47 protein-coding genes (2 of these 47 cut by a window edge) are annotated in these 57,545 nt (G+C 69.7%); 22 read left to right on the top strand and 25 right to left on the bottom strand.

Translation table 11 applies throughout. From position 1 onward, the window contains the following. Positions 1–136 carry the end of a DUF456 domain-containing protein gene (locus ACFWXQ_RS10495; protein ID WP_383950851.1) on the top strand. Its footprint begins 350 nt before the window's first position, so only the last 136 of its 486 coding nucleotides appear in the window; its start codon lies off the left edge, out of view; it ends in the stop codon at positions 134–136. A gap of 167 nt (positions 137–303) precedes the next feature. Beyond that, positions 304–2,646, top strand: coding sequence for a glycoside hydrolase family 95-like protein (locus ACFWXQ_RS10490; RefSeq protein WP_383950848.1), 2,343 nt, complete (start codon positions 304–306; stop codon positions 2,644–2,646). Between the two features lies 1 nt (position 2,647). On the opposite strand, the gene ACFWXQ_RS10485 is transcribed toward ACFWXQ_RS10490, so the two are convergent. Further along, positions 2,648–3,871, bottom strand: coding sequence for an SGNH/GDSL hydrolase family protein (locus ACFWXQ_RS10485; RefSeq protein ID WP_383950845.1), 1,224 nt, complete (start codon positions 3,869–3,871; stop codon positions 2,648–2,650). A 101-nt stretch (positions 3,872–3,972) separates the two neighbouring features. Between ACFWXQ_RS10485 and ACFWXQ_RS10480 the strand changes: the two genes are divergently transcribed. After that, positions 3,973–4,344, top strand: coding sequence for a PPOX class F420-dependent oxidoreductase (locus ACFWXQ_RS10480; RefSeq protein WP_383950842.1), 372 nt, complete (start codon positions 3,973–3,975; stop codon positions 4,342–4,344). 11 nt (positions 4,345–4,355) lie between these two features. Here the strand turns inward: ACFWXQ_RS10480 and ACFWXQ_RS10475 are convergent, their stop codons facing one another. The 5 genes from ACFWXQ_RS10475 to ACFWXQ_RS10455 form a co-directional block, all read right to left on the bottom strand. Then, complete coding sequence (locus ACFWXQ_RS10475) at positions 4,356–4,838, bottom strand: methylated-DNA--[protein]-cysteine S-methyltransferase (protein WP_383950839.1); 483 nt, start codon at positions 4,836–4,838, stop codon at positions 4,356–4,358. Further along, positions 4,835–6,250, bottom strand: coding sequence for a DNA-3-methyladenine glycosylase 2 family protein (locus ACFWXQ_RS10470; RefSeq protein WP_383950880.1), 1,416 nt, complete (start codon positions 6,248–6,250; stop codon positions 4,835–4,837). The genes ACFWXQ_RS10475 and ACFWXQ_RS10470 overlap by 4 nt, the downstream gene beginning before the upstream one ends. 560 nt (positions 6,251–6,810) lie before the next feature. Next, complete coding sequence (gene rsgA / locus ACFWXQ_RS10465) at positions 6,811–7,917, bottom strand: ribosome small subunit-dependent GTPase A (RefSeq protein ID WP_383939379.1); 1,107 nt, start codon at positions 7,915–7,917, stop codon at positions 6,811–6,813. A gap of 245 nt (positions 7,918–8,162) precedes the next feature. Next, the gene (locus ACFWXQ_RS10460) at positions 8,163–9,689 is read right to left on the bottom strand and encodes a cellulose binding domain-containing protein (protein ID WP_383939382.1); all 1,527 of its coding nucleotides are present in this window, start codon (positions 9,687–9,689) and stop codon (positions 8,163–8,165) included. Positions 9,690–9,964: 275 nt separating this feature from the next. Continuing rightward, positions 9,965–11,296: a radical SAM protein gene (locus ACFWXQ_RS10455; RefSeq protein WP_383939385.1), complete on the bottom strand. Its 1,332-nt coding sequence runs from the start codon at positions 11,294–11,296 to the stop codon at positions 9,965–9,967. 156 nt (positions 11,297–11,452) lie between these two features. Here ACFWXQ_RS10455 and ACFWXQ_RS10450 point away from each other — a divergent pair, with 156 nt between their 5' ends. Continuing rightward, entirely contained in the window at positions 11,453–12,235 is a 783-nt protein-coding gene (locus tag ACFWXQ_RS10450) for an alpha/beta fold hydrolase (protein ID WP_383939388.1), read from the top strand. A gap of 45 nt (positions 12,236–12,280) precedes the next feature. Here the strand turns inward: ACFWXQ_RS10450 and ACFWXQ_RS10445 are convergent, their stop codons facing one another. The 7 genes from ACFWXQ_RS10445 to ACFWXQ_RS10415 form a co-directional block, all read right to left on the bottom strand. Next, on the bottom strand, positions 12,281–16,786 hold the full coding sequence (locus ACFWXQ_RS10445; RefSeq protein ID WP_383939391.1) for a Tat pathway signal protein: 4,506 nt from the start codon (positions 16,784–16,786) through the stop codon (positions 12,281–12,283). Between the two features lie 237 nt (positions 16,787–17,023). Beyond that, positions 17,024–17,950: a carbohydrate ABC transporter permease gene (locus ACFWXQ_RS10440; RefSeq protein ID WP_383939393.1), complete on the bottom strand. Its 927-nt coding sequence runs from the start codon at positions 17,948–17,950 to the stop codon at positions 17,024–17,026. 142 nt (positions 17,951–18,092) lie between these two features. Next, on the bottom strand, positions 18,093–19,025 hold the full coding sequence (locus tag ACFWXQ_RS10435) for a carbohydrate ABC transporter permease (RefSeq protein WP_245697176.1): 933 nt from the start codon (positions 19,023–19,025) through the stop codon (positions 18,093–18,095). Between the two features lie 3 nt (positions 19,026–19,028). Continuing rightward, positions 19,029–20,369: an ABC transporter substrate-binding protein gene (locus ACFWXQ_RS10430; RefSeq protein ID WP_383939396.1), complete on the bottom strand. Its 1,341-nt coding sequence runs from the start codon at positions 20,367–20,369 to the stop codon at positions 19,029–19,031. Between the two features lie 304 nt (positions 20,370–20,673). Continuing rightward, positions 20,674–21,738 carry a LacI family DNA-binding transcriptional regulator gene (locus ACFWXQ_RS10425; protein ID WP_383939399.1) on the bottom strand — a complete coding sequence of 355 codons (1,065 nt, stop codon included), beginning with the start codon at positions 21,736–21,738 and terminating at the stop codon, positions 20,674–20,676. Positions 21,739–21,769: 31 nt separating this feature from the next. Then, positions 21,770–23,419 carry a beta-xylosidase gene (locus ACFWXQ_RS10420; protein WP_383939403.1) on the bottom strand — a complete coding sequence of 550 codons (1,650 nt, stop codon included), beginning with the start codon at positions 23,417–23,419 and terminating at the stop codon, positions 21,770–21,772. Continuing rightward, entirely contained in the window at positions 23,416–24,423 is a 1,008-nt protein-coding gene (locus ACFWXQ_RS10415) for a hydroxyacid dehydrogenase (RefSeq protein ID WP_383939405.1), read from the bottom strand. Before ACFWXQ_RS10415 ends, ACFWXQ_RS10420 begins: the two co-directional genes overlap by 4 nt. Positions 24,424–24,650: 227 nt before the next feature. Between ACFWXQ_RS10415 and ACFWXQ_RS10410 the strand changes: the two genes are divergently transcribed. The 9 genes from ACFWXQ_RS10410 to ACFWXQ_RS10370 all read left to right on the top strand — a co-directional run bounded on the left by ACFWXQ_RS10410 (position 24,651) and on the right by ACFWXQ_RS10370 (position 36,233). Beyond that, entirely contained in the window at positions 24,651–25,895 is a 1,245-nt protein-coding gene (locus ACFWXQ_RS10410; RefSeq protein WP_383939408.1) for an FAD-binding protein, read from the top strand. A 159-nt stretch (positions 25,896–26,054) separates the two neighbouring features. Next, positions 26,055–27,320 carry an ROK family transcriptional regulator gene (locus ACFWXQ_RS10405; protein ID WP_383939411.1) on the top strand — a complete coding sequence of 422 codons (1,266 nt, stop codon included), beginning with the start codon at positions 26,055–26,057 and terminating at the stop codon, positions 27,318–27,320. Positions 27,321–27,499: 179 nt separating this feature from the next. Further along, entirely contained in the window at positions 27,500–28,765 is a 1,266-nt protein-coding gene (locus ACFWXQ_RS10400; RefSeq protein ID WP_383939414.1) for an ABC transporter substrate-binding protein, read from the top strand. Positions 28,766–28,794: 29 nt separating this feature from the next. Next, positions 28,795–29,757, top strand: coding sequence for a carbohydrate ABC transporter permease (locus ACFWXQ_RS10395; protein ID WP_383939417.1), 963 nt, complete (start codon positions 28,795–28,797; stop codon positions 29,755–29,757). Beyond that, complete coding sequence (locus tag ACFWXQ_RS10390) at positions 29,754–30,650, top strand: carbohydrate ABC transporter permease (RefSeq protein ID WP_383939420.1); 897 nt, start codon at positions 29,754–29,756, stop codon at positions 30,648–30,650. The genes ACFWXQ_RS10395 and ACFWXQ_RS10390 overlap by 4 nt, the downstream gene beginning before the upstream one ends. 12 nt (positions 30,651–30,662) lie before the next feature. Continuing rightward, positions 30,663–33,545: a glycoside hydrolase family 2 TIM barrel-domain containing protein gene (locus ACFWXQ_RS10385; protein ID WP_383939423.1), complete on the top strand. Its 2,883-nt coding sequence runs from the start codon at positions 30,663–30,665 to the stop codon at positions 33,543–33,545. An 84-nt stretch (positions 33,546–33,629) separates the two neighbouring features. Further along, the gene (locus ACFWXQ_RS10380) at positions 33,630–34,625 is read left to right on the top strand and encodes an ATP-binding cassette domain-containing protein (RefSeq protein WP_383939425.1); all 996 of its coding nucleotides are present in this window, start codon (positions 33,630–33,632) and stop codon (positions 34,623–34,625) included. 2 nt (positions 34,626–34,627) lie between these two features. Beyond that, positions 34,628–35,431 carry an ABC-2 family transporter protein gene (locus ACFWXQ_RS10375; protein ID WP_200395173.1) on the top strand — a complete coding sequence of 268 codons (804 nt, stop codon included), beginning with the start codon at positions 34,628–34,630 and terminating at the stop codon, positions 35,429–35,431. Between the two features lies 1 nt (position 35,432). Then, a complete protein-coding gene (locus tag ACFWXQ_RS10370; RefSeq protein ID WP_383939428.1) occupies positions 35,433–36,233 on the top strand; it encodes an ABC transporter permease in 801 nt (266 codons plus the stop codon). 140 nt (positions 36,234–36,373) lie between these two features. Here ACFWXQ_RS10370 and ACFWXQ_RS10365 read toward each other — a convergent pair whose 3' ends face one another. Next, positions 36,374–36,760: a peptidase inhibitor family I36 protein gene (locus ACFWXQ_RS10365; protein ID WP_383939430.1), complete on the bottom strand. Its 387-nt coding sequence runs from the start codon at positions 36,758–36,760 to the stop codon at positions 36,374–36,376. 202 nt (positions 36,761–36,962) lie between these two features. On the opposite strand from ACFWXQ_RS10365, the gene ACFWXQ_RS10360 reads away from it, so the two are divergent. Next, positions 36,963–37,346, top strand: a complete 384-nt coding sequence (locus tag ACFWXQ_RS10360) for a hypothetical protein (protein WP_383939433.1) — start codon at positions 36,963–36,965, stop codon at positions 37,344–37,346. Positions 37,347–37,352: 6 nt separating this feature from the next. Here the strand turns inward: ACFWXQ_RS10360 and ACFWXQ_RS10355 are convergent, their stop codons facing one another. Continuing rightward, entirely contained in the window at positions 37,353–37,748 is a 396-nt protein-coding gene (locus ACFWXQ_RS10355; RefSeq protein ID WP_383939436.1) for a DUF6193 family natural product biosynthesis protein, read from the bottom strand. A gap of 104 nt (positions 37,749–37,852) precedes the next feature. On the opposite strand from ACFWXQ_RS10355, the gene ACFWXQ_RS10350 reads away from it, so the two are divergent. After that, positions 37,853–38,068 carry a hypothetical protein gene (locus ACFWXQ_RS10350; RefSeq protein ID WP_383939438.1) on the top strand — a complete coding sequence of 72 codons (216 nt, stop codon included), beginning with the start codon at positions 37,853–37,855 and terminating at the stop codon, positions 38,066–38,068. Between the two features lie 83 nt (positions 38,069–38,151). Here the strand turns inward: ACFWXQ_RS10350 and ACFWXQ_RS10345 are convergent, their stop codons facing one another. Further along, the gene (locus ACFWXQ_RS10345; RefSeq protein ID WP_383939441.1) at positions 38,152–38,592 is read right to left on the bottom strand and encodes an ATP-binding protein; all 441 of its coding nucleotides are present in this window, start codon (positions 38,590–38,592) and stop codon (positions 38,152–38,154) included. 113 nt (positions 38,593–38,705) lie between these two features. Between ACFWXQ_RS10345 and ACFWXQ_RS10340 the strand changes: the two genes are divergently transcribed. Then, a complete protein-coding gene (locus ACFWXQ_RS10340; RefSeq protein ID WP_383939444.1) occupies positions 38,706–39,533 on the top strand; it encodes a Scr1 family TA system antitoxin-like transcriptional regulator in 828 nt (275 codons plus the stop codon). Then, positions 39,530–39,727 carry a DUF397 domain-containing protein gene (locus tag ACFWXQ_RS10335; RefSeq protein ID WP_383939447.1) on the top strand — a complete coding sequence of 66 codons (198 nt, stop codon included), beginning with the start codon at positions 39,530–39,532 and terminating at the stop codon, positions 39,725–39,727. Before ACFWXQ_RS10340 ends, ACFWXQ_RS10335 begins: the two co-directional genes overlap by 4 nt. Here the strand turns inward: ACFWXQ_RS10335 and ACFWXQ_RS10330 are convergent. Both ACFWXQ_RS10330 and ACFWXQ_RS10325 read right to left on the bottom strand, forming a co-directional pair. Then, entirely contained in the window at positions 39,702–40,202 is a 501-nt protein-coding gene (locus ACFWXQ_RS10330; RefSeq protein ID WP_383939450.1) for a hypothetical protein, read from the bottom strand. The genes ACFWXQ_RS10335 and ACFWXQ_RS10330 overlap by 26 nt on opposite strands. Then, positions 40,199–41,914 (bottom strand): PHP domain-containing protein, encoded by a 1,716-nt coding sequence (locus ACFWXQ_RS10325; RefSeq protein WP_383939453.1) that lies wholly within the window; start codon positions 41,912–41,914, stop codon positions 40,199–40,201. The genes ACFWXQ_RS10330 and ACFWXQ_RS10325 overlap by 4 nt, the downstream gene beginning before the upstream one ends. Before the next feature lie 265 nt (positions 41,915–42,179). On the opposite strand from ACFWXQ_RS10325, the gene ACFWXQ_RS10320 reads away from it, so the two are divergent. Continuing rightward, entirely contained in the window at positions 42,180–43,505 is a 1,326-nt protein-coding gene (locus ACFWXQ_RS10320) for a jacalin-like lectin (RefSeq protein ID WP_383939456.1), read from the top strand. 98 nt (positions 43,506–43,603) lie between these two features. Here ACFWXQ_RS10320 and ACFWXQ_RS10315 read toward each other — a convergent pair whose 3' ends face one another. The 4 genes from ACFWXQ_RS10315 to ACFWXQ_RS10300 form a co-directional block, all read right to left on the bottom strand. Further along, positions 43,604–43,969: a hypothetical protein gene (locus tag ACFWXQ_RS10315; protein ID WP_383939459.1), complete on the bottom strand. Its 366-nt coding sequence runs from the start codon at positions 43,967–43,969 to the stop codon at positions 43,604–43,606. Positions 43,970–44,073: 104 nt separating this feature from the next. Further along, entirely contained in the window at positions 44,074–50,292 is a 6,219-nt protein-coding gene (locus ACFWXQ_RS10310) for a DNRLRE domain-containing protein (protein WP_383939490.1), read from the bottom strand. A 307-nt stretch (positions 50,293–50,599) separates the two neighbouring features. Beyond that, positions 50,600–51,778 carry a GDSL-type esterase/lipase family protein gene (locus ACFWXQ_RS10305; RefSeq protein ID WP_383939493.1) on the bottom strand — a complete coding sequence of 393 codons (1,179 nt, stop codon included), beginning with the start codon at positions 51,776–51,778 and terminating at the stop codon, positions 50,600–50,602. Between the two features lie 40 nt (positions 51,779–51,818). Beyond that, the gene (locus ACFWXQ_RS10300; protein ID WP_383939462.1) at positions 51,819–52,388 is read right to left on the bottom strand and encodes a TetR/AcrR family transcriptional regulator; all 570 of its coding nucleotides are present in this window, start codon (positions 52,386–52,388) and stop codon (positions 51,819–51,821) included. Positions 52,389–52,459: 71 nt separating this feature from the next. On the opposite strand from ACFWXQ_RS10300, the gene ACFWXQ_RS10295 reads away from it, so the two are divergent. From ACFWXQ_RS10295 to ACFWXQ_RS10280, 4 genes are all read left to right on the top strand, one after another. Continuing rightward, positions 52,460–52,951 (top strand): FBP domain-containing protein, encoded by a 492-nt coding sequence (locus ACFWXQ_RS10295; RefSeq protein WP_383939466.1) that lies wholly within the window; start codon positions 52,460–52,462, stop codon positions 52,949–52,951. Positions 52,952–53,054: 103 nt separating this feature from the next. Next, positions 53,055–53,633, top strand: a complete 579-nt coding sequence (locus ACFWXQ_RS10290) for a TetR/AcrR family transcriptional regulator (RefSeq protein WP_383939468.1) — start codon at positions 53,055–53,057, stop codon at positions 53,631–53,633. Between the two features lie 123 nt (positions 53,634–53,756). Then, positions 53,757–55,151, top strand: coding sequence for a hypothetical protein (locus ACFWXQ_RS10285; protein WP_383939471.1), 1,395 nt, complete (start codon positions 53,757–53,759; stop codon positions 55,149–55,151). Positions 55,152–55,167: 16 nt separating this feature from the next. After that, positions 55,168–55,893: a hypothetical protein gene (locus tag ACFWXQ_RS10280; RefSeq protein ID WP_383939474.1), complete on the top strand. Its 726-nt coding sequence runs from the start codon at positions 55,168–55,170 to the stop codon at positions 55,891–55,893. Between the two features lie 38 nt (positions 55,894–55,931). On the opposite strand, the gene ACFWXQ_RS10275 is transcribed toward ACFWXQ_RS10280, so the two are convergent. From ACFWXQ_RS10275 to ACFWXQ_RS10265, 3 genes are all read right to left on the bottom strand, one after another. Beyond that, positions 55,932–56,354 carry an NUDIX hydrolase gene (locus ACFWXQ_RS10275; RefSeq protein ID WP_383939477.1) on the bottom strand — a complete coding sequence of 141 codons (423 nt, stop codon included), beginning with the start codon at positions 56,352–56,354 and terminating at the stop codon, positions 55,932–55,934. Between the two features lie 69 nt (positions 56,355–56,423). Beyond that, entirely contained in the window at positions 56,424–57,263 is an 840-nt protein-coding gene (locus tag ACFWXQ_RS10270) for an isocitrate lyase/phosphoenolpyruvate mutase family protein (protein WP_383939480.1), read from the bottom strand. Continuing rightward, positions 57,260–57,545, bottom strand: partial view of a hypothetical protein gene (locus tag ACFWXQ_RS10265; RefSeq protein WP_383939483.1) — the 3' portion only. The gene runs 242 nt beyond the window's last position; 286 of the gene's 528 nt are visible here — the last part of the coding sequence; its start codon lies beyond the right edge, outside the window — the gene reads right to left on this strand; the stop codon is at positions 57,260–57,262. Before ACFWXQ_RS10265 ends, ACFWXQ_RS10270 begins: the two co-directional genes overlap by 4 nt.

Raw genomic sequence — 57,545 nt, 5'->3', positions numbered from 1 at the left:
GCTCGGCGGACACGGGGAGGCGAAGGCGTCGGTCCGCTCGGTGATGCGGGCGGGCGGGACCAGCGTGCTGGTGGAGCTGTTCGCCTGCCTGCTGATCGCGGGGGCATGGCTGGGAGCCGTGATCTGGGGACCGTGATCCCGCCCGGCTCACTCCACCTGCCCACTCCACCCACCCGCCCACTCCACACATCGGATCTCTCCCTTCATATTGACGCCATCCTGCACCTTCTCTACGTTGCATCTCGGGATAGCTCCGATGAATCTCCGGAGTGCACGCAGTAGAACGAGCCGCCAGGAGGCGCGATGCCCAGCCCGTCCAGACGAACCGTGCTCGCCACCGGATCCGCCCTGGGCGGGACACTTCTCGCCACCGGCCTCCCGGCACAGGCGAGCGCGGCCGACCACGGAAGCGCCCCCGACGCCCCGTACGCGCCCTCCACGTCCTCCGACCCCTGGCGTACCGTCCTCGACGACGCCGACCTGGTCTGGGAGCGGATGCCGAAGACCTGGTACGAGGGCCCGTACCTGGGCAACGGCTTCCTGGGCTCGGGCATCTACGCCGAACCGGGCCGGGAGACCGAGGCCGTCCGCTTCAACATCCAGCACTCCGAAGTGCAGGACCACCGCCCGCAGTTCGGCTCCCTCTTCGGTCTCGCGCGGCTGCCCATAGGCCACTTCACCCTGGAGCCGGTGGGCGCGATCACCGGCCTGGACTGGCGACTCGGCCTGCGCGACGCCGAGTTGACCGGCACGCTCACCACGGACCGCGGCACCCTCACGATCCGCGCCCTGATCCACACGACCCGCTCCGTGCTCGCCGTCGAGGTGACCCCGAGCAAGGGCGAGCGCGACTTCCGGTGGGTGTTCCACCCGGCGCAGGCGATCAGCCCCCGTGCCGCGTTCAAACCGGTCCCGCCGGGATACGCGGGCAACCCGCCCGCCGAGATCGAAGAGCACGACGGGGTGTCCGCGGCGGTTCAACCACTGCTCTCCGGCGGCCAGCACGTCACCGCGTGGCGGGAGCGGACACGAGGTCCCCGCCGAACCCTCTACGTCAACGTCGCGCACTCCTACCCGAAGTCGACGGCCCTGCGGCAGGCCCTCGCCACCGTCCGCACGAGCGCACTCCTGCCGTACGACGCACTGGCGTTGACGCATCGCGCCTGGTGGCACGCCTTCTACCGCAAGAGCTTCCTCTCCCTCCCGGACGCGCGCATCCAGCGTTTCTACTGGATCCAGCTCTACAAGACGGCGTCCGCGGCCCGTCGTGACGCCCCCGCGATGGCCACCAGCGGCCCCTGGCTGGAGCCCACGCCCTGGCCCGCGACCTGGTGGAACCTGAACGTGCAGCTGGAGTACTGGCTGATCCACGGCTCCAACCACCTCGAACTCGACGCCGTGACCCGGTCGTTGAGCGAGTTCCGCGACCACCTCAAGGCCGAGATGGCGCCCGCCTACCGCGGCGACTCACTGGGCATCCCGCGCACCACCGACGCCTCGCTGGTCAACGGCGGCGCGACCGACCCCGTACTCGGCTACGGCGTCGGCATCCCCGGCCAGGACCCGCCGACCCCCGAGGTCGGCAACCTCACCTGGGCCCTGCACAACGTCTGGCTCAGCTACCGCCACACCATGGACGAGTCGATCCTCCGGGACGTCCTGTTCCCGCTCCTGCGCAAGGCGATCAACTACTACCTGCACTTCCTGGAGCCGGGCGCGGACGGCAAGTTGCACCTCCCGGCGACCTTCTCGCCCGAGTACGGCGGCAACTCCCGGGACTGCAACTACGACCTGATGCTGCTCACCTGGGGCTGCCGCACCCTCCTCGACTCCGCCGAACTCCTCGGCATCGAGGACAAGTTGGCACCCCGCTGGCGCGAGGTCCTGGCCAGGCGGGCCGCCTACCCGACCGACGCGAACGGCTTCATGATCGGCGCGGACATCCCCTTCGCGAAGTCGCACCGCCACTACTCCCACCTCCTGGCCGTCTACCCGCTGTACGAGCTGACGGGCGACACCCCGGACGAAAAGGCCCTGATCGAGAAGTCGTTGGCCCACTGGGTCGGCTTCGAGGGCGCGCTCCAGGGCTACACGTTCACGGGCGCCGCCTCGATGTCGGCGCTGCTCGGCAAGGGCGAGGACGCGCTGTCGTACCTGGGCCAGCTCATGACCCGCTTCATCCAGCCCAACACCATGTACAAGGAGTCGGGCCCGGTCATCGAGACCCCGCTCTCCGCCGCCCAGTCGGTCCACGACATGATCTGCCAGTCCTGGGGCGACGTCATCCGCGTCTTCCCCGCCCTGCCCGCCGCCTGGGCCGACCTGACGGTTCACGACTTCCGCACCCAGGGGGCCTTCCTGCTCAGCGCGGTACGGAAGGGCGGAAGGACCCGCTGGGTGCGGCTGGTCAGCGAGGCGGGCGCCCCCTGCGTCGTACGGCACGGAATCGCGGGAGCGATCGACGTACGGGACGGGCGTGGACGGCCCCTGCGGTTCAAGGACGTGGGTGACGGGGCGATCCAAGTCACCCTGCGCAAGGGCGAGTCGGCCCTCATCACCGCCAAGGGCGACCGGCCGGACCTGCGCATCGCCCCCGTCGAGCGGAACGAGGAAGCCCCGCGGTGGGGCCTGCCGGCGACCCCGTGAACTAGCCCGCCAGAGCGTTCAGGTCGATGCTGTCGGCGAGGGCCCGCATGCCCGCGTCGTTGAAGTGGAGGTGGTCGCCGGGGTCGTAGGCGGCCAGCATGCGGTTCGGCCTGGACGGGTCGCGGACGACGGCGTCGAAGTCCGCGACCGCGTCGAACAGCCCACCGCCCCGGATGAGCCGGTTGACCTCCTGCCGTACGCGCTCACGCCTGTCCGTGTATCCGCCGTAGCCGCCGAACGGGGTGAGCGTGGCCCCGACGACCCGGATACCGCGGGCGTGGGCGCGCCGCACGATCTCGCGGTACGCGGCACCGAGGGCGGCCGGGTCGGTCTGGTTCGGCGCGCTCTTGATGTCGTTGATGCCCTCCATCACGATCAGCGTGCGCACGCCGGTGCGGGAGAGGACGTCGGCGTCGAACCGGGCCAGGGCGCTGGGCCCCCGGCCTTCGAGCAGCAGCCGGTTCCCGGCGACTCCCGCGTTCAGGACGCCCTGCTGCCGACGCGCGGGCAGGGCTCGCAGCCGCTCGGCGAGCCGGTCGGGCCAGCGCCGGTTGGTACTCGGCGTCGAACCGGAGCCGTCGGTGAGGGAGTCGCCGAGCGCGACCACGCTCCCCGCGGGCTCCGCCCGCCGTACGTCGACCCCGGTCACGTAGTACCAGGAGCGCGTGGTCGCCGTGAACGCCGTACCCCTCACATCGGCGACCCGATTGCCTTTCGGGGCGACGAAGTTGGTCTGCAGGGCGTCGCGGTGGTAGGTGGCCGGGCCCGAGTCACCGGGCGTGTGGACGGTGACGAGGAGATTGGCGGCGGCCGGAACGACGAGCGTCACGGAGTCGCTCACCACGTCCCTGCCCACGGGGACGGTGACCTTCTTCCGCCCGCCGAACGTGAGCGTGCGCATCGTGCCGGGGAGGGCGTCCGGGCTCTTGGGGGCGTTGGGCGCCTGCCGGGCGAGGGTGGCTCCGCCGAGGGCCAGCGGCAGCGTGCCGAGCCGGTTCGAGATCCGTACGCGGACTGCCGTACCGCCGACACTCGTGTGCACGACGTTACGGATCGAGGCGCCGGGCAGCGCGGCCGCGGTACCGGAGGCGGAGCCTTCCCACGTGCCGGTCCAGTGCCCGGGGGCGTGCCGCGCGAGGGGCTCCCGGCCCCCGTGGGCGACCCCCGTACCCATCAGCGTGAGCGTCAGCGCTCCAGCCACGGCAACCAGCGTCTGTCTGACCATGCGTCACTGCCTTCCGCCGACGGAGCCCGGCCGGGTCGGGTCCCGGGACCTAGGGCCAGGATCCGATGCGGAGGACATGAAATCCGTGTTTGGCTGCAGCTATGACCGCATTCAGTGAAGCCGAACGGGTGTACCTAAAGTCCCAGCGACTGGGCCGGCTGGCGACCGTCGACCAGCTCGGGCAGCCGCAGGCGAACCCTGTGGGCTTCTATCCGCAGGACGACGGCACGATCCTGATCGGCGGATACGCCATGGGCACCACCAAGAAGTGGCGCAACCTCCAGAAGAACCCCAAGGTCGCCCTCGTCATCGACGACATCGTCAGCCTCCGCCCCTGGAAGGTGCGCGGCGTGGACATCCGCGGCGAGGCCGAACTCCTCACGGGGCCTCACGAGATGGGCCCGCACTTCAGCGAGGAACTGATCCGCATCCACCCTCGGCGGATCCACAGCTGGGGGTTGGAGGAGGAGTAGGGGGCCGCCGTCTACCGTCCTTCCAGCCTCAGCAGCTGGAGCTTCCGCTCCAAGCCGCCCGCGTAGCCGGTGAGCGAACCGTCGGCGCCGATCACCCGATGGCACGGCCGGACGATCAGCAGCGGGTTGGCACCGATCGCCCCGCCCACGGCCCGCACGGCGACACGCGACGCGCCGATCCGCGCGGCGATCTCCCCGTACGTGGTGGTCGCCCCGTAGGGGACGGAGTCGAGGGCGCCCCAGACCTTCTCCCGGAATTCGGTACCGCTCGCCCTCAACTCCAGCTGGAACTCCTTGAGTTCACCGGCGAAGTAGGCCGTGAGCTGCTCTCGGGCGTCCCGGAACAGCTCGGGCGCTCGCCGCCAGTCCGGCTGGACGGTGCGGCCGCCCTTCTGGCCCGGCACCGACAGCGAGGTCAGGGCCCCGGACTCGTCTGCGGTGAGCAGGAGTTGGCCGACCGGGCTGTCGAGCTCGGCGTAGTTGACGTTCGTCATGATCGGTGCTCTTCCAGCTCGCTCGGGGGCCTGGGTTCTGTCCGGTCGGCCACTCTCAGATGGTGCAGGGCGTAGGAGCGCCAGGGGCGCCAGGCGTCGGGGGCGTCCTCGTCCGGTGGTGCCACGTCGGGGTCGCCGAGGGCGCGGGTGCGGATGACGGCCACGGCCCGCGGGTCCATGCCGGGCAGGGCGAGCAGCGCCGCCTGCGCCTCCTCTCGGTCGGCTCCCGGATCCAGCCGCAGGGTGCCGTCGGCGAGCGCTGTGGCGAGGGCGCCCAGCGTGCCGCCCGCCTCCGCGAGTGCGGCCGGCTCGGGAAAGACATGCGTGAGCGTTCCGCAGGGGGCGTCCAGCAGCTTCCCGTACGCCCGCACGAGGCGCTCGGCCTCCTCCCGGCCGACCAGGGCCCGTATGGCCAGCTCCTCCGGGTCGGCGGCCCCGGGCGAACGCAGCCCGGGCCTGGCTGCCACCAGCGGTGCCAGTCGCTTGTCTGCTGCCAGCCGCTCGTCCACGGCGTACGGATCGGAATCCAGGTCCAGGAGCCGCCGCAGTCGCTGTACCGCGGTGGTCAGATCGCGCAGGTCCGTGAGGTGCAGCCTGGCGTCGAGCCAGCCGCCTGCGTGGGCGGGGGCCCCGGACTGCCGCTCGCCGACGGCCACGATTCCGGTGCCGTACGGCAGCCGCAGGGTCCGACGATAAGTGCGGGAGCCCTCGCCCCCGGCGACCTCCTCCACACCGGCGACTGCCTCGGCGGCCAGCAGGTCGAAGACCTCACCGGCCCGGTAGGGGCCGCGGTAGGCCAGACGCAGCGGGATCCCCGCCGACGGAGTGGCCGCACGGCGCGAGGCGGCGCCCCGGCGGGGTGCGGCGGCGCGCAGCTCGGTCGGTGTCGAGGCGTACACCGTGCGGATCGTGTCGTTGAACTGCCGCACACTCGCGAAACCGGCCGCGAAGGCGATCTCCGTGATCGGCAGCTCCGTGGTCTGGAGCAGCACCCTCGCGGTGTGGGCCCGCTGGGCCCGTGCCAGGGCCACCGGGCCTGCGCCCACCTCCGCGGTGAGCTGCCGCTGCACCTGACGGGCGCTGTAGCCGAGCCGCACGGCGAGCCCGGCGACTCCCTCGCGGTCCACGACCCCGTCGCCGATCATCCGCATCGCGCGTCCCACGACGTCCGCGCGTACGTTCCACTCGGCGGAACCCGGCGCGGCGTCCGGGCGGCATCTGCGGCAGGCCCGGAACCCGGAACTCTGCGCGGCGGCGGCCGTCGCGTAGAACCGGACGTTCTCCCGTTTCGGCGTCACCGCGGGGCAGCTCGGCCGGCAGTAGATCCCCGTCGTCTCCACCGCGAAGAAGAACTCCCCGTCGAACCGGGCGTCCCTGCTCCGCACCGCTCCATACCTGGTCTCTTCGTCAATCACCCCTCCAGTCTGCGCCGCCGCCGACCACCCGGCTGGCGGAAATCGGACGTGACGCTCTTCGTCGGTGGGTGGGGCGGGGCCGTGCCGGTATGTCACGTTCGCGACTGCCGTGCATACTGCCCTGGGTTTCATCGGTGAACGTTTCCAGCGGGAGCCGTACGTCGCGAACGTTGACATACCGGCACGGCCCCGCCCCGCGTGCGTCGGCGGCTTGCGGCCCGGTGGGGGACGGCCGTCGGCGCCGTACGGCCCGAGGGGACGTGGCGGGGTGTCCGCCCGCAGCGGATGGCGCGTCCGCACCGGGCACCCTGTTCGAAACTTACGCAGTCGCGCCAGACCGAGGACGGATACCCCGCCGCGGCCCCGCCCCCCGGCTCCTGGGCAGGCGCACGACCGGGATCTGTAGACGACCGACGGCATTCGGCCCCACCCACCCAGGGGCGCGAGGAACTGCGCGACCAGCCACGACCCACCTGCAGACACACGCCGACCTCAGCCCCTCCCACCCAGGGGCGCGGGGAACTGCGCGAGCAGCCCCCGCGCGCCCGCGGACAAAATCAGCGCCCCCGAACCCCCCGCTTCACCTCCATCGCGGCGCGCCCCTGCGCCCCCCTCCGCTTCCACTCCTTCCGAAGCTCCGCTCGGACCCGCGCATCCGTCTTGGCCACGATCCGCTGGTTCTCGCGAAGGAGCTTCCGGTAGCTCTCGAGCCGCCGCTCGGGCAGCACCCCGGAGCCCGCGGCAGCGAGCACCGCGCAGCCGGGCTCGGCCTCGTGCGCGCAGTCCTGGAACCGGCAGGAGGCGGCAAGCTCCTCGATCTCCGAGAAGACCTGCCCGACGCCGCTCTCGGCGTCGAAGAGCCCAACCCCGCGCAGCCCAGGTGTGTCGATCAGTACGCCCCCGCCGGGGAGGACGAGCAGGTTCCGGGTCGTGGTCGTGTGGCGGCCCTTGCCGTCCATGTCACGTGCCGCCTGGACGGCCATCACGTCCTCGCCGAGGAGCGCGTTCGCGAGCGTCGACTTGCCGGCGCCCGACTGGCCGAGGAGCACGGACGTCCCGCCGGCGACGACGGCGCCGAGGACGTCGAGGCCGTCTCCGTCCGTGGAACTGACGGCCAGCACCTGTACGCCCGGTGCCGTCGTCTCGACGTCCTGGACCAGGTAGGCCAGGCCCACCGCGTCCGGTACCAGGTCCGCCTTGGTGAGCACGACCAGCGGCTGTGCCCCGGATTCCCAGGCCAGCGCCAGGAACCGTTCGATCCGGCCGAGGTCGAGCTCCACCGCCAAGGACACCGCGATGATCGCGAAGTCGACGTTGGCGGCGAGGATCTGCCCTTCCGACCGCTTGGAGGAGGTCGACCGCACGAAGGCGGTACGGCGTGGGAGGTACTGCTGTACGTAGCGGGGGTCCCCGCCTGCGTCGACGACGGCCCAGTCGCCGGTGCAGATGACGCGCAGTGGGTCGTTCGGTGTCACGAACTCGGTGTCGACCCGGACCAGCCCGTCGGCGGTGATCACATCGCACTGTCCGCGATCGACCCGTACGACTCGGCCCGGCACGAGCCCCCGCTCCAGGTGGGGGCCGAATCCAGCAGCCCACTCGTCGTCCCAGCCGTAGGGCGCGAGCGGGTGGGCGGAAGAAGGCAGTGAAGAAGAGGAAGACAAGGGGTGACCCTTCGAAGGGTGGCCCCGGCCGCGCGCATTCGGGCGCGGAGAAGGTGGATGTCAGCCGGTGACCACAGAGGTGGATTCGATGAACTTCCGGATGCGGGCAGCGCCCAGCTCGATGACAGCCATCGATCACACCTCCTTGATCACACCAGCATGATGTTCGCGGTGGAGACCCACCATCAGAACAGTCCGACCCTAGCCCGCTCCTCCGCCCGAGCCCATCGATTTATCGCCCGGCCTCAACTGTGCGTGCAGCTGCGCCCGTTCAGCATGAACTCGGTCGGCTCTCCGTTGCCGTTGCCAGGCTTCCAGGAGCCGAGGAAGCCGACCGCGAAAGAACCGCCCGCGGCGACCGACTTGTTGTAGTCGGCGGCGCTCGCGGTGACGCGGGAGCCGTCCTGGTCGAAGTTGCCGTCCCACATCTGGGTCACCTTCTGGCCGTCGGGGAAGGTCCAGCTGACGCGCCAGTTGTTGAGGGCGTAGTCGGACTTGACGGTGACGGTGGCCTGGAAGCCGTCGGGCCACTCGTTGACCAGTTCGTAGCGGGCGTGGCAGACGGCGGGTTCGCTGGGGTTGGGGTCGGCGCCGTCCTCCTCGGCCGAGGACGTGGAGTCGCCCTGGGGCTCCTTCTCCGACGCGGAGCCCGTGCCGGCGTTCTCGTCGGTCTTCCCGGTGTTCGATTCGGAGGCCTGCGGGGAGGACGTGGAGGAAGCGGTCGAGCTGATGCCCGATACCGTCGGCACGGGGTCGACCGAGGGGACCTGTTGGCCCACGGGCTCCCGGCCCGCCGTTCCTTCCAGGGAGCCGGAACCCTCGTCCTCGCCGAACGGCGCCAGCGTGACCGCCAGAGCGAGGAGAGAGACGCCGACTGCGGCGGCGATCAGTCCGACCCGCCCTATCCGGGCGCGGCGTCCTTCGGCCGCGTCGGCGTCCGGCTCGTCCGGGTCGTCGTCGGCCGCGCCGCGGCTGAGCCCCGACTCGACGGCCCTGCGGCGCCGCTCCAGGTAGGCGAGCCCGCCCCATCCGATGACCCCGCCCGCGAGCGCGGCGGGCAGTCCTCCGCCGGCGAGCCGCAGACAGGCGGCGGCCTCCGCGCACTCGACGCAGCGCGCGAGGTGCCACGACAGGTCGTCGGGCACCTCGGCGGCCGGTGAGCGGGTGACCGCGTCGAGGAGCCGGGCGTAGCTGCGGCACTCCTCGGAGAGCGGTGTGTCGAGGTGGTTGCGGTGGCAGCGGTCGCGGAACACTCCGCGCACCTGGTGCAGTTCCTCAGCCGCGCCCTCCGGGTCGAGGCCGAGCCGGCGGGCCACGGAGGTGACCGGCAGCGCCTCGACCTCCGCCAGCCACAACAGCGCGGCATCCGGTTCCTGCATGTCCCGCAGCCCGCGCAGGGCGAGCGGCCGGTGCAGGGGCGGTCCCGAAAAGCGGGCGGCCTTGTCGGAGTTGAGCCACAGGCGAAGGTCGGGGTCGAGACGGTCGCCCTGGCCCCTCGCTTCCCAGATGGCGGTCGTCTGGCGTACGGCGGTCAGGAGCAGCGGTATTCGGGGCAGCCGGGGTGTGCGGGCCCGGCGCCCGAAGTTCTTGCCACTGGACTCGGCCTCGGCGGCACGCGCTTCGCGTATGCCGAGCGAGAACGCCTCGGAGGCCAGTTGGCGGGCATGGGTGGAGGCGCCGGTACAGAGATCGGCGTACGAAAGGACCGCGTCCCAGCACTCCGAGAACAGAGTGGCCTCGGCGGCATCCTGAGGGGTCGGCAGGTCTGGCATGGGTGGGGACTTCACCTGCATCCACAAGCGGGGTCAACTCACCTGGGTAATACGGGAGTTGAGGGGGACGTCTGCGACGGGACCAGAGTTTTTCACGGTTCCTGCACAACTGACAAGCGGCACTTGCACATCCGGTTACCGCGGGTCGCACGTCCCACCAGACCCCGCGGCCTCAGGCGTGCTTCAGTCGTACACCAGTTGTACGTCCCGGCAGCCCCAAATGACTCAACCGACCGTCCCTGGAACTGCCGTACGTCCCCATCCGACCCGTCCCCTCAGACCGCGGGCACCTCTTCCGTCACCTCGTTCGCCGGCAGGCTGTCCATGAACGAGCTGACGGAGAAGACGGCCCGGCCAGGACCCGGCTCGCCGTAGCCGGGCGGCGAGGAGAGCCCGAAGTCCTCCATCGTGGAGCGGTAGGCCTCAAGGAGCCGGATGTGGTACTCCAGCGGCGCGCCCTGCGGATTCGCCTTGCCGAGCGGGGTCGTCGGCTCCGGGCACCAGGTGGTGAAGCGGGGCGTGATGCCCTGCGACATGAAGAAGCGCAGGCCCTCGGTGGTGGAGGCGATGGCCTCGTCGACGGTGGTGAAGCCGAAGGGCTCCGCCATCTCCACGCCCGCCACGAAGTTGGGGATCACGTTGCGCGCGCCGAAGATCTCCGCCGAGTCGAGGATGCGCTTGTGCCATTCGTCCCGGCCGACGTAGCGCTCCTTGCCCGGGCAGTACATCTTGAACAGGTACTCGTCCCACACCTCGTAGTTGGGGTGGTAGATCTGCACGCCGTGGTCCTTGAAGCGCTGTACGTCGTCGCGCGGGAGTGCCTGGGCGACGACCTTGCCGATCCAGCGGCCCGGGAAGTGCTCCTCGATGGCCTTTGCGTACATGCCGTAGAAGTCGGCCTCGTCACGGCCCTGGAGCTTGGACGTGATGGCGCCGCCGGTGAGCGTGTAGGCGGTGGACGCCTTCGCCGTGTCGTACCGGTCGATGATCTCCAGCGCTTCGAGGACCTCGTCCACGTCCTTGACCCCGGTGTACGGGCGGCCCGCCGCCTTGTGCTGGCGCCAGTTGTGGTTGATGTCGCAGTACTGGCACTCCTCCTTGGCGCCGAAGTACTGACAGACGCGGAAGACGGTGAGGTAGATCAGGTAGCCCCACTGGATGGTCGGGGCCACCTCCATCACGGACTTCCCGTTGGCGAGCTTGTGCCGGTAGTACTCCGGCATCGGCGGCACGCCGACGTCCGAGATCCGCTTCCCGTCGAGGTAGAGGCCGAGCACACCGTCCTCGCTCGCTGCCACGCGGTACGGCGAGGACGGGTTCACACGCACGGACACGACGGTCCGGCGCAGGTCGTACGGGCCGCCGGTGAGGATGATCTCCTCCGGCGGGCGGCGCAGCGCGGCCTCGCCCAGCTCGGGCAGGGTGCCGTGATCGAAGGAGAAGATGAAGTACGACTTCGGCTTGACGTCCCCGTCCTCGTTGTCGCTGAGCGCGGAGTCGTCGAAGGCCACGCCCCCACGGAGCAGGTCTTCCTTGAAGACGGCTTCCCGCGGTACGTGCGGGAACCTCTCCATCAGGTCCTCGACCAGCGCGGTACGGCTGCCCATCCCGTCCTCCTAGCTCCCGGTGCTCCCGGCTGCTGTGCTCGACTCCTCACGGTATGCCCCTCCTCCCGGGCCCGTGGTGCCGGGTCCCTCCTGGTGGCGAGCTCCTCCTGGTGGCGAGTCCCTCCGGGTGGCGGGGCCGCGTCTAGAGTCACCTCCGTGACCACCTCCCCACCCGTAGCCCTCCACCACACGGACCACCCCGGTACGGGCCCGGCCCTCCTCCTGGTCCACGGGTGGGGCGGCGACGGCGACGACTGGGCGCCCACCCTCCCGTACTGGCGGCACCGGGTGATCGTCCCCGACCTGCGGGGCCACGGCCGCTCCCCGAAGCCACCCAGGGGCTACGGCCCGCGCGACTTCGCCACCGACCTGGCGGACCTGCTGGGCCGGCTGGACCCGGGCCCGGTGATCGCCGTCGGCCACTCGATGGGCGCCCAGGCCGTCACGGCCCTCGCGGTGGAACACCCGCATCTTGTACGGGCGTTGGTGGTCGTCGACCCGGCGTACGGAGCGGATGAGTCGGAGGCCTTGCGCATTCCCCGGGAGCAGGAGGAGCTACGGAGGGAGGGCGCGGAGTGGGCCGCCCGTTTCGTGGAGGGCGCCTTCCGGCCGGGCGTGCATGACCAACTGCGCGATCGGCAGAGGGGGTTGATGGCCGGCATGGACCCGGAGGTGCTGGCCCAGTGCCGCGACGGCATGTACCTGGCCCCGGACGCCTTCGGCCTGCGGCCTGCAACCCGCGCGTACCTGGCGCGCCGCACCCACCCCGTGCTGGCCGTGTACGCGACCATCACCGCCGCCGACTTCGAGCGCGACACCCTCACCCAACCAGGCGCCCGCATCGAGGTGTTCGAGGACTGCGGCCACTACCTGCACGAGGAACGCCCCCGGGAATTCGTCTCGCTCGTACAGGAGTGGTCCACGCCCCCCTCCCCCTGAGGGGCGCGGGGAACTGCGCGACCAGCCACAGACGACCCGCAGCGATCACCCCTCATCGGGCAGTTGGTACCAGAACTCGATCTCCCCCACATTGCAACGCCCGTTGTGCCCGTCGTAGACACGGATCCGCTGATACGACACCCGCTCGGCGAGCCGGAACTCGTACCACCGGGCCGCGTCGACCCCGCCGACCGTGTGGAAGTCGGTCCAGTCGGCCCCGGCCCCGTCAGCGCCGCGAAACACCGTTCCGTTGGCGCGGCTCAACTGGTCGCCGCGAGGGTACAGACGGATGCGATCGACGGTGATCGGCCCCGAGGCGCCCGCGTCGATGTCGATCCAGCTCTCGGCGGCTGTGGTGTCCGTGTACGTGGTGGTGTCGCCGTCGAAGGCCCGCCAGCCTGCGGCCTCCTTGGTTCCGGTACCAGGCCACTGGGTGGTGGAGGCCACCACCATGGACGGTGTGACCTGGAACTTCCGCAGCAACGTGTCGATGGAGACCAGGAGTTCATGGGCTGCGTACACGGCGTCGATGCGGTCGGACTCCGGGTCGCCGGTCGTCCTCTCTATGCGGTCGAGTTCGGCGGTGAAGGCCGCGTACGACTTCTTCGTCCAGTCGGCGGCGTCCGCCTTCCGGGCCCGGGCGAGGACCTGGGCGAAGGTCTCGGCGACCGCCACGGCCACGGCCGAGTCACGGGTGCCGCCGACGACGAGGGCCGCCGTCACCTTGTAGGAGCGGGTGCCATGGCGCAGGTTCTTGTCCTCGTACGTGTACTCGCGTGTGTCCTTCTTCAGAACCTCCCACTGTCCGCCGCCTGTTGAGCGGGAGAGTGTGAAGGTGAGAGCGTCGTCGGGCTTGTTCCAGCGGACGGTCGCGGTGTCGGCGTCGCGCTCTACGGAGAGCAGGAGCGCGTGCACGCCGAGGGTGTCCACCGCCACCTTCGCGAACTCCGCGTCGCCCGTGGCCACGAAGCCCGCGTGGACCGCGTACGGGAAGGGCGTGAAGAGTGTTGCGACCGTCACCCAGGTGGTGCCGTCGGACGACACCTGGCCGTGCACGCGGTGGCTGCCGGCGTCCCGGACGATCCGCAGGTACGGCGTCGCGGCCAGGGTCTGCCCGTCGAGGCGGCGGGTGATGGGTGAGCGCAGGTCGTCCTGCCAGTCGTGGCGGCTGTCGCGGGTGCGGTTGTGGAAGACGAGCTGTCCGTCCTTGTCCGCGCCGAAGAACAGGTGGCGGGTGTCGGCGGCGATCCGGTCGCGGAGCATCAGCCCGGTGAGCGGACCGCGTGCCCCGGAGACCCGGGCCGTGAGGGTGAAGCTTCCCGTCAAGGGGCGGCTCACGTAGTGGAGTTGGTCTTCGATATCGCGGGAGGGCACCTTGTAGTCGTCGCCCTTGCCGAGTCCGTCGCCGCGCGCGCCGAGCACTCTTATCGTCGAGCCTCGCACCGCCGTGCTGCCCGGCCTGGCCTTGCGCAGGGCGTCGTCTCGCCAGCCCGAGTTTCTGAGGCCGGGCGAGGCGGGCTTGGGGAGTTCGATTCGGATGGTGTGCGAAGTCCAGCCGGGGCCTTGGCCGTTGACGGCTGTGACCGTGTAGAAGTATGTCTCGCCGGGGCGGGCCGATGCGTCCGTGAAGTGGTGGCCGGTCTCCTTCGCCGCGAGGACCTTGTACGGACCCTGCTGCCGGGTCGCTCGCCGCACCTCGTAGTGCGCGGCGCCCGCGGTCGTCTGCCAGGTCACCGTGACCGCTCCGTCGCCGGGGAGGGTGTGCACGAAGTCGACGTGTGCGGGCGGGAGTTCGGGCTGCAGCGGTGTCGGCAGCTTCAGTACCAGGCCGGTCTTCGGCGGGACCCTCACCTTGCCGCCGCGCACCGGGAGTTCCTTGCCACTCACCAGGTCCAGCACCGTCGAGCCGCTCGAACCGGTGGCCGAGGGCACCTCCACCTCGTACGACCGCTCGTTCCCGTACGTCCTGCGAGTCGTGTTGAAGACGAAGAAGTAGCGGCCGTAGCGGGCGGTCAGCAGGTCCGGGTAGCCCGAATAGGCGTGGTCTGCCTCGAAGTTCTCGCGGTGGACCGTGCCGACGCCCGGCTGGTGGGTGATGGGCGCCAGTTCGCCCGCCAGGGCCTGAAGCGCGGAGGAGTCGGCCGTCTGCTGGTCCTCCATGAAGTCGACGTCGATGTTGTCCATGCGGGCCCAGTAGTCCTCGTACTGGAAGCGGGCGTTGGTGTTGATCTGCACGATGTGGTCGCGGTTCGCCTGCCGGACGTGCAGGCGGCCGTTGCGGGCGAACCCCCGCTGGCGTTCGTTGAGTTGGCCCCAGAGATGGAGATCGCCGTCTCTGAGCGAGACGAACATGCAGTCCACGTCGACCCACGCGAAGCGCTCGTAGTCGGCCCGCTTCACCGCGAGTGCGGTCAGCTCCGCGGCCGTGTAGTGGGCGAAGTCCGTGTGTGGGTGGACGATTCCGGTCGGCTCGTGGGCCTTCAGGTAGGCGTAGGTCTCGCCGAGCGCGAGGTCGTACTTGTTCTTGCCCGTGACGGAGGCGAAGGAGTTGAAGTACTGGTGGTCGGCAAGCTGTTGCTGGGCGAAGCCGACCGCCTCGCGGGCGTACGAGCGGGTGGCCGTCCAGCGGTTCGCGGTGTACCGGTCTGCGTGCTCGGCCATGTGCCGAGCCAGAGACACGTAGTTGAGGATCCGACCCTCGGAGATGCGTAGGACATAGCCCGGGAAGCCCGGGTAGTTGGTGTTGCGCTCGTCGATCACCATCTCCATGCGCATGGTGCGCTTGAGGTTGTCGCCGAGGTCGGTCATCCGGGCCAGGGAGCGGGCGTGCAGGTTGCGCAGCGCGATCTCCAGGATCCGGTCGTTCAGGTCCTCGTCGCCCTTGTGTCCCCAGGTGCGGTGGAACCACTCGGGCAGGTAGTTGGTCGCCTCGCCGTAGTTGGCGACGTAGCCGTTCTCGCGGGTGTGGCCCGCCTCGGTGATCGTGGTGTAGTGCTTGCCGAGGGGCAGGCGGCGCACCACGTTGCCGGCCTTGTCCTGCTTGGACTTGGCCAGGCCCTTGATGACGTACTTGATGTAGTCGTCCGTCCAGCGGGCCGTGGTGTCGTGGTAGAAGAGCGAGTGGAAGAGGTCCAGGTCCTGGCCGTCGGGTCTGACGAGGACCTCCTCGCCGAGGAAGGGCAGCCAGCCGAGTGCCTCGCCCGCGATGCGGTGGCTGCGCGCCTTGCCCTCGTAGAACTCCGAGCCGATCACCCGCAGCCCCTCGTGGGCCTCCCAGGCGCCCTCGTACGTGTACATCACCTGGTTGTAGATGTACGAGAGCCGCGAGCGGGCGTAGTCGAAGTTGGCCTTCAGGACGCGGCCCCAGGCGGCCCGGCGGGTCAGCGGTGAGCCGTCGAAGTCGACGTCCTTGAGGGAGGTCTTCCCTTCGCTGGTGCCCGTGGTGAAGGGCTCGTCCAGGAATGCCTCGAAAGCGTCGCGGCCCAGAACATCCTTGTCCGCGATGAGGTTCTCGACGATGTAGAGGGCCTCGCCGAGTGCTCCGTAGTAGCCGCCCCAGTCTCCCTGGTGGCCGCCGCGGGCCAGGAGTCTCGTGTCGGCGTAGTAGTCCTTGGTGTGGTTGTCCAGGCACTTGAAGACTCGCAGGAGGGCCGTCCGACGGTCGGTGGCGGTCCGTGCCGGGCACCAGCCGGCCTGGGTCAACGCGGAGGCGTAGAAGCGGAGTTCGTCCTCGTAGCGGACGATGCTGAGGCGGGCGGTCGCCGATGCGTCGATCTTCGCGGAGTGGTCGTTGAAGAGCTTCACCTGGCCGGCCACATAGCCGTCGACAAGTGCCTGCTTCTGCGGCTCGGTCAGGTCCGCGACCGTGTCCGTGGGTGGTGTGAAGTCGGCCTGCGGCTCGTCGCTCACGTCGAGGTACGCGCCGGTGTGGGTGTACGCGCGGTAGTAGCCGCGGGAGTCGGCGGTGACCTTGGCGGCGAACGCGGCGTCGTAGGTGCGCAGGGTGATCTCGGCGCGCTCGCGGCCCTTGGTGTGCTCCAGCGGCAGCATCACGGTGGCGTAGAAGAAGCGGCCGGGCAGCGGACGGACCGTACCGGTGTTCAGCGCCTCGTAGTCGCCGGAGCGGCGGTAGCCGATCTGCTCGCCGTTGATGTACGCGATCGTCTTGTACGGGGAGGTGTCGCCGCCCCAGAACTTCACGGTGAGGTAGTTCTGGTGGAGGGGGTCGACCCTCATCGTGAAGCGGAGGTCGCCGGTCTTGATGTCGGGGGTGGCCAGGGGCTTGGCGACTCTGGCCCGGTCGCCCGCTTTGCCGTCGACGGCGGTCGAGTCGGGGGCGTGGAGGCCGTGCGCGGTCTCGGAGTCGGGGTCGCCGAAGTCGACGAGGTCGAGGCGTCTCGCGCCGTCGGCCTCCGCCTCCCCTGCGGCGGACGCTTCCTCGGCCCCTGCGGCGGACGCCTGCTCGGGGGCGGTCCAGGACCAGCCGGTCAGCGCGAGAGCACCGGTGCCGGCGGCGGTACCGGCCAGGACGGATCTTCTGGTGACGGACATGCGGGATCCTCACGGCGGGGATGGGAGCGGGAGGGGTCGGATCGGCCGGAGGCGGGAGGGCTTCGGGCCGTTCGGGGCCGGGTGCTCGGGCAGCCTTGCGGACGCGGCCACGGGGGCGGCCGTGCGAGCGCGGCTACCTCAACACCCGTTCAGGCGCGGCTACCTGAACAGCCGTGCGAGCGCGGCTGCCTCAACAGCCGTACGGACACGGCTGCCTCAACAGCAGTACGGACACGACTACTTGAGAGAACCGAGCGTGACCCCGGAGCGCCAGAAGCGCTGCATCGAGATCATCAGGATGACCATCGGGATGAGAGACAGCAGTGAACCCACGACCACCATGCCGGTCAGGTCGGCGGACGTGTCGACCTTGACCTTCAGCCACGAGTAGAGGCCGACCATCACGGTCCACTTCTCCGGCGTACGCAGGAACACCAGGGGTCCGAAGAACGAGTTCCAGGAGCCGACGAAACCGAGCAGGAAGATCGTCGCCGCGCCCGTGGACATCAGGCGGGCGCCGACGGTGAAGAAGATGCGGTACTCCCCCGCGCCGTCGATGCGGGCCGCCTCCAGGAGTTCGGGCGGGATGGCGCCCTCCGCGTACACCTTGGCGAGGTAGACGGAGAAGGCGTTGAAGAGGCTCGGCACGATGATCGCCGACGGGGTGTCGACCATCCGCAGGTCCGTGAAGAGCAGGAAGGACGGGATGGTGAGCAGTGCGTGCGGGACGAGGAAGGACCCGATGATGCAGCCCATCAGTACGCCCCGGCCCCGGAACTGGTACATCGCCAGGCCGTAGCCGCAGGCGACGCAGACCAGGGTCATGCCGGCGGTGCCGACGACTCCGTAGTAGAGCGTGTTCCAGAGCCACTTGAGGAAGATGCCGTCCTGGTAGGTGAACAGCGCCTTCAGGTTGTCCGTGAAGTGCAGGTCGGAGAACCACAGGCCGTTGGTGGTGTAGAGGTCGGACTGGTTCTTGGTCGCCGAGACGATCAGCCACCACACGGGGGCCAGCGAGTAGAGGGTGAAGAACACGACTCCGCCGAGGACCAGGGCCTTGGTCCGCCGGGAATGCCGGACGGGGCCGGTTCCCTCGCGGGAGGCGGTGGCGCCGCGCTTCGGGCGCGGGGGTGTGGTCGTGGACCGGTCGATGGTTGCGGTCATGAAGGGGAGACCTCGCTCGTGGGCCGGGGACTCGTGGGCCGAGGAACGGACACACCGCCCGCGCCCGCCGCGGCAGGCTCGCGCCGCGCGACATGGAGGGGCACGGCCGGGACAGCGGTCGTGGGCCTGCTGCTGACGGCGGTCATGACGTGGGCGCCTTGTTCGTGAGCCGGTAGAACAGTGCGGACGCGGTGCCGACGACCAGGGCGAGGATGATCGAGAGGGCGGAGGCGTAGTTGAAGTTGCCCTGCTGGAAGGCCCAGTCGTAGATCGCCATGATCGGGGTGAAGTCGCGGGTGACCGTCTCCGGTGCCATGGACTTGAAGAGCATCGTGTCGCTGAAGATCTGCAGCGTGCCGATGATGCTGAGCACGGTGGTGAGGACCAGGGAGCGGCGGACCAGCGGCACCTTGATCGACCATGCGATCCGCCACTCGGAGGCCCCGTCGATGCGGGCGGCGTCGTACACGTTCGCGTCGACCGAGCGCAGCGCCGAGTACACGATCAGCATGTTGAAGCCGATCCCGCTCCACGCCATCAGGTTGCCGATGGACACCCAGATGAGTTCGCCGCCGTAGAAGTTGGCGTCGATGCCGAAGAGGTCGAAGAACGGGGTGAGCGGTCCGACGACCGGGCTGTAGAGGTAGATCCAGATCAGGGTGGCCACGATGCCCGGGATCATGTACGGGATCAGCAGCGGGATCCTGAAGCGGTCGGCGACGCGCTGCGAGGCCGCGTCGAGGAGCAGCGCGAGCCCGACACTGGCGATCTGGATGACCGGGATGCTGATCACCGCGAAGAGGCCGACGCGGAGCATGGAGGCCCAGAAGCGGCCGTCGCCGAAGCCCTCGACGAAGTTGTCGAGGCCGACGAACTCGACGGTCTTCTCGCCGAATCCGAGCCCGGAGCCCTTCTCGCTGTAGAGGCTCTCCTTGAGCGCCATGACGAGCGGGGTCACGGTGAACAGGAGGAACCCGAGGAAGAAGGGGACCGTGAACGAGGCGCCCTTGAGGGCCATGATCCGCCGCCATCCCAGGCGTGCGGCCCGGGACGGCGATTCGGTGACGGCTGCCATGGGTCAGCCCTCGACGTTGATGTTCTTGGACTTCAGGTCGTCGACCGTGAACTCCTGAAGGTGCTCAAGGGCCTGCTTCACCGTGATCTTCTTGGTGACGATCTTCGCCCACTGGTCCTGCAACTCCGCGAAGACTCCGGTGTAGTTGGGGCCGACCGTCCAGTTGCTCCTGGCATGCTCGACGGACTTGAGGATCACGCCGCGGGCCTCGGACTTGTGGGTGCCGAAGAGCTTGTCGGTGACCACCGAGTCGACCCAGGGGGTGACGTCCTTGACGGCGCCCGGCCACTCGTACTGCTTGGTGTCCTTCTGGTAGGTGGAGTCGATGCCGGCCTTGTCGGTCTTCATCCACACGGCCGCCTCGACGGCCTCCTTGACGTGCTCGCAGCCCTTGGGGACGAGTACGCCGTTGTTGGCGCTGTAGGAGGGGGTGGTGAACTCCGTGGTGTCGGAGAACTGGGGCAGGTCGATGGGCTGCCAGTCGCCGAGGGACTTCTTGTAGTTCAGTTCGTAGTTCTGCAGCTGCCAGGTCTGGGTGGGCAGCGAGACCATCTTCCCGGAGTCGAAGTAGCTGATCAGGGCGGGCCGGTCCTGGTAGGTCTGGTTGGCGACCATGCCGCCGTCGACCAGCTGCTGCACGAGGTCGGCGGCCTTGAGGGACTCCGGTGACAGGAAGTCGATCTTCCAGCTGTCGCCCTTCTGCTCGTACCAGGAGCCGCCCGCCTGCTGGACCAGGTTGACCAGGGTGGACGGGTCCTCGCCGGCCAGGTTCATGACGTACACGCCGTGCTTCTTGAGCTTCTTGCCTGCGGCGATCACGTCGTCCCAGGTCTTGGGGGCGTCGACGCCGTACTTGTCGTACACCGAGCGGTTGATCATCATGAAGGTCGGGTTGAAGCCGGTCGGGACGGCGTAGTAGGTGCCACCCGCCTGGACGCTGGGCAGGGCGGCCGGGTTGAACCGGTCGAGGTACGGCTTGAGTTCCTTGTCGACGCTGCTCAGCAGGCCCTCGCCGACGAGGCTGGGCACCTCGCCGAAGTTCTGCACCAGGCAGGGGACGTCCTTCTTGGCGGCGACCGCGTTGCGCAGGTTCTGTGCCGTGCCGGGGTTGTCGGCCTGCTTGACGAACTTGAGCTTGATGTCGGTGTGCGTGGCGTTGAACTTGGCCACCACGGGGTCGACGTTCTTCGTCTCCGACCAGCTCCAATACTCCAGGGTGACCGGCCCCTTCGACTGGTCCGAGGAGTCGTCGGAGCCGCCGCAGGCGGTCGCGGTGAGGGTGAGCACGGTGGCGAGCGCGGCGGCGGACAGGGTCGCGCGGTGCGGGACACGGGGCTGAGGCATGGCGGCTCCTGAGGGGACTGGAACAGGGGGGACCGTCCGCCGCTCGGGTTCTGCCGTCCGAGGGCGCCATAGAAATCGGTCTCTATGGAAGCTAGAACCGGTCCCGTACGTCGGCAAGACATCGGGCAGAGAAAACTGGGGAACCGGGCCAACTCACCCGGTTTTGCACGAGATTTCGAACCAGTAGCCGGAAAATAAGGAGCTATCGGACAGCCGATTTTCTAGAGACCGGTTGTCCAGAGAGGCACAACGACCGCTACAGAGAGGGAACGGAACGGGGAAGTCAGGGACGCGACGGGCGAAGTCAGTGCCCGGGTCGTCGTGTCGAGTCCCGCAGGACGATGTGGGTGCCGAGCACCAGGTGCTGGCTGCCGGGGAGTTCCTCGCGGTGCAGGGCCAGCCGGACGGCCGCGCGGCCCAGTTCCTCGTGCGGGACGTTGACGGTGGTGAGGGCCGGGAAGAGGTCCAGGGCCAGTGGCACGTCGTCGTAGCCGACCACGGACACGTCGTCGGGGACGCTCACACGCGCTTCGCGCAGGGCCTGCAGCGCGCCCGCCGCGACCATGTCGGTGCCCGCGAAGACCGCGGTGAAGTCGGCGCCGGACGCCAGGAGTTGGCGGGCTCCCTGATAGCCGTGCGAGCGGCTGAACGTGCCGTCCAGGATCAGTGCCGGGTCGGGGGCGAGCCCGAGCAGTTCGTGGGCGCGCCGGAAGCCGCTGAGGCGCTGGCCGCTGGTGGACAGTCCGGGCACCCGGCCGAGGTAGGCGATGCGCTGGTGGCCCGAGGTGAGCAGGTGGGTGGTCATCGCGAAGGCGCCGCCCTCGTTGTCGTACTCGACGACGGTGGCGGGCACCCCGGGGCCGAGCGGCGGCCTGCCGACGAGGACGAGCCGCGAGCCCACCCGGTCCAGGGCGTGCGCGAAGTGCGTCATACGGTCCTGGTAGGCCTTGTCCTCCCAGGCGCCGCCGACGACGATCACGGCGTCGGCCCGCTGTTCGCGCATGGTCTCGACGACGGCGAGGACGCGTTGCGGATCGCCGTGCGTGGTGCACAGCATGCAGAGCCTGCCCTCGGCGGACGCCTGCTCCTCCACACCGCGTGCGATGTGGGCGTAGAAGGGTCCGGTGACGTCGTCGACGACGAACGCGACTGTCTTGTTGGTGGAGCCGCCGAGCGCGCGGGCGTGCGCGTTGACCACGTAGTCGAGCTCGCGCATCGCCTTGAGGACCCGGGCGCGGGTGCTCGCGGCGACCGGGTAGGTGCCGCCCAGGACCCGGGAGACGGTCGAGGCGGAGACGCCTGCGCGCGCGGCGACGTCCCGGACCGTGGAGGCGTCATTGCCCATCACGGGCTCCGTCTTCTTGGCCACCGGCGGGCTCCCCTCCCCTGCTCTGTACCGGTCACCCTATGGGGTGGCCCGGTTCTCCTACGGGCCTCTCCCACGGGCCGGCCGGGCCGCCGTCGTCCTGCCGTACGAGCACCACCGACCAGGGCGCGAGCAGGCGTTCGTACGTCAGCTCGCCCGCCGCGTCGGCCCGTACGGTCTCCGTGCGCGGGGCCGTCCGTCGCAGGGCGGTGATGTCCTCGCGGGAGAGCGGTTCGGGTGCGCCGCGCTCGCGCCAGGCGGCGAGGGTGTCTCCGCCGTCCGCGCTGCCGGGCTCAAGGATCTCCACGGTGAAGGAGGCATGGGCCGGCAGTCCGGTGAGGTTCAGGGTGTACGGGACGGGGGTGCCCAGTGCCAGTGTCTCCTCGGCGACCGTGCGGTCCGGTGTCGAGAGGGGCACGGCGAGGGGCATCTCGGGCGGGTAGTGATGGGCGAGGGCGGCGATCCGGCCGGTCGCCGCGTCCCGGGTGACGACCGCGCCCGGCACCTGGGCGAGGAGTTCGTCGCCGAGCGCGTGCAGGAACCGGTAGGCGTGGTACGTCGGCTTGGGTATGCCCTGCTGGTTGAGGAGCCCGAAGCCACCGTGGAAGGCCGTGTCCCCGGCGCCCATCTCCTCGAAGACGTCCGTGAACGTCCAGTACGCGAGGGAGTCGACGAGGCCGATCGACTCCAGGTTGGCCCGCACGACGAAGGTCGCGGCCTGCGGGTGGTCGTGTGTGTGGTCCCGGGAGGAGGGGGTCGAGCTCCACTCGGTGAGGTGGATCTCGGCGTCCGGAAACGGGCTCTTGCCGACGATGTCCCGGACCGTGGTGAGGTCCCTGCGGGTGGCGTCGGCGCCGCGTGTGTAGTGGGCGCCCTCGCCGTGGTCGTCGAGCGCCCAGTCCGTGGGGTACGGGTGGCAGGAGACGAAGTCGACGGGCAGCCGCTCGCGCGAGCAGTGGCCGAGGAAGTGCTCCAGCCAGACGGGCCGCCACTCCAGGGCGTCGAGGTTGTCCGCGGTGACCGTCACGTGGCCGCCCTTGTCCTCGGTGTCGCCGTCGAAGCGCGCGTCCGGCACGAAGTTGCTGGTGGCAGGTCCGCCGACGCGCAGATCCGGGTCAATCGCCTTGAGGGCGTGGGCCGTTGCCGCGTACAGGTCGTAGTACTCGGCCCGGGTGCCGCGGAAGAACGGGTCGAGGTTCGGCTCGTTCCACACCTCGAAGTACCACTGGCGGACCTCGTCGATGCCGTACCGGGAGACCCAGTGGCGGACGGTCGCGGAGACCAGGCTCGCCCAGGCCACCAGGTCGGTGGGCGGGGAGCCGTGGGCGCCCCACCAGAAGATGGTGCCCTTCTCGCGGGCCAGGTCGCCCGGGCTGAAGCCGAGTTCGACGAAGGGGCGGACGCCCGCGTCGAGGAGCCGGTCGAACAGGTCGTCCACGTACTGGAAGTTGAGGACCGCCTGCCCGTCCCCGCCGAGCCGGTAGACGAACATGTCGTCGTGGAAGAGGCCGTGGAAGCGTACGTACCGGAAGCCGCAGCCGCCTGCGACCTGGCGCAACTGCTCCTGCCAGGAGGCGCGCAGGCCCTCGGCGGCGCGGCCCGCGCCGGCGCACACGGACCAGAAGTGGTGCAGCGGCTCGCCCGGGGCGGCGGCGTCGGCCCGCGGGGTCAGGATCGAGGTCATGCGGTGCGCTCCAGTACGGCGTGGTCGATCGCGTGGGCCAACTCCCGTCCGGACAGCAGGCGTTCGGCCTCCTCCGTGACGGCGAGACCGAGCCGGGCCACCTCGTTGCCCTGGGAGCCCGCGAGATGCGGGGTGATGAACGCGTTCGGCAGGTCGAAGAGCGGCGAGTCGACGGGCAGCGGCTCCGGGTCGGTGACGTCGAGGATCGCACTGAGCCGGTTCGCCCGCAGCTCTTCGACGAGGGCGTCGTGGTCGAGGAGGGCACCGCGGGCCGTGTTGACGAGCACGGATCCATCCGGCATCAGGGCGAGTTCGCGGCGGCCGATGAGGTGGAGGGTCTCGGGGGTCTGCGGGGCGTGGACGGTCACGATGTCACTGGTGGCCAGCAGGTCGTCGAGCGGCAGCAGGGGTACGCCGAGGGCGGCGGCCTCCGTCACGTCGACGTACGGGTCGGCGAGGGTGACCCGCAGGTCGAAGGGGCGCAGCAGTTCGATGAGGCGGCGGCCGATCCGGGAGGCTCCGACCACACCCACGCGGCGGCCGAAGTTGCCGATGCCCGGCATGATCTCCCCGTAGGGGAAGGCGCGTTGGGCGCGGAGGCGGTCTCGCTGGGCGAAGAGGTCCTTGCCCGCCAGGAGGATCATGGCGAGCGTGTACTCCGCCACGGGGAGGGCGTTCGCGCCGGCCGCGGAGGAGACGGTGATGCCGCGTTCCCAGACCGCGGGCGAGGTGAGTCCCTTGACGGAGCCGGCCGCGTGGAGGATCGCCCGCAGCCGGGGGGCGGCGGTCAGGACCGCCTCGTCGATATGGGGGCAGCCCCAGCCGGTGATCAGGATCTCCGTGTCGGCGAGTGCGTCCCGTACTCGGGGGTCGGTGAAGTTCTCGGCCGTCAGAGTGGGATCGATTTCTACCGCGTTGCCCAGGCGGGCCAGTACGTCCGGAGGGAAGATCTGGGGCACGTTCTCGGCTGTCATGGCGAAAAGTGCGGCGGGGCGTGGGCGCAAGGTGGGGTGACCTTCCGGATCGGTGACGCGTTTATAGCAACCGGTCTCTACGGTAGGTCTCGCGGAGCGAGAGGGTCAATGGACGGGGGTCCGGTGGTGAGTGGGTGGGTGCGGGTCGGCTGTGGCTGGGTGCGCAGTTCCCCGCGCCCCTGGGGTGGGACGGGGCCAGGTAGGTTCCAAGGGTGGCCGGTCTGCCGGTCACCGCGAACTTTCCGGGAGGACCACGGATGGCAGAGGTTCTGACGAACTGGGCGGGGAACATCACCTACTCCGCCAAGGAGCTGCAGCGGCCGCATTCGCTCGACGCGTTGCGGGCCCTCGTCTCGCGTGCCGATCGCGTGCGCGTTCTCGGCAGTGGGCACTCGTTCAACGAGATCGCCGACCCGGGCAGCGAGGGTGTGCTCCTCTCGTTGACCGCGCTGCCGCCGTCGGTCGAGGTGGACGCCGCGGCCCGGACGGTCCGAGTGGCGGGCGGGGTGCGGTACGCGGAGCTGGCCCGGGCGGTGCACGAGCGGGGGTTCGCGCTGCCCAACATGGCCTCGTTGCCGCACATCTCGGTGGCGGGTTCGGTGGCGACCGGCACGCACGGTTCGGGGAACGCGAACGGCTCGCTGGCCTCGCCCGTACGCGAGGTGGAGCTGGTCCTCGCCGACGGATCCGCCCTGACGATAGGCCGGGGTGACCCCCGCTTCAGCGGGGCGGTGACCTCGCTGGGTGCGCTCGGTGTCGTCACCGCGCTCACGCTCGACGTGGAGCCGGACTTCGAGGTTGCCCAGCATGTGTTCGGCCGGCTGGCGCTGGCGGAACTGGACTTCGAGACGGTGTCGGCATCGGCGTACAGCGTGAGTCTGTTCACCGACTGGCGGCGGTCGGGGTTCGTCCAGGCGTGGGTCAAGCGGCGTACGGATGTGCCGTGGGACGGGTTTCCGTGGGCCGAGCCTGCCACCGAGGCGATGCATCCGGTGCCGGGGATGCCCGCCGGGAACTGCACCCAGCAGTTCGGGGTGCCGGGGCCGTGGCACGAGCGACTGCCGCACTTCCGGCCCGAGTTCACGCCGAGCAGCGGCGCGGAGCTCCAGTCGGAGTATCTGCTGCCGCGACCGCACGCGACGGGTGCCCTGCGTGCGCTCGACGCGATCCGGGAGAGGATCGCGCCGGTGCTGCAGGTCTGCGAGGTGCGTACGGTCGCGGCCGACCGTCAGTGGCTGAGTCCGGCGTACGGGCGGGACACGGTGGCCTTCCACTTCACCTGGGTCGAGGACACGGCGGCCGTGCTGCCCGTGGTGCGGCGGGTGGAGGAGGCGCTGACGCCGTTCGATCCGCGGCCGCACTGGGGCAAGATGTTCACGATGGCGGCGCCGGTGGTGCGCGGGCGCTATCCGCAGCTGGCGGAGTTCAGGAACCTGGCGGAGGAGCTGGACCCGACGGGGACGTTCCGCAACGCGTTCGTCGGTGAGGTGCTGGAGGGGTGACGGACGGCTCGATCCCCACCCTGCCCGCCGTGAGCCGCAGGGACTTTGTACAGCCCCTTTCCTAACCCCTTGTCGAAAGTCGTCGGACGGTCATAGCCTTGCGCCGCGCCGGGGCCGTCGGGCCGCCATGGCCTGGAGGGACCGAGGGGGCACGTTCTGGTGAAGCGCACATCACGCGACATCCGCACCGCGAACCGTTATGGGGTGCTGCGCCAGATCATCGCCCACTCGCCCACGTCCCGCCAAGAACTGGCCGCCGCCACCGGGCTGAGTCTCGCCACGATCGCCACGCTGGTCGGGGAGCTGCTCGACCTGGGGATGCTGACGGAGGTCGGGTTCGAGGACTCCGCGGGTGGCCGCCCGCGGGGCCTCGTGGCCGTCAACGCGTCGGGGGGCGCGTTGATCGGCGTCGACATCGCGGAGACGTACGTCCGGGTCGAGCTGTTCGACCTGGCGCTGGGTGTGCTGGCCCGTGCCGACGAGGACATGCGGCCCGGCGAGATCCGTCCTGAGCAGGTCGTCGGGCATGTCGCCTCGGCCGTCGGCTCGGTGGTCGCGCAGGCCGGTATCGAGGGCGCCCGGGTGCTCGGGGTCGGGGTCAGCGTGCCGGGCCAGGTGGACCGGGAGGCGGGTGTCTCGGAGTACGCGCCGAACTGGGACTGGCACGACGTGCCGCTGCTCGACCTGCTCGCCGAGCACATCGCCTATCCGCTGTATCTGGACAATCCGCTGCGCGCCTGCGCGGTCGCCGAGTTGTGGTTCGGGGCCGCGCGCGGGCGCGGGGACGCCGTGGTGGTGAACCTCGGGACGGGTGTCGGTGCCGGGCTCGTGCTCGGCGGCGGGCTGCACCGGGGGGTGAGCAACAGCGCCGGCGAGTGGGGTCACACCACGCTCGTGCTGGACGGGCGGCCGTGCCACTGCGGCAACCACGGGTGCGTGGAGACGTATGTCGGGGCGCCCGGGATCATGCTGAACCTGCGGGAGTTGAGCCCCGCCAGCACGCTGCTGCATCCCGAGGACCAGACCGCGACGATCAACGCGATCGGACGCGGGGTCGCCGCGCAGGACCCGGTGGCGACCGAGGTGGTCCGGGACACCGCGCGTTATCTCGGCGCCGCCATCGCCGACCTGGTGAACCTCCTCAACCCCGAAGTGATCGTGCTGAGCAGCTGGGTCGCGGCCACGCTCGGCGAACCGCTGCTGTACGAGGTCCGCGAGGCCGTGGCCCGGCATGCGCTGAGACGGCCGCTGGCCGGCACCGAGATCGTCCTCTCCCCCATTCCCACCGACCCGGTGTGCCTGGGCGCGGCGACGTTCGCGCTGGAGGGTGCCCTCAGTTCGGTGGGCCTGAGACCCTCGGGCGGCAGGACAGCCGCCCCGCGTCGCGTCTCCGCCGCCAAGAGCCGTACAGCGCCGTCTTCTTAGCCCGTCGCCGAGCGCCGTCTTCTTGACGTCGACACCCCCCACGTCCGGTATTCCGGACGGGGTGCAACGCTTCGAACAGACTTCGTCCAACCCCTTGCCGAAGCATTAGCCGAAGGTTAACGTCCCGCCACCGCGCAGCGATTTCGAGCCGCAGCCGTACTCGAGACAAGGACGTCAGAATGTCGGCACTGAGCAACAGCAACTGGGACCGTCGATCCGTACTGCGAGCCGCGGCGGGGCTCGCCGCGCTGGGTCCGCTGGCCGCCTGCGGCGGCAACACCGGCCGTGAGGGCGGCGGCAGTTCGGGCAAGAACCTCGTGCAGTACTTCCACGCGTACGGCGAGGCCGGCACCGAGCAGGCCATCAAGCGGTACGCGAAGGACTACGACGGGGCCAATGTGACCACACAGTGGATCACGGGTTCCAACTTCGAGAGCAAGCTGTTCTCGGCGCTGCTCACCGACAACGCGCCCGATGTCTTCGAGTTCCACCCCCAGTTGCAGCTCATCGAGAGCGGCCAGGTCGCGGATCTGTCCGACCTCATCAACCCGGTCAAGGACGACTTCAACCCCGCCGACCTCAAGTCGCACACCGTCGACGGGAAGATATGGGGCGTCCGCATGATCGACGACCCGCAGTTCTTCTTCTACCGCAAGTCGGTGCTGGAGAAGGCGGGCGTGGACGTGCCGGGGACCCTCGACGAGCTCGTCGAGGCCGCCGCCAAGCTCACCACCGACAAGGTCAAGGGCCTGTTCATCGGCAACGACCTGGTCCAGACGCAGTACCCCCTGGTGTGGTCCTCGGGCGCGGACCAGCTCACCGCCGACAACAAGATCGCGTACCACACGGACGCGGTGGCGACGACGCTGTCGAAGTACCGCACGATGTTCAAGGCCGGTCATCTGCTGACCGGCGCGCCCGCCGACTCCTGGGACCCCTCCGCGCTGATCCAGGGCCTCTGCGCGATCCAGTGGTGCGGCATGTGGGCCATGCCCGCGATGCAGAAGGCGCTCGGCGACGACCTCGGCGTCTTCCCCTACCCCGTGGCCGCGGACGGGGCCAAGCCGTCCGTCTTCAACGGCGGTTGGTCGATGTTCGTGAACGCCAAGGGCAAGGACGTCGACCTGGCCAAGGAGTACGTGAAGTGGCTGTGGATCGACCAGAAGGAGCACCAGGAGGACTGGGCGCTGAGCTACGGCTTCCACATCCCGCCGCGCAAGTCGATCGCCGAGTCCGCGGACAAGCTCAAGTCGGGTCTGCCGGCCGAGGGCGTCAAGCTGTTCAACGAGTACGGACGGTTCGAGAACCCGTCCTGGACGCAGGCGATGATCACGGCGTTCGAAGAGGTGATCGCCGACGTCGTGCGCAAGGGCACTGAACCGGAGAAGGCCCTCGATACCGCGGACGCGAAGGTCAACCGCGAGCTCAAGAAGCTCTTCGGATAGGCCGAGGGACGGTGCGGACGGGTAACGACATGTCGACCACCACCACGCGTGACGTCACGCGCTCCGCCCCGGCCAAGGCCTCCAAGGCCAAGCCGCGGCGGGGCGTGCGGGGCACCACGTTCAACTTCTGGCTCTTCACCGGACCGTTCCTCCTCGGCCTGGTGATCTTCGTCTACGTCCCCATCGGCTGGAGTGCCTGGCTCAGCTTCTTCGAGGCGCGCTACACCGTCACGCCCGACAAGTTCGTCGGCCTGGACAACTACAGGTTCATGCTGACGAACGGCGACTTCGTGAAGTCGCTGTGGACCTTCACCGTCTTCGCCGCGATCGTCGTGCCGATCACCTGGGCGCTGTCGCTGGGTCTGGCGCTGATGGTGCACCGCCTGCGCTTCATGAAGGCGTTCTTCCGGTCGGTGTTCTTCCTGCCGACCGCGTGCAGCTTCGTCGCCGCCTCGCTGATCTGGAAGATGTCCATCTTCAGCGGTGTGCGCTTCGGCCTCATGAACACCGTCCTCGGCTGGTTCGGCATCGACAACATCGCCTGGCTGGCCAACCCGAACCCGCCCTGGTACTGGCTGGTCATCCTCACGGTCCGGCTGTGGCTCCAGGCCGGCTTCTACATGATCCTGTTCCTGGCGGCCCTGCAGAACATCCCGCCGGAGCTGTACGAGGCGGCCGCCATCGACGGCGCCAAGCCGGGCTGGCAGACCTTCCGGTTCATCACCCTGCCCCAGCTGCGGGCGACGTCGACCGCCGTGATCCTGCTGCTGCTCGTGGCGGCGTTCCAGGCCTTCGACGAGTTCTTCAACCTGCTCACGAAGACGACGTGGGGCCGGCCACCGCTCGTCGAGCTCTACTACACGGCCCTGGGCGACGACCAGGACTACGGCGCCGGCAGCGCGGGCGCGATCATCCTGACCCTGCTGATCTGCATGGTGACCCTGCTCCAGGGCCGGTTCCTGGGCTTCGGAAGGGGGGAGGAGTCCAAGTGACGACCACCATCGAGCCCCGCAAAGCGGCCGCCGAGCCTCGTGACAAGCGCGAGCGCAGGCGCCACCGGCGTGGCGTACTCAGCTCCACCGGCCTGTACATCGCCACCGGTGTGTGCGCCCTGCTCTTCCTCGTCCCCTTCTATCTGATCGTCCGCAACGCCCTGTCCACGGACGCCGAGATCACCGGCGAGAACTGGAAGTTCTTCCCCACCGACATCCAGTGGGGCAATGTCTCCGAGCTGTTCAACGACGAGACCGTGCCCTTCGCCCGCTCGCTGTGGAACTCCGCGGTCGTCGGCGTCCTGCACACGGTCGGCACCCTGCTGGTCTGCTCACTGGCCGGCTACGGTCTCGCCCGTATCCCGTACAAGCACGCCAACAAGATCTTCTACGCCGTTCTGGTGACCCTGATGGTCCCGGCGGCCGTCACGTTCGTACCGAGCTTCGTGCTGGTCTCGTCGCTCGGCTGGGTGGACAGTTACCGAGGTCTCATCATCCCGGGCCTCTTCAGTGGTTTCACCTGCTTCCTGTTCCGGCAGTACTTCCTGGGGTTCCCCAAGGAGTTGGAGGAGGCGGCACGCATGGACGGTCTCGGTTACTGGGGCGCGTACTGGCGCATCGTCGTCCCCAACTCGCTGAACTTCATCGCGGCCATGGCCACCATCACCTTCATCAGCGGATGGAACGCCTTCCTGTGGCCGCTGGTCATCGGCCAGGGCGAGGACGCGTGGACGGTCCAGGTCGCGCTCTCCTCGTACATGACCAACCAGACCGTCAATTTCCATCTGATCTTCATGGCCACCGCCATCTCGATCCTGCCCCTGGTGCTCGTGTTCCTGTTCCTCCAGCGCTGGCTGGTGCAGGGAGTCGCGCAGACGGGCATCAAGGGCTGACCAAGGAGAACGATGTCTTTGCGCACCACCCATTCCGTCGGCGCCGACCATGTCGAGGACGTCTCGCCCGGGAGCGGCGCGCTGCCGCCCCGGGCGTGGTACGCCTCCTCGGACGCCGCTTCCCTTTCCCTGAACGGCAGTTGGCGTTTCCGGCTCTCGGCGACTGCTGATGCCGAGGATGAATCGTTCGCCGCCGAGGGATTCGACTCCGGGGGCTGGCCCGAGGTGCGGGTCCCCGGGCACTGGGTCCTCCAGGGTGACGGGGACTTCGGGGCGCCGATCTACACCAACCACCGCTATCCGTTCCCGGTGGATCCGCCGCGGGTGCCGACTCAGAACCCGACCGGCGACCATCTGCGGGTCTTCGACCTGCCGGACGGCTGGCCGGCGGAGGGCGGGGCCGTGCTCCGTTTCGACGGGGTGGAGTCGTGTGCCCGGGCGTGGCTGAACGGGACGGACATCGGTGAGTTCAAGGGGTCCCGGCTGGCGCACGAGTTCGCGGTCGGGCACCTCCTGAAGGAGTCGGGGAACGTACTCGCCGTCCGCGTCCACCAGTGGTCGGCGGGCTCCTACCTGGAGGACCAGGACCAGTGGTGGCTGCCCGGCATCTTCCGTGACGTGACGCTGCTGCACCGGCCGCCGGGCAGCGCGCTCGACTTCTTCGTGCACGCCTCGTACGACCATCTCGAAGGCACCGGGACCCTGCGCGTCGACTCCGACGCCGACGGGCGGGTGACCGTGCCCGAGCTGGACATCGATGTCGCGACCGGTGAGTCCGTGACCGTGCCGGTCCGGCCGTGGACCGCCGAGACACCCCGGCTGTACGACGGGACGCTGGTCACCGAGGGCGAGCGGGTGCCGCTCAGGATCGGTTTCCGTACGGTCGTGCTGGCGGACGGCCTGATCAAGGTGAACGGCACGGCCGTCCTGTTCAAGGGCGTCAACCGGCACGAGTGGCACCCCGAGCACGGCCGCGCCCTCGACCTGGAGACCATGCGCGAGGACGTGCTGCTGATGAAGCGGCACAACATCAACGCCGTGCGCACCTCCCACTATCCGCCGCACCCGGCCTTCCTCGACCTGTGCGACGAGTACGGGCTGTGGGTCATCGACGAGTGCGACCTGGAGACCCACGGCTTCACCGAGCAGGCCTGGCGGGACAATCCGGTGGACGACGACCGCTGGACGCCGGCGCTCCTGGACCGGGCGTCCCGCATGGTCGAGCGCGACAAGAACCACCCGTCGATCGTCATCTGGTCGCTGGGCAACGAGGCGGGCACCGGGCGCGGGCTGACCGCGATGGCCGAGTGGATCCGTGGCCGTGACCGCTCACGGCTCATCCACTACGAAGGCGACTGGAACTGCCGCGACACGGACATGTACTCGCGGATGTACGTGGACCATGCCGAGGTCGAGCGGATCGGCAAGGGCCTGGACGGCGGGCCGCTCAAGCGGCGCCAACTGCCCTTCATCCAGTGCGAGTACGGGCACGCCATGGGCAACGGTCCTGGCGGGCTCGCCGACTACCAGCGGATCTTCGAGGCGCACGACCGCATCCAGGGCGGCTTCATCTGGGAGTGGATCGACCACGGCATCAAGGACGAGCGGTTCGGCTTCGCGTACGGCGGTGACTTCGGGGAGGAACTGCACGACGGGAACTTCGTCTGCGACGGGCTGCTTTTCCCGGACCGCACGGCCTCACCGGGGCTCGTCGAGTACAAGAAGGTGATCGAGCCGGTCCGGATCGAGGGCGGCGGCACGAACAGCACGGTGCGGGTGACGAACGCGTACGACTTCGCCGACCTCTCGCATCTGGAGTTCGAGTTCTCGTACCAGGTGGACGGATTCCCCACAGGTGCGCACTGGCTCACCGTGCCGTCGCTCGCACCAGGGGAGTCGGCCGAGGTCAAGCTGCCCGCGACCGCGCCCGACGGTCAGGGCGAGGAGGTCCAGTGGACGGTCCGCGCGCTGCTCGCCGAGGACACCCCCTGGGCGGGCCGCGGCCACGACGTGGCGTGGGCGCAGCAGACCGTCACGCCGCGTGGGCCCCTTCCGGCGGCCACCGGCGCGCGGCCCGCTGCCGACAGCGACCGGATCACCCTCGGCCCGGCCTCCTTCGACGCCCGCACCGGGGTGCTGCGGACCATCGGCACGACGGACGTCACCGGCCTGCGCCTGGACGTGTGGCGCGCCACCACCGACAACGACGACGGCGCGTCCTGGCAGGACGACGTCCGCAACGGCGTGGAGTGGCGCAGGCTGGGCCTGCACCGCATGCAACACCGGCTGGACGCGGTGGAGTTGACGGACGACGCGCTGACCGTACGGACCCGGGTGGCACCGGCGGCCCGGGAGGTGGGCCTGCGCACCGTGTACCGGTGGACGTCCGACGGGACACGACTGCGCCTGACCGTCTCGGTCACTCCCGAGGGCGACTGGACGGTGCCGCTGCCCAGGCTCGGCATCCGGCTGGGGCTGCCGGCGTCGTTCGGGGAGAACGTGACGTGGTTCGGCAGTGGTGGCGAGGCGTACCCGGACACCGGGGCCGCGGCGAAGACGCTCCTGTGGGACACGAGCGTCGAGGACCTGCAGACACCGTACGTGCGCCCGCAGGAGAACGGCGCCCGTTCCGACGTCCGCTGGGCCGAGGTCGGTGACCTGCGGATCGACGGCGACCCGGAGTTCTGGTTCACCGCACGGCAGTGGACGACCGAGCAGTTGGACGCGGCCCGGCACCTGACCGACCTCACGCCGGGCGACACCGTGTGGGTCAACCTCGACCACGGTCAGCAGGGCATCGGCTCGCAGTCGTGCGGTCCCGGCGTGCTGCCGCAGTACCGGCTGCGGGTTCAACCGGCTGAATTCTCCTTTGTGTTCTCAACGGTCGACGACTGACACTGTTACCGGTCACATGGCCGTCCGGCTCCCCAGCCGGACGGCCGTGTTCGTGTGCCCGCCGCTCCCCCGGAGGTTCCTCGCGTGATCGGTTCCATCGAGGTCCGTGGCCTGTCCCGGACCTTCCACACCACCGTGCGCCGCCCCGGTTTCATGGGCGCCGTCAGGTCTCTTGTCAATCCGGAGCGGGTCGCCAAGGACGCCGTCTCCGACATCACCTTCGACGTCGCCCCCGGTGAACTCCTCGCCCTGCTCGGGCCGAACGGCGCGGGCAAGTCCACCACCATCAAGATGCTCACCGGCATCCTCACCCCCACCTCCGGCGAGGCACGGGTCGCGGGCGTGGTCCCGTACCAGGAGCGCGAGCGCAACGCGCGCAACATCGGGGCCGTGTTCGGGCAGCGCACCCAGCTGTGGTGGGACCTGCCGGTGCGGGAGTCCTTCGCGATCCTGCGCGACATCTACGACGTTCCCGAGGCCGAACACCGCACGAGACTGCGGGAGTTCGACGAGCTGCTCGACCTGTCCTCGTTCTGGGACACCCGGGTGCGGCATCTCTCGCTCGGCCAGCGTGTGCGTTCCGACCTGGCCGCGGCGCTGCTGCACGATCCGCGGGTGGTGTTCCTGGACGAGCCCACCATCGGCATGGACGTGGTGGTCAAGGAACAGGTCCGCGAGTTCCTCCGGTACCAGGTGGAGCAGCGCGGGCGGACGGTGCTGCTCACCACGCACGACATGACGGAGGTCGAGCGGCTCGCCGAGCGGGTCGTCCTGATCAACCACGGGCGGCTCGTCCTGGACGGCACGCTGGACGAGATCCGGCGGAAGTTCGGCTCGACCTGGCAGGTGCGGGTGACGCTCGCCGACCCGCACACGCCCGTCGAGGCGTTGCCCGGAATGGTGCTGGTGCGCCGCGAAGGCCCGCAGGTGGTGTTCGGACCCGACGGGCCCACGGCTCCGGCGATGCACCAGGCGCTGAAGCAGGTCATCGAGCGGTACGAGGTGACCGACATCGCGCTGGACGAGGCCGACCTGGAGGACGTGATGCGTGCCGCGTACGTCCAGGCGGGGGTCGAGTGACCATGGCCGTCCTCCAGGGCTGGCGGGCCGCCCGTGTCACCCCGCTCGGCGAACTCCACACCCCGCCGCGGATGACCGCCGCACTGCTCCGGCTCACCGTGCAGGTGGTACTGGTCGCCTCGCTGTGGCACGGCCTGTACGCGGCCACGGGCACGACCGCCGGCCTGACCAAGGACCAGGCGGTCACGTATGCCGTGCTGGCCGTACTGGCCACCCGGATAAGGGAGTTGGACCAGTACGCGGGCCGGGACACCGTGCTCCAGCACATGCACTTCGGCACGATCATCTACTGGTACCTGCGCCCGCTCCCGCCCCAGCGCTACTACGCCCTGCGGGCGCTCGGCGAGCAGTTGTACGGGCTGGTGTGGGTGCTCGCCGGATACGTGATCTGTCTGGCCGCCGGGGTCGTGGAGCCGCCCAAGTCGGCCGCTGTCGCAGGGGTGTTCGCGGTCAGCGCGTTCCTGGGGCAGTGGGTCCTCTACTACGTGATGCTCGCCATCGACCAGCTCTGCTTCTGGACGCTCCGCAACGGCGCGGCGATGCTGATCCTGATCTTCGCGCAGAACCTGCTGTCCGGGGTGTACGCGCCGCTGTGGTTCTTCCCGGACTGGTTCATCACCATGAGCGGCTTCCTGCCCTTCCAGGCGACGCTGAGCGTGCCGCTGTCGCTGTACGTCGGCCGCATCGAACTGTCCGACGCGGGCCCGCAGTTGGCCGTACAGGCCGCCTGGGTGGTGGCCCTCGCCCTGCTCACCCGGCTGCTGTGGCGGCGGGCCGCCCGGCGCGTGATATCGCAGGGAGGCTGACATGCCGGCCAAGGCTCTTCGCGTCGTCTGGCGCATCACCCGGCTCAACTTCCGTGCCCAGCTGGAGTATCGCTCCGAGTTCCTGATGATGATCGCGATCGGTGCGGTCTGGCAGGTGTCGGTGATCGTGTTCGCGACCGTGCTGCTCACCCGGTTCAGCGGGATGGGCGGCTGGGACAGCTCGGACGTGCTGCTGATCCCGGCGACCCGGATGCTGGCGCACGGGTTGTTCGTGCTGTTCCTGGGGCGCGTGCACGGTCTGGCGCGGCACATCCAGGAGGGGGTGATCGACACGTATCTGGTCCGCCCGATGCCCGTCTACCGCCAGCTCCAGCTGTCCTTCTTCCCGACCAACGCGATCGGTGACCTGACCGTGGCGGCGGGGCTGATGGCGGGCGCCCTGAGCCGTAGCGACCTGGACTGGACGGCGACCCGGATCACGTATCTCGTCGTCTGCGTACTCGGCGGAATGCTTCTGGAGGCGGCCATGTTCACGGCGGTCGCCTGCGCCTCGCTGCGCTTCCCGGCCGCCGACTACTGGGGGCGCTGGCTGGAGGAGCTGCTGGGCACCTTCGGCAGCTATCCGCTGAACGTACTGCCCAAGGCGGTCGGCGGCTTCCTCACGTTCGGCCTGCCGCTGGCGTTCGTCGCGTACTTCCCGGCCGCGGTACTGACCGGGCACGACACCGCCGTCCCGTACTGGCTGGCGGCCATGTCACCTCTGCTCGGCGCCGCGGCCTATCTGGGGTCGCGGCTGCTGTGGAGGTGGAGCCTGCGGCACTACACGGGTGTGAACGGATGACGGCGCGTGCCTCGGTTTCCTGCCGTGGGCCCGCCGTGGGCGACGCCGCCCCTGGCGGCCCTGACACAGGCACCCCCGTGACCTGTGCAGAGGGCCGCTCAGGGCCGCGTCACCCGGGCGGTCGGCGGTGAGCGGTCAGCTCAGCATTCGGGGCCCCACTCCGCGCTGTGCAGGGTGACGGGGCCCAGGAAGATGTCGACGTTGGGGTCGTTCGGGTAGTGCAGGCACCCCTGGAAGTTGCCGCCCGACTGGGCGGTGAGGTTGAACCGGATGTGGTCCGCGCCCGGGAAGCGCACGCCGTTGTTGAGGATGTACATCCCGTGCTCCGAGTGCAGGTTGTACAGGTTCCCCTGCGACTTCCACGTCGGCGCGCCCCATGCCACGTCGTTGTTCCAGACGCAGACGTATCCCCTGGGGCAGTCCGCGGGTGCGGCCGACGCCGGTGGCGCCGAGGCCACGCCCATGCCCGCCGTCATCAGCAGTGCCGCTACGCCGACGCCGGCCTTCTTGCGAAACCGTGCCTTCAAAGTTTCCTCCGTGTCAGTCACTGCCGGACGGCTGTTGCCGGCCGGCCGCTTCTTCCCGGTGGCCAAGCATTGCTCCTGTTCCAAGGCGCCGGTCCCTGACAGATGTCAGGGACCGGGGCCTCCCCCGCCTGCCTACAGTGCGGGGCGACGAGTACGGGAACCCTCCCGCGGGCCGACCCGCCAGGGCATCGAAAGGAACGTCATGCGCAAGATGACCGCGGCACTCGCCGCCGCCGGAGCATTCGCCCTCATGGTCACCACCGCCCAGAGCGCCGCGGCCGACGGGCACGGCCGCGGCTGGTACGGCGTGTGGGCGGACGGGGTCAACGTCCGCGACATCAACGAGGGCAACTGCGCCACCTCACCGAGCACCTCCAACTGCCCCAGCGTCATCGGCCAGATCAACTCGTGGGACGAGGTGCTGGTGTACTGCCAGATCCCGGGCCAGACGGTCGGCGGCAACCCGTACTGGGTGATGGTCGCGCCGCGGGGCTGGGACAAGTACGGGATCATTTCCAGCTACTACGTCGAGAACAACAGCAACTGGATCGACGGCGTGCCCGGCCCGAACGGCTGCGCGATCTAGGGTCCGTCATGCCCTCTCGTGGGCGGCCAGTTCCTCCGCGCTGCCGATGAAGGCCGGACCGCAGTGTGGCGGCAGTCGCTCGACGACCATCGCCACGGCGGCCCGCGCGCTGTCCGTCTCGGCGATCCGCGGGCTGCTCCGGCTCGGCCCCTCGACGTAGTACCGGCCGTCTCCCAGAGTGCCGATGTAGGGGATGTCCCAGGTGGGACGGCCCTCCGTGCACCTGCTGAAATGCAGTTCCCACATACCGGTCCACGGGTAGAGCCGACGCAGCCGCGGCTCGGCATGCGCGACCCGCACCATCTCGGTGAACGGTCCCAGGAGCGGTGCGCCCTCCGGCCGGGAGGACTCACCGGCGGTGGCCAGGATCTTGCACCAGGCTGCTTCGACGATGTCGGTCATACCGCGATTGTGCGGGTCGGGCGGGCTCGACCAACGGGTTGATTGCGGCCGGCTCCCCGGGTTCCATTGAGAGCTGTCGGAACCACTCCGGGAAGAGGTCCTCGGTGACTACCATTTCCTCCATTGCCGGCGAGATCTCCCGTGCCTTCGACATGGACCCCGACGAGGCCCTGGCCTTCGCGATCACCTGTGCCGGATACAAGGGAATCGAGACGGGCACTCAGGAGAGCGGACAGGCGCAGCTCGTCGAGATCGACGAGGACACGGCTCAGGAGATCTGGGAGGACGCCGCCGTGGCCACCGAATTCTGGACCGAGTGACCAACACCGAGCAGTTCGCCACAGCCGCCCACTTCTACCGGTCTGCCTGCCGGCACCGCGCACATTTCCAGCCGGCTGCCCCGTCACCGGCCCGGCACCCGGACCTCCGCCCACACCACCTTGTACGTCCCGCCCAGGCACAGGTCCGTACCCCACTTCTCGGCCAGCGCGGCCACGATCAGCAGCCCGCGCCCGCCCTCCTCAGACGGCTCCTGGAGCACCGGCCGCCGCTCGGTCCGCCCGTCGGCCACCTCCACGCGTACGACGTCCGCCTCGTCCCGCAGCACCAGCCGTACGCGGAAGTCGCGGCCCCTGACCCGCCCGTGCCGCACCGCGTTCGCCGCCAGCTCGGCCACGACCAGCGTCACGGACTCGCTCGCCTCGCTGTCGTAGGCGAACCCCCACACGTCCATCCGGTTCGCGACCAGCCGCCGCGCGAGCCTGGCCCCTCGCGGGGTGCAGCTGAAGAGCTGCGTGAACGTACGTACGGTGTCGGGCACTTGGACCCGGATGTCTCCTTGCATGGGTCAACGGTCCCGGGGCGAGGGGCCGTCGACCAGCTTCGCCACTCGTACGCCGCGTACCGTACGAGTTCACGTTATGGACAGTACGCGTGACGTTCCGTGACCATGTCGGAATGACCAACAGCACGACGAACGAGCCCGAGCCGTCGGACAGTTTGAAGACGTTCGGGCTGGTCCACAAGGCTTTCCGCAAGCGGGCGGGTCTGACGCAGGAGGAGTTCGCACCGCTGGTGCGCTACCAGCCGTCGACGGTGGCGTCGATCGAGCAGGGGCGGCGGTTACCTCCGCGGGTGTATGTGGAGCGGGCGGAGGAGGTGTTGGACGCGTTCGGTGTGCTGCGGGCCGCTGCGAAGTACGCCACGCGGGAGCCTGGCTTGGCTTCCTGGTTCCGCAAATGGGCGGACCTTGAGGAGCAGGCGATCAGCCTCTACACGTTCGAGAACCGGCTCGTGCCGGGCCTTCTCCAGACGGAGGCGTACGCACGCACCTTGTTCAACGCGCGGTTGCCGGTGCTGACCGATGCGCAGATCGAGGCCCAGCTCGCCGCCCGCGCGGATCGTCAGCGCCTGTTGACCGAGATGCCCAACACGGCGTTCAACTTCATCGTCGAGGAGCACATCGTCAAGCGCGGGACAGGGGGTACGAATGTCACGCGCGAGCTGATCGATCACCTCCTGGCGGTAACGGAACTGCGCAACGTGGAACTGCAGTTGATGCCGCTGACGCGCGGTGTCCACGCGGGCCTCAACGGACCCATCCGGTTGCTGGAGACTCCGGAGAACGAATGGTTCGGCTACTGCGAGGGACAAGAAAGCGGCCAGCTCGTCGCCAGTCCGAAAACGATCAGTGTCCTCCACATGCGCTATGCGAAACTGCGTTCACAGGCTCTCACCCCGGACGATTCCCGGAGCCTGCTGGAGCGGACGCGAGGAGCACTATGAGCACCACGGAGCTGGCCTGGTTCAAGAGCAGCTACAGCGGCGACGACTCAGGCGACTGCGTCGAGATCGCCGCCTCCCCCGCCGCCATCCACGTTCGCGACTCCAAGAACACCCGCGGACCCCAGCTCAACCTCTCCCCCACCGCCTGGGGCGACTTCGTCGCGCTCGTCAGTGGTCCGCGCAGCACGGTGTAGGGTCCGGGACCTCGAACGGGACCAGCACCCCTCCTACCGCCGGCATGAGGGTCAGGACGAGTTCGCCGTCCTGCCACTGCGGGCGGACGTGATCCCTCGTCACCACCCTCTGGTCCGGCGGGGGTTCATCCGCCGAGCCCAAAACCGTGACGCGGTCGATCGCGGAGCCGGACAGCAGTTCCGCGACCGTCACCGTGCCGGTCAGAGCGGCCGACCCGGGGTAGACGACGGCCCGGCCCACCTCGTCGGGTGCGCCGGTCGTCACCTCGTACCCCTTGGCCGTGAGCCCGCGGGCGGCCTCGGGGGACGCCGTCGTGAACGACAGCACCACCCTCGGCCGGTCTCCGCGGACCAGGTGGGTACAGCCGAACCCGCCCTCGGGGAGGGCGAGTTCGGCTGCCAGGGCCAGCAGCAGGTGGTCGGCCGCACGCAGATCGCGTACGTCGGTGTCGACCGTGATGACGTGCTGGTTCACGCGGGCAGGACCCACACGGGGTTCGAGTAGAACCACAGGTCGTTCCACGGGTCGGCGTCGCCGACGACGTCGATCGCGGGGCCCGCGGGGTCGACGGCCGCGCCCCGCGAGCCGACGGCGGACCGCTTGCCGTCGGAGCCGCGCAGGCGGACGTAGAGCGGGCGGTCGACGCGGCCGAGGGAGTACGTGATCCGGGCCGTGCCGGTGGACTTGTCGACCTCGTACGACTTGACGACCTTGGCGGTCGGCGCGGTGAAGGTGTCCTTGTCGGCGACGGGACCGGTGACGTCACCCTGGATGACGTCCACGCGGGCCAACTTCGGGGTGAAGCCCGCCCAGTTGGGGCCGTCGGCAAGAGCGATGTCCACGGTCAGGGTGACGTTGGTGCCCTTCTTGACGTGCAGCGCGCCGCCGAGGGTGGCCCAGCGGCTGCCGCCGGAGAGGCGGACGTCGAGGCCGCTGATGAGCTGGCCGTGGTCGACCCAGACACGGCCGGCGCGTATGCCGTCCATGACGGCGGCGTACGAGAAGTCCTCGGAGCCGACGTGGGTGCGGCTGTACTGGCCGGGCCAGTAGTCGCCCTGCGTGATGTCGATCTTGCCGGCGTAGACCGGGTCGTCGTAACGGCCGTTGGTGTTGAAGTCGCCGCCGCCGCGGCCGGCGGTGTCCGCGTAGACCTGGTGCGAGTCGGAGTTGGCGCTGATCCACCAGGCCTTGCCCTCGGCGAGCAGGCTGTCCCACAGGCCGCCGACGGTGGCGGTCATCCAGTCGAAGCCGCCCCAGGTGCGGTAGCTCTCCGGCGGGTAGCCGGCGAAGGAGTCGACGCTCGGGTTGTTGTCGTAGATGCCCCGGGCGCGGCCCATGCCGAGCGGCGCGGGGATACCGGCGGCCTGGTGGCCGGGCGCGCCCTCGAAGCCGACGGCGATCTGGTGGCTCGCGGGCGTCGCGTCGCGCCAGGCGCGGATCTCGTGCGGGGAGTCGACACCGCGGCGCGCCGGGTGGTTGGCGAGCATCAGCGCGTCCTTGACCTTGCGCCGCTTCACCTGCTCGCCGAGGAAGGCGAGACCCGCGACGGCGAGGGCCTCGTTGGCGGGCGAGGAGCCGGAGGCGTTCTTGACGCTGCCGTCGTAGTCGGTCTCGAACTGCTTGAGGACGGAGACCTCGTTCTTGCCGGGGTGCACGAAGACCGTGCCGTGCTCGGCGCCCGGGATGTTCCACTCCAGGCCCTGGAAGACGAGGGTGTCCTCGTAGGCGTCTCGGGCCGCCTTGATGTCCGGGTTGACCTTGTCCACACCGATCTTGGCGTGCGTGGTGCTGCCGTGGTCGGTGATGACCAGCCAGTCCATGCCGTGCTTGGCGCCCTGGCGGACCTGGTCGACGACGCGGTACTTGCCGTCGCTGCTGTACTGCGTGTGGATGTGGTGGTCACCGGCCAGCCACAGGAAGCCCTTCTTTCTCCGGCCTCCGGACGCCGGCTGGGCGGCGGCGGCCGTCCCGCTCGTCGCACCGCCGAGGACTCCGGCGGTCGCCAGACCCGCGCCGAGCAGACCCGCGCGGCGCAGCATGGAGCGGCGCGAGCGCTGGTCGGGCGTCAGGGCCTCGTCGGGTACGGCGGTGTCGAAGGCGGCCGGAAGGCTCGTAGCGCCCTCGTGAGCGTGGTCGTGATCGTGGTGGTGGTGATGCCCGTGTCCGTGTCCGTGACTGTGCCCCATGTCGGCCTCCTGTGCCCGGCGCCGCCGGTGCGGACGCGCGTATGGAGACTCGATGCGAAACATGAACTTTGGTCAACGCCATGGTGATCGCAGGGCGACACCGACACGGCAGGTCGCCTCGTCTCCCACTGTTCCCCCAACTGCCCTTGTCCGTCACACTGGTTGACCTTGAACCTGAGCAACATTCAGGTTCCGAACATTCAGGTTCCCCCGATCGTCCCCCCGATCCTCCCCGCTGTTTCCTCCGACTGGAGACACCCCCACCATGAGAAGACTCATCGGCTCCCTGATGGCCGGCGCGCTGGCCCTCGCCGGGCTCACCGCCGTCGCCTCGACGCCCGCCGCGGCCGCCGCTCCCTCCTCCGGCACCTTCAACGTCCTCACGTACAACGTCGCAGGCCTCCCGGAGGGGCTGAGCTCCGGGAATCCGGCGGTGAACACCCCGCTGATCTCCCCGCGGCTCGGTGCGTACGACATCGTGAACGTGCAGGAGGACTTCAACTACCACGCGGCGCTGTACGCGGGTGACAACCACCCGTACCGCACGGCGACCAGTGGCGGTGTGCCCTTCGGCGACGGGCTCAACACCCTCTCGGACTACGCGTTCGACGACTTCGAGCGGGTGCGGTGGAACGACTGCACCGGCACCAACTGCCTTACGCCCAAGGGATTTTCGCTCGCACGGGTCCGCTTGGCGGAAGGCGTCTTCGTCGACCTCTACAACGTGCACACGAACGCGGACTCCACGGACGACGCCCTCGCCGCCCGCCGCAAGAACGTCGAGCAGCTCTCGGCCTTCATCACGGCCAACTCCTCGGGCAATGCGGTGATCGTCATGGGCGACACCAACACCCGCTACACCCGCGCGGGCGACAACATCCGCCTGCTGTCGACCGCCAACGGGCTCACCGACGCGTGGGTCCAGCTGGTGCGCGGCGGCAACGCCCCGGCCCAGGGCAGCGACGCGATCGTCTGCCCGACCACCGCGCCCACGAACGCCTGCGAGGTCGTGGACAAGGTCCTCTACCGGGACAGCGAACTGGTGGACCTCTCCGCCACCCGCTACAACAACGACTGGGCGAAGTTCCTGGACTCGGCGGGCGGCAACCTCTCCGACCACTTCCCGCACGCGGTCGACTTCTCGTGGACGCTGCCCGCCGACCTCCGGGCGAGCGACACGTTCGGCGGCCCGCACGGCACGGCCTTCAACGACGCGGACGACCTCCCGGCCACGCCCTCGCCCCGCACGCTGACGCTGCGCGGCGGCTCCCGTCTGGACGCGGTGTCGCTCACGCTCGACGGCGGTACGTCCCTGACGCACGGCGGCACGGGCGGTACGGCCGCTTCGCTGACCCTGGCCGCCGGTGAGCACCTCACCTCGGTCAAGCTCACCCGGGGCCAGAAGGACGGCCGCACCCGGGTCTTCTCGGCCGCCTTCACCACCGACAAGTCCCGTACGGTGACGGCCGGTTCGGCCACCTCCGACGCGGTGACGTACACGGCTCCGGCCGGCTGGCAGATCGTCGGCTTCACGGGCCGCTCGGGCACTGAGATCGACAAGCTGGGTGTGGTGTACGCGCCGATCGGCTGATCCCGTCGACGCCGACCCGACACCGACACCGACAAACCTCCGCCCGGACAGGTGCTGTACGGCCTGTCCGGGCGGCTGTGTGTGCGGGGGTGGCCGGTTCAGATCCTCCAGCCCAGCAGGGGGATGCGCACTCCGGTGAGCAGGCCCAGGAACATCACCAGGGAGAGGGCCAGGGCCACGGCGAGGCGTACGACGATGACGTTGTCCAGGGCCGTGCGCAGACCGGGCGGGGCGACCCGGCCGAGGAGCCAGGTGACCGGGACCGAGCAGGCGAAGAGCAGGGCGAGCAGCTCGATCTGGTCGTCGCCGGCGGGCTGGACCGGGGCGCTGGGATCGAGGTCGTAGCCCTCCGCGTACATCGCGAAGGCGAGGATCTTCCAGCACAGGGCACAGAAGAGCGTGGCGGCGGCTTCGACGGGGACGAGACGCGCCCGGAGCCCTTCCGGGAGGTGTGACAGCAGCATGGTCGCTTTCGGGGACGTGGGGAATGTGAGGGGTGGCGGTGACGGCGGGGCCGACCGGGCATTCCGGTCGGCCCCGCCTTTGGATCAGTTGAGCGGTGGGTGGATCACACCCAGTTCTTGCCCTTTGCGTTGGACTTCAGTTTGTGGTTCTTCACGGCCTTCTTGCAACGGGTGCAGGCGGCCTTCTTCGCTCCGCCGTACGTCCAGGCCGTGATCTGGCCACCGATCTTCCTTCCGACGGTGTTGTTGTATTTGTCGGCCTTGGAATCGCGCTTGGCGGCGGCGGAACTGCCCGCGGCCTTTTCGTGGGCCCAGCCGAGGGACTTGGCCAAATTCGATCCCACGGCCCAGGTGAGCAGGGCCTGCCAGATGCAATGCCGGTACGCGTTCTGCTTCGGGCCGTTCTTGTAGGCGCGCTTCGCCTCTTTGAGTGCCCAGTGGGTGACGTAGATCATGTCCGCGCACCACAGGATGAAGAGCGCGCAGATAGCGGCTTCGGGAAGCAGACCGCCGATGGCGTAATTGCCGCTCAGATCGTAGCAGTTGACCGGATCACCCGAGCAGTACTCGTACGCGTTGGCATTACCGCCCGGAACCGGGTCGCGCGAGAGGAATCTGCCGGATTCCGCGTTGTAGAGGCGCGATCCCATGAGGGTGATTCCGGAAGGTGTTTCCGCGGACCGCTGTTCGGCACCGAGCCAGCCGTAACGGGACGGTTCCTGGCCGTCGCGCGGAATTCCGTATTCGTCCGCGTCGAAGGCCGTGGGAGCGACACTGGTGTCGAGCGGCAACTGAAGCGCGATGTCGCCGTGCACCGAGCTGAGTTGCAGCACGGTCGAGCCGCTCTTGGCGGTGGTGGCCGCGAAGTCGCCCGATGCCGAGGAGACGTTCCGGCTCAGGGCGCCGCTCGCCGTGTCCTCCACGATCCAGCGGGGGTTGTCGGTGTCGTTGCCGTAGTGGTTGAGCTTGGAGTCGGTCTGCGTCCAGGTGCTTCCGCTGCCCGTCTCGGACGTCCAGCTCCTGAAGCGCAGCGACGAGTCGAGCTGCCACGTCTGGCGCTTGCCGCCCGAAGTGAGCGTGCGGACAAGGTCGTTGGTGTAGTACTCGGCCGTGGTGCCCGGCAGGGCGGTGGTGCGGCCGAGGGCGTCGTAGGTGTAGCCGGAGTCGGTGATCCGGTCCGCACTGTCGTAGGTGTGGCTCTGGGTGGTTCCTCCGGTGCTGGGGCAGGCCGCGCCGGCGTCCGAGGCCGCGGTGGTCAGGGACTTGCGGTTGCTGCGCTCGTCGAAGACGTAGGTCCGGCGGGTGCACGCCTGGCCGATGGTGTCGTCGACCGTGGACAGGCGTCCGACCTTGTCGTACCGGTACGTCTGGCCGGACCAGCCGGAGTGGCGGGTGGCCTGGCCGTGCACGGACTCGCTGACGGTGTCCCCGTAGACGGGGGTGCCGTCACTGGTCCGCGTGTACGACCGTGCCGTCACCGCGCCGGTGGTGTCCTCGGTGATGTCCAGCGTGTAGCCGCCGGGCAGCTTCTCCGAGTCGACCGAGCCGTCCGCGTCGTAGGTCGCCGAGAACGTACCCGCGACCGAGTCGGTCGTACCGGTGGCCAGGCCGCGGGGTTCCGCGGTGTGGTCGTAGGTGTACGTGACGGTGGAGGGTGCGGTGTCGGAGACCTTGACCTGGCGGTCGAGGAGGTCGTACTCCGTGGTGGTCTTCCCGCCGTCGGCGTCCGTGTAGGACGTCTGGCGGCCCAGCTTGTCGTACTCCTTGGTGATCGTGCCCGCCGTGGACGACGTGGTCGTGGCGATCTGGCCGTTGGCCGCGTCGTACGTGGTGGTGATCTCCGGGATCGCCGTGCCGACGGTGCCCGTGACGACGGCCTTGGTCTTGCGGCCTGCCGCGTCGTAGGTCGTCGTGGTGGTGCGGGACGCGCCGTTCCCGGTCTCGACGACCTTGGCGGGGTTGCCCCAGTAGTCGTACTCGGTGGTGCTGTCGGGCACCCGGGCGGGCTGGGTGCCGCCACCGGTGATGGCCCCGGCGGGACCGGTCCAGCAGACCTGGTCGGCCCATTCGGGACGGCCCTTGCACATGCCGGTGCCGTCCGCGTCCCAGTAGTCGGTGACGGTGCTGGCGGCGTCGTTGCCGGTGCCGCCCGGCGGGACCAGGTCGGTGACCCGGCCCTGGGCGTCGTATCCGGTGGTGGTCTTCAGGTTGAGACCGCCGGAGTCACGGATGGTCAGCTTGGGCAGGCCCTTGGCCCAGTCGTACTGGGTCTCGGTGACCCGCTTCTCCCCCATGACGGAGTAGTAGTCGCGGACCCGGGCGCCCTTGATCTCCATGGTCACCTGGTCCCGGACCGACGCCGTGCCGTCCGTGGGGCGGCCGCCGTCGTACTCGTACACGGACCAGGACCGGGCGGGCACCGAGGTACCGGCCTCGACCAGGACCGTGGATCCGTCCTTGAGGTCCTCGGTCAGGTCGACCCGGCGCAGCGGCCCGAACTCCTCCAGTTCCCGGGTGCCCTTCGCGTCGAACAGCGACACGGAGGAGAGCCACTCGGCGCGCTCGGATGCGGCCCGGTCGATGATGCCGAGATCGGTCAGGGTCGCCTTCTGGGCCGCGGTCGTACCCAGGGCGAGCGCCCGGTTGGCGGGGCTCAGGGTGCGGACCGTGTTGCCGAAGCGGTCGTACTCGGTCATGGAGATGTGCCCGCCGGGTACGGCGGAGTTGATCTCGCGGCCGGAGACACCGAGGTAGTGGATGTCGGCCCGCTTGTACTCGGTCGCGGCGAGGGAGCTGCCGACGTTGGACGTCGGGACGGAGTCCGCGGGGAAGACCGCGGTGGCGTCGGTGGGACCGCTGAGCTGACCCCACGCCTTCACGTCCGAGGCGCCCATCTTGTGGGGCGCCGTGGTGCCGGTGAGCGGCACCCCGTAGACGACGCTGGTGGCGGCCTCACCCTCGGTGACGTCCTTCGTACCCTGCTTCAGCCCCGGCCTGGTGGCCTTCAGGAGCATGCCGTCGCCCGCGGTGGCGGCGGTTCCGGCCTTGCCGTAGGTGAGCGTCCAGGGGAGTTCACCGGGCGAGGTGTACTTGGTGACGCGGCCGGCCGAGTCGTAGGAGTACTCGGTCTTCAGCGACGGGCTGATCTGCGGGTGCCAGGCCTGACGCAGGCGTCCGCTGCCGTCGTACAGGTACATCTGCACGGACTTGGAGGTCGCGGTGGCCGCGCCCGGAGCCGTGGACCACAGCCGGATCTCCTTGACCTGGCCTGTGAAGTCGCCGAAGGCGCTGTCGGTGGCGGTGGTCGAGGTGGCGTACACGAACTGCAGGGAGCGGCAGCCCTTGGTCTCGGGTGCCGTGGTGCAGGTGGCGGCGCTGACCGCGGAGGTCGGCGCGATGATGCGCTGCGGACGCGAGAGGCTGGTGCCGCTCACCGTCTCGGGGACGACCGTGGTGGTGGAGTTCGACAGACCGTCGATGAGCGAGCTGGTCGCCTGCCAGGTCGTCGAGCCCGTGGGCTTGGTGAACTTGGTCGCCGTGCCCTCGGAGTCGGTCAGCGTGAAGCTGTCCGCGACGCTGCCGGCGAGGGTCAGGTCCTCCGCGCCCGGTTCCGCGATCCAGGCGGTCTTGGCGGTGTTCGCGGTGAAGTGGACGGCGTCGCCGTCCTCCAGGACGACGTCGACCGCGGTGTCGGAGATCCTGCGGATGAACGTGTAGTCGGCGTCCGTCTGCCCGAAGGCGGTGCCGGACACCCACTCCTTGCCGAAGATCGCCGCCTGGCCGGCCTGCTGGCCGCCCCGTCCCGGTGTGCGGGACGACGCGGTGCGGGACACGGTCATATTGAAGAACGACGCGTCGGTCGCCGAGAACGTGTAGTCGCCGGTCAGCAGGTTCAGGCTGCCGGGACCGATCTCGGTGGCGGCCGCTCCCTCGGCGGTCCTGTCCACCACGACGGAGAGCGGGGCGGTGCTGGTGGCGGCCGAACTCGGGCCGGTGAAGTCGGCCTTGAGCTGTACGGTGCCGTCCGGGTCGACCGTCTCCGTGGCGTTCCAGACCAGTGCGGCGTTCTTGCCGTTCACCAGCGGTACCGGCCAGGCGGTGAGCGCCGTGCCGCCGGAGGTGACGTGCGCGGCCGGGATCACGGTCCAGTTGTCCGCCTCGGAGCGGCGCCAGGAGAAGGAGACCTTGTCGTACTTGCCGGCCTCGGCCTCGGCGAGCAGCGGCAGCCGGCGTGCGGTGCGCTCACCGTCGGCGGGCTGTACGAAGCCGCCGGCTCCGGCGTGGAAGGTGTACTCGATCGCCTCGGACTTGTTGTCGGCCTTGTCGACGGACCGCACCTGGAGGGTGTGGGTGCCGTTGCGGTTCGGGGTGACGGAGATGTTCTTGGCCGCGGTGGCGCCGTCGGTGGCGACCTTGGTCCAGGTCACGCCGTCGAGCGACCACTCCAGCCAGTTGTGGTCGGTGCCGGGCGGGGTGACGGTGAAGACACCGGCCTGGCCCGCGCCCTTGACCCACTTGTCCGCCGGGTAGTCGGTGGAGGCCACCTTCGTCGGGGCGGAGGGTGCCTTGGTGTCTACGGTGAGGGTCTTCCACGCCGACCAGCCGGTGTTGAAGTGCGTCCCGTCGTACGGCGACGTACGGAACTTGTACGTCTTGCCGTCGGTCAGCACTCCGGCGGGCACGGTCACCTGGGCGGCCTGCCCGGACGGCACGTACTTGGACACCAGGAGTTCACCGGCCTGGGTGTCCGTGGCGCTGTCGAAGATCTGGAAGGTGCCGTTGACCTTGTCGCCGTCGGCGTCGACGAAGGTGTCCCGCAGCGTGGGCGTGGTCGAGTTGACGACGTACGAGCCGCCGTAGGAGAAGAACGGCGGGCCGGCCTCCTGCTTGGTGCCGGTGCGCGGCCGGTAGTTGTAGTTGACGACCAGCTTCGGCGGATTGGCGGCCGCGTTGGCGGAGTTGACCCGCTTCCACTGCGAGACGACGGACTCGTCGGCGGCACGCAGGCCCATGTGGCCGCGGGTGGTCTTCGCGGACGCCCACTCCTGGACGAGGGTGGTCACGTCGGCGTTGATCCAGCCGTCGGGCTGCGAGGTGCAGGCCGTGTTGCCGGTCGTCTCTGTCGAGGTCGCCTTCTTCGCGGTCATCGTCGGCCGGTTCGACCACCTGCTGGAGGTGGACGCGGCCGGGGAGGCCCAGACCTCCCACGGGTACGCCTTGCAGTCGGTGTTGGCCGAGTGGAAGTTCCACAGGCTCAGCTTGGCGTTGGTGACCAGCGCGTCCTGGATCGGCGTGCTGTTCCAGCTGATGAAGGACTGCGCGGTGCGCGGGGTGCCGTCGGCGTTCGTCGTGCCGGGGTTGCCGAGGTCGAGCTCGGTGTCGGTCGAGAGGTCGACCGTCTCGCCCTGCTGCACATACGTGTCGAAGACGTTGCTCAGCGAGGAGGTCGACGGGTCGACCGTGACCGGGTACGTGGTCCTGGGGTCCGCGAGGAACTTGGCGTCCGGGGTCAGGACCAGGTCGACACCGTTCTTGGTGCTGACGACCTTCATGCCGACCTTGGACCGGCGGGTGTGCTCGCCGGAGCGCTTGTCGACGGCGGCGTCCCACATCACCGGAGCGGGCATCACGGCCCGCTTCTTGTTCTTCCTGTCGGTGAAGAGCAGGCTGCCGTCCTTGAGGTGCTTGGCCTTGAGGCCCTTGACCTTCAGCGGCAGCGTGTAGGAGTACCGTTTCTCCGCGGGTCGTTCCCTGACCTCGACGTACTGCTCGAAGCCGGTGCGGGTCGCCTCGACGACCACGTCGCCGCCGGGCACCGCGTTCGTGTAGGTCGCGCGGTTGCCGTCGAGCTTCGGGTCGGGCAGACCGCCCCGCCACTGCAGCCGGACCTGCTGGTCGCCCTCGCCGAGCGTGACCAGGTCACGGGCGGCGGCCTTGCTGTTGTCGGCCAGCGCGGAGAGCTTCGTGCCGCCCTTCTCGCCGAGTTCGAGCCCTCGCGGATGCGCCTTGGGCGCGACCGAGCCGTCGGCGTCCTTCACGAGCGACAGGTCCACATCGCGCCAGTCGCCCTCGTCACGGAAGCGGACGGGACCGGCGGACAGTTCGCTGGTCAGGCTGCCGTCGGGGTTGGCCCAGGTCGTGGAGGTCTCGGTGCGCTCGGACAGGGCCTCGACACGCTTGCCGTTCAGGCGGGCCGCGACGCGCGCGGAGGCGAGGTCGGGGGCCGTGGTGGCGGCGGGCTTCTTCGGCTTCTCGACCGGCGCGACGGGCCCCCGCGGGGCGGCCAGGGCCCCTTCGGCCCCGTATATCGCGGACGTCGACATGACGACCGCCAGGCCGATGGCTATTCGGCGCAGGGTGCGTCTGCCGCTCGGGTGTATCAGCCCAGTACGTCTGGGACCGCCCCCGGATCTGTGGATGTTCACTGTCCTCCCCTATTCGTTGACGCGGATGCGTCAAACAAAGGGGGAACTTAGCGTTGATCTTGGACATTTGAAAAGGAAAGGTGAAGATCCCGAGCGAACTTCGGTTGATCTTTGGCTTGATCCATTGAGTGGTGACCGGAAGTGATCCCTCCCGCCACCGGATCCGCGGGCGGTTGCCCAGGTCAGCCGGTCCTGGTGGACCAGGTCAGCCGGTCCTGGCGGCGAAGGGGCCGCCTTCGCCGAACGCGAGCCGTGCGAAGTTCTCGCCGATGCGGCGGTGGCCCGCGGGGTCGGGGTGGACCGCGTCGGGCAGCGGGAACTCGTCGTGGTCCTTCTCGCCGTAGAGGTCACGGCCGTCGAGGTAGTACAGGTTCGGGTCGTCGGCCGTCCGTTGTTCGACGACCCGGGCGAGTTCGTCGCGGATGACGTTGAGCGTCAGACGCCCGGCGGCGCGTTCGGCGGGATCGCCCGTGGCCCTGAACCGCAGGGTCCCGCCGTCGAGTTCGGGCGCGAGGGGGCCGGGGGTGTCCTCCTGGACCGGGCACAGAATGGGGGACACGACCAGCAGTGGTGCGGTCGGCTGCCCCTCTCGGATGGTGTCCAGGAAGCCGTGGACCGCCGGGGTGAAGGCACGCAGGCGCATCGCGTCGGCGTTGACGACGTTGATGCCGATCTTGAGGCTGATCAGGTCCGCGGGGGTGTCCCGCATCGCACGCGCGGTGAACGGATCGAGCAGCGCGCTGCCGCCGAAGCCCAGGTTGACCAGCTCCACCCCGCCCCGACTCGCGGCCAGGGCCGGCCAAATGGCCGTCGGGTGCGTGGCGTTCGAGCCGTGACTGATGGAACTGCCGTGGTGTAGCCACACCTTGCGGCCGCGGTCCAGCGCCGGCTCGACGGGAGCATCGGTGCGCAGGGCGATCAGCTCGGTGATCTCCGTGTGCGGAAGCCAGATCTCGATGTCCTTGTCACGCGCGGGCAGTTCGGCGAACCGGGCGGTGCCGACGGGCCCCTCGGTCAGTTCGGCGGCCTGCGTGACCATGTCGACGATCGTGCGTACGTTGCCGCCGGCCACCGTGGCCTGGGCGGCGAGGCGGCCGTCGACCAGCAGGTCGTACACACCGTCCGCCGGGGCCGGGAAGCCTCGGTAGACCCGCTTGGTGGGCAGGGTGTCCAGTTCGACGACGGTGGCACGGGTACGGAAGACCAGCCGTACGCCGGAGGGCTGCGCCTCGGCCACGGCGAGTCGGTCGTCGGGGATCTGGCGGCGGGCCCAGGCGGGCAGGCGGTGGGGCAGCAGCCCGTGTGCGGTCGGTTCCAGGTCCAGGAATCCGCGCAGCAAGTCCGCGGTGACGGGTGTGGTGATCCAGTCGTGTTCGGTGTTCATGGCCTCGTTCATTGCTTCGTTCATGGCCTCGTTCATCGCCTCACGTCGTGGTCCAGGTGCGCAGCAGGGTGTCGAGGGAGTCCAGGGTCCAGGCCCAGGATTCCTGCGAGGGGACGGCGGTGTGGCTGAAGCCTCCGGCCATCTCCAGGCTCACGTAGCCGTGGAAGACGCTGCCCAGCATCCGGACCGCATGCGTCTGGTCCGGCTCCGTCAGGTCGTAGCCGCGCAGGATCGCCCGGGTCATCTGCGCGTGCCGCACTCCGGCGCTGGCGGCCGCCGTCTCGGGGTCGAGCCTGAACCGGGCGGCGTCGTAGCGGCCGGGGTGCTCCCGGGCGTAGTCGCGGTAGGCATCGGCGAACGCGATCAGGGCGTCCTTGCCGGCCCGCCCGGCCAGGGCGGCGGCGACCCGGTCGGCCAGCTCCTCCAGCGCGAACAGGGCGATCCGGGTCTTGAGGTCGTGCGAGTTCTTCACGTGCGAGTACAGACTCGCGACCTTGACGTCGAAGCGCCGGGCGAGCTCCGAGACGGTCACCTGGTCGAAGCCCACCTCGTCGGCCAGCTCCGCCCCCGCCCGGGTCAGGCGCTCCGTGGTCAGCCCTACTCGAACCATAACCATCCTCCCTCTTGCCGACAATCATTATGCATTTGCCTAACACCTTTAGGCAAATTAGCCTGGCTCTCATGAAGCCGCTGACCGAGCAAGAGATCCGTACAGCGTTCGTGAACTGCACCAAGGGCGAGTCGAAGCGCCTCTCCGTCCCCCGCGACCTGGCCGAACAGCCCTGGGACGAGCTGGACTTCCTCGGCTGGCGCGACCCCCAGGCCCCCGACCGTGCCTACCTCGCCACCGAGCTGGACGGCCGCCCGGTGGCGCTCGCGCTGCGCGGCGCCGGTGCCGCTTCCTGGCAGACGCGGCGCAGCATGTGCTCGATATGCCTGACCACGCACACCGGGGGCGTCTCGCTGTTGGTCGCCGCGAAGGCGGGCAAGGCCGGGCAGCAGGGCAACTCCGTGGGCGCCTACATGTGCAGCGACCTCGCCTGCCCGCTGTACGTGCGGGGCAGGAAGGACGCGGGCGTCGGCGCGCGGCTCCCCGAGTCGCTCACCCTGGAGGAGAAGATCCAGCGCACCGTCGCGAACCTCGGCGCGTTCATCGCCAAGGTCACCGCGTGAAGCAGCCGGTCGTGGCCTGACCGCCCGGCCACCGGAGGCCGGGATCCGTCGCCTTGCTACCATCTCCAGGTTTTTGGCTTGGACCCCTAGGAGATGGTTGCTGATGGCCCGTGCCGGGATCACGGCCGACCGGCTCGTCGAGGCCGCCGCCGATCTCGCGGACGAGGTCGGCTTCGAGAGCGTCACGCTGTCCGCGCTGGCCCGGCGGTTCGGTGTGAAGGACGCGAGCCTGTACTCGCACGTCAGGAGCCTGCACGACCTGCGCACCCGGGTCGCCCTCCTCGCGGGCGGCGAGATGATCGACCGGATCTCCACGGCGGTGGCCGGGCGCGCGGGCAAGGACGCCCTGGCCGCTTTCGCCGACGCCTACCGGGAGTACGCGCTGGAGCGGCCGGGACGGTACGCGGCCACCCAGATCCGTATCGACCAGACCCTCGTCGCCGCCTCCCCCGCCTTCGCCAGGACCGCCGAGGTCACGTACGGGATGCTCCGCGCGTACGGACTCGACGAACCCGATCTCACCGATGCCGTCCGCCTGTTGAGGAGCACCTTCCACGGCTACTGCGCCCTGGAGGCCTCCGGCGGCTTCGGCGCCCCCCGTGACGTACAGACGTCCTGGAACCGGACGATCGACGCCCTGCACGTGCTGCTGGAGAACTGGCCGAGGACGAGCGCACCATAGCGGCGAACACGCGCCTTTCACCCATGAGTTGCCCTTGAGTTGCCCTACCCCAGGTGCCCCCCTGACCACTTAGACTGGAAACTTCGCCGGTTTCAGGTGCCGCCCTGGGGGAGGGAGCGCGCAGTGTCCCAACAGCAGCTCCGACGCGGCCCGTCCAGGCCGGACCCCGATCCGCACCTGCCCCATGGCCCGCGCCCCGCGCGCATAGTGCGCTGGCTGGGCGGTTTGGGCTGCGCAGCCGCCGGCTACGCGGTGTTCCAGTCCCTGGTCGGGGTGCTGCCGGACAGTATCGACGGGGAGTCCGCGCGGTACGCGATCGCTGTCGTGAGCGGACTCGCCACAGCCGTCGCGGCCTGGCTGTCGGCGGCGCTGCTCCGGTCCCGGTACGCGGACACGGACAACTCCCCTGTGCCGACCGGGCAGTTGACGGCCAACGCCGTGGCCATGTCGGGGCCGGGACCGCTCCCCGCGCTCTTCTCCGCCGCGTACGACACCCTCGCCGAACAGGTCTGCGTGGTCGACGACCCGGTCCGCGGGCGGCTCACGGGATGGGCGCACTCCCTCGGCGAGAGCGGCCCCGGCCGGCCCACCTCGGTGGGCACCGCGTACGGCCTGCACATCATGCTCGACCTCGGGATGCCCGAAGGCCGGATCGGCGCGGGCGACCTGGTGGACACACTGTGGCGGCTGCGGCTGCCAGACGGCGGCTGGTCGGCGCGCTCGCAGGGCTCCCAGGCCCGCCCGGAGGTGACCGCCCTGGTGCTGGGCGCGCTGGCCCGGGCGGGGGCCTCGCGGGAGCGGCTGGCGGCCGAGGTGGCGGTCTGCGAGGCGGGCTTCACCCATGAACTGGACCGTGCCGGGCGGGAGTTGACGCATGTCGTGACGACCGTGCTGCGCGGTCTGCTGCGTGCCGCGCCCGGTTCGGACGCGCTGCCGCTGCTGCGGGACGCGCTGGTCGAGGGCGCGGTCACCGATCCGCGTCGCCAGCACCGGCGTTGCTGGGGCTACCGGCTCGCGCCCTTCCACGGCCCGCCGTCGCCGCTGCACACCGCACAGGCCGTGGTCGCCCTGGACCGTGCGGCCCGGGTGCTGGGCGGCGAGAGCGCCAACGGCCGCGCGGCCCGTGAGGACGGGGTGCGCTGGCTGCTCGCCTGCCCGGACGCCCCGCACGACGCCTGCCTCGATCTGGCCAACCTCCGGGAGGAGGTGCGCAGGCCCCGCACCGACGACCCGTCCCGCCACGAGGTCCTGAACGTACGGCACTTCACGGCCTCCTGGGTCGTCCGCGCCCTGCTCACCCCCGGCGCCCGGGACATCGCGCGCGAGGACGGCCTGGAGGAGGAGTGGCGGGAGCGGCTGAACGGCGCGGTGAGCGCGGTGTGGGCGGGACAGACGGACGGCATATGGACGTGGGTCCGCGACGACGCCAGCGAGCTGCGCCGCCCCATGTGGATGACCTATCAGGGTCTTTCGGCGCTGCGGGCGCATGCCGTATGGGTATACCAACCGAATGGCTGAGACAGGAGAAGCGTGCATGGGTGGTCGGCAGGTCCTGGCGGCACGGAGGCTGCTCGCCGAGGCGCTGGACGGCGAACTGCCCGAGCACGAACGGGTGTTGGCGGCCCGCTCGGTCGTTGCCGAACTGGGTTCCCCCGACCGCCTGTTGGAGCTGACCGCCGAACTCGCCTCCGGTGAGGGCGACCCGGACGGCTGCGCCCGCCTGTCGTACCGCCATGTCCTCGGCTTCGACAAGCTCCTGCTCATCGACGGCGGCCCGCACCACATGCTGCGCGCCCATCTGTGGCATGCGGGACGCGGGGCGATCGGCAAGGAGGACATCCACAACCACCGTTCCCCGCTTGCCTCTTACGTCGTACGGGGGCGGCTGGCGATGGAGCTGTACGCGCCTCGGGAGAGCGGTGACATCGAGGCGGACCGCTACCGGGAGTCCCTGGCGGACGAGTCGGCCGACTGGCTCCTGGAGCCGACGGGTCCGGCCCGGCTGCACCTCACGCAGGTCGCGGAGTACGCGGCCGGCAGCACCTACGCCCTGCCCGCGCACACCCTGCACCGGGCGTGGTGCAACACGGCCGAGCCGACGGTGACGCTCTTCCTGGAGACGGGGAGCGGACGCCGTGAGCACACCGACGTGTTCACGGCGGCGGGACCGCATCCGGGGTCGGTGCCGAAGGTGCCACTCGACGTGGCCGACTATCTGGCCGAACTCGACGCGCTGGCGGAGCTGCTCAGAAGCACGTGAGAGTCAGGTGCTCGTGAGGGCCAGAGGCTCGTGAGGAGTCAGGTGCTCGTGAGGGCCTGTTGGACGATGTCCAGGTTGTACGCGTCGATGTCGACGCTGTGCAGCTCGGCGGGGCTCAGCCAGACGTACCGCTGATCCGGCTTCTGCAGGGTGATGTGCCAGGAGAGGGGCCTGACCAGGAAGTTCTCCTGCCAGTTCTTGATCTCGTGGCCCTGGTACTCACTCACGAACGACGATTCGCCGACCCTCCGGACGACCTCGCCGAGAAGGCCCGTCTCTTCCTTGAGCTCCCGCAGCACACCGTCCTCGGGACTCTCGCCGGGCTCCAGTTTTCCGCAGGGAACGCCCCACACCAGGGGCAGGAACCGCTCGGTCTCGCTGCGGCGCACCAACAGCACACGGCCTTCGTGCATCACGACGGCGGCCGCCAGTCGCTTGTCGCCGGGGATCTCCATGTCCATGGTTCCTCGGTCCCTCGGTTCCTCGCCGGTCGGAGTCCACAGGGTTCTATACCCACGAAAACATCAACGCTACCAGGGTCGCCCAAGGGTGTCCGGCCGTTGGGAGCCGGGCCGTACGAGCGCCTGCACCTCGCCGTACGTCGGTGCGGGCCCCTCGACGGGCCGGCCCGCGCGGATCAGGGCAGCCGTCTCCACCGCCGCGCCCAGGGCCCTGCGATAGAGGAGCGAGCCGAGGCTGATACGGCGTACGCCCAGGTCGGCGAGGGCGGGCACGGTCGGGCCCGTGGGCGAGTAGAGGATGTTGAGGGGAACGTCCAGGGTCTTCAGCAGGGCGGTGATCCGGGCCGGTTCGGAGAGGCCCGGGACGAACACCCCGTCGGCGCCCGCCTGTTGATAGGCGTCGAGACGGCGGCTCGTGTTGTCCATGTCACCGCCGTCGACGCCCGTGTCACGGCCGCCGTCGTCGTCGCCCAGCCAGTGGGTGTCGGTCCGGGCGTTCACGAACAGGCCCGGTACGGCGGACTTCACCGCCGCGATCTTCGCCGCGTGGAGTTCGACGGGTGCCAGGGTGCCGTCGGGGCGGCCGTCCTCCAGGTTGATGCCCACGGCTCCTACGGCGGCCAGTTCGCGGGCCACCCCGGCGACCTCGTCCGGGTCGTCGCTGAAGCCGCCCTCGGTGTCGACCGAGAGGAGGAACGGGCCGTTGCCCAGCGCCAGGGCCAGGTTCAGGGTCGCGTCGCGGGTCGCCGCCGCCCCGTCGGGCAGTCCGGCGGCCGCGGCCACTCCCAGGCTGGTCGTGCCGACCGCTGCGAAGCCCTGGGCGGCCAGGGCCGCCGCCGAGGCGTGGTCCCAGGCGTTGGGGAGCAGCAGCGGGGTGTCGGCGTGGTGGAGTGCGGCGAAGGCGGTCACGTCGTGCCGCCCAGGTCGCCCAGGTCGCCCACGGCGTCGGCGTAGTACGTGGATCCCGTGAGATGGAAGGCGAGTTGGCGGAAGGTCCACCCGTCGCCGGGCGAGTGGTCGAGCTGTTCCTCGGTGAGCGCGGACAACCGGTTCGCCCAGATCCGGGCCAGCCGGCCGAGCCTGCTGCGGGCCTCGTCCAGGTCCTCCTGGGTGAAGGGCGCGAGATCGGCCGGTGTGGTGGTCGCGGAGGCATGCCAGTGGTCGGGCAGCGGGCGCTCGCCGACGAGCCTG

The organism is Streptomyces sp. NPDC058697 (assembly GCF_042715345.1).
Taxonomy (GTDB): domain Bacteria; phylum Actinomycetota; class Actinomycetes; order Streptomycetales; family Streptomycetaceae; genus Streptomyces; species Streptomyces liliifuscus.
The sequence above is the reverse complement of the archived record's forward strand: the minus strand, read 5'-3'. Positions and strand labels throughout refer to the sequence as shown.

Excerpts from the sequence above, each read along its gene's own strand:
- ACFWXQ_RS10490 (WP_383950848.1), top strand. The coding sequence starts at position 304 with ATGCCCAGCCCGTCCAGACGAACCGTGCTCGCCACCGGATCCGCCCTG.
- ACFWXQ_RS10485 (WP_383950845.1), bottom strand. The coding sequence starts at position 3,871 with ATGGTCAGACAGACGCTGGTTGCCGTGGCTGGAGCGCTGACGCTCACG.
- ACFWXQ_RS10480 (WP_383950842.1), top strand. The coding sequence starts at position 3,973 with ATGACCGCATTCAGTGAAGCCGAACGGGTGTACCTAAAGTCCCAGCGA.
- ACFWXQ_RS10475 (WP_383950839.1), bottom strand. The coding sequence starts at position 4,838 with ATGACGAACGTCAACTACGCCGAGCTCGACAGCCCGGTCGGCCAACTC.
- ACFWXQ_RS10460 (WP_383939382.1), bottom strand. The coding sequence starts at position 9,689 with ATGCCAGACCTGCCGACCCCTCAGGATGCCGCCGAGGCCACTCTGTTC.
- ACFWXQ_RS10455 (WP_383939385.1), bottom strand. The coding sequence starts at position 11,296 with ATGGGCAGCCGTACCGCGCTGGTCGAGGACCTGATGGAGAGGTTCCCG.
- ACFWXQ_RS10445 (WP_383939391.1), bottom strand. The coding sequence starts at position 16,786 with ATGTCCGTCACCAGAAGATCCGTCCTGGCCGGTACCGCCGCCGGCACC.
- ACFWXQ_RS10440 (WP_383939393.1), bottom strand. The coding sequence starts at position 17,950 with ATGACCGCAACCATCGACCGGTCCACGACCACACCCCCGCGCCCGAAG.
- ACFWXQ_RS10435 (WP_245697176.1), bottom strand. The coding sequence starts at position 19,025 with ATGGCAGCCGTCACCGAATCGCCGTCCCGGGCCGCACGCCTGGGATGG.
- ACFWXQ_RS10430 (WP_383939396.1), bottom strand. The coding sequence starts at position 20,369 with ATGCCTCAGCCCCGTGTCCCGCACCGCGCGACCCTGTCCGCCGCCGCG.
- ACFWXQ_RS10420 (WP_383939403.1), bottom strand. The coding sequence starts at position 23,419 with ATGACCTCGATCCTGACCCCGCGGGCCGACGCCGCCGCCCCGGGCGAG.
- ACFWXQ_RS10410 (WP_383939408.1), top strand. The coding sequence starts at position 24,651 with ATGGCAGAGGTTCTGACGAACTGGGCGGGGAACATCACCTACTCCGCC.
- ACFWXQ_RS10400 (WP_383939414.1), top strand. The coding sequence starts at position 27,500 with ATGTCGGCACTGAGCAACAGCAACTGGGACCGTCGATCCGTACTGCGA.
- ACFWXQ_RS10395 (WP_383939417.1), top strand. The coding sequence starts at position 28,795 with ATGTCGACCACCACCACGCGTGACGTCACGCGCTCCGCCCCGGCCAAG.
- ACFWXQ_RS10385 (WP_383939423.1), top strand. The coding sequence starts at position 30,663 with ATGTCTTTGCGCACCACCCATTCCGTCGGCGCCGACCATGTCGAGGAC.
- ACFWXQ_RS10375 (WP_200395173.1), top strand. The coding sequence starts at position 34,628 with ATGGCCGTCCTCCAGGGCTGGCGGGCCGCCCGTGTCACCCCGCTCGGC.
- ACFWXQ_RS10370 (WP_383939428.1), top strand. The coding sequence starts at position 35,433 with ATGCCGGCCAAGGCTCTTCGCGTCGTCTGGCGCATCACCCGGCTCAAC.
- ACFWXQ_RS10360 (WP_383939433.1), top strand. The coding sequence starts at position 36,963 with ATGCGCAAGATGACCGCGGCACTCGCCGCCGCCGGAGCATTCGCCCTC.
- ACFWXQ_RS10355 (WP_383939436.1), bottom strand. The coding sequence starts at position 37,748 with ATGACCGACATCGTCGAAGCAGCCTGGTGCAAGATCCTGGCCACCGCC.
- ACFWXQ_RS10345 (WP_383939441.1), bottom strand. The coding sequence starts at position 38,592 with ATGCAAGGAGACATCCGGGTCCAAGTGCCCGACACCGTACGTACGTTC.
- ACFWXQ_RS10340 (WP_383939444.1), top strand. The coding sequence starts at position 38,706 with ATGACCAACAGCACGACGAACGAGCCCGAGCCGTCGGACAGTTTGAAG.
- ACFWXQ_RS10335 (WP_383939447.1), top strand. The coding sequence starts at position 39,530 with ATGAGCACCACGGAGCTGGCCTGGTTCAAGAGCAGCTACAGCGGCGAC.
- ACFWXQ_RS10325 (WP_383939453.1), bottom strand. The coding sequence starts at position 41,914 with ATGGGGCACAGTCACGGACACGGACACGGGCATCACCACCACCACGAT.
- ACFWXQ_RS10320 (WP_383939456.1), top strand. The coding sequence starts at position 42,180 with ATGAGAAGACTCATCGGCTCCCTGATGGCCGGCGCGCTGGCCCTCGCC.
- ACFWXQ_RS10315 (WP_383939459.1), bottom strand. The coding sequence starts at position 43,969 with ATGCTGCTGTCACACCTCCCGGAAGGGCTCCGGGCGCGTCTCGTCCCC.
- ACFWXQ_RS10310 (WP_383939490.1), bottom strand. The coding sequence starts at position 50,292 with ATGTCGACGTCCGCGATATACGGGGCCGAAGGGGCCCTGGCCGCCCCG.
- ACFWXQ_RS10305 (WP_383939493.1), bottom strand. The coding sequence starts at position 51,778 with ATGAACACCGAACACGACTGGATCACCACACCCGTCACCGCGGACTTG.
- ACFWXQ_RS10300 (WP_383939462.1), bottom strand. The coding sequence starts at position 52,388 with ATGGTTCGAGTAGGGCTGACCACGGAGCGCCTGACCCGGGCGGGGGCG.
- ACFWXQ_RS10295 (WP_383939466.1), top strand. The coding sequence starts at position 52,460 with ATGAAGCCGCTGACCGAGCAAGAGATCCGTACAGCGTTCGTGAACTGC.
- ACFWXQ_RS10290 (WP_383939468.1), top strand. The coding sequence starts at position 53,055 with ATGGCCCGTGCCGGGATCACGGCCGACCGGCTCGTCGAGGCCGCCGCC.
- ACFWXQ_RS10280 (WP_383939474.1), top strand. The coding sequence starts at position 55,168 with ATGGGTGGTCGGCAGGTCCTGGCGGCACGGAGGCTGCTCGCCGAGGCG.
- ACFWXQ_RS10275 (WP_383939477.1), bottom strand. The coding sequence starts at position 56,354 with ATGGACATGGAGATCCCCGGCGACAAGCGACTGGCGGCCGCCGTCGTG.